This is a genomic window from Bartonella sp. EBT8 (assembly GCF_055796165.1).
In genome coordinates, this window is the sequence record NZ_JBTTDJ010000005.1 from 1 (window position 1) to 57,503 (window position 57,503).

A 57,503-nucleotide genomic window follows, 5' to 3' on the forward strand; every position below is an offset into this window, starting at 1 on the left:
CCGTAAATGGCAAGACAAAAACGGTCATGATCGTTATACGACAGAAATTGTTTTACCTCAGTTTAAAGGTCAATTATTTCTCTTAGATGGAAAAAAAGAAAATCATGACAGTGATGAGCTTTCTCCAAACTCTCATACATTATCACGGGATTATGCTGTTGCTTCAGGTGCTAGTGATTATGGTATAGCTCTTCATGACAGTATGCCATTTTGATTGAAGAAATGTGATAAAAGAAAAAGTGTGGGCTCCTACAGATGAGGGGATGTATGAGAGAGAAAGATGCTTACATTTCACGGGTGAGAGTACGTCAAGATCCTGTTGATCAATTGGCAATAGAAATGCGTGCTAAACGCTTTGGTTTGTCCATAGAAGATGCAAAAAATCCACTTGCTGGTACCTATATAGGGCGGCTTTGTTTGCAAGGCGTGCTTACTCAAGATCAGTATGATGCCGCGCAAAGATATCTACAGATAAGAAATGACTATCTATGTGCAAAAGGATTGCCGAGGGCAGTGTATGATGAGATGCCATCTTCTTGTGATGATAAGGCAAGAGAGAAATGGGTTGAATTTGCAACCGAACAGTTTTTAAACATGCAAGAAGTGGTAAAAGAAGCACAAGCTTTCAATCGACAGCTTAATCTTCATGCGGCAATACAATATCTTGTTATAGATGATCAAGTATTACCACATCTTGTGAGTTCATTGCGTATTGTTCTTAATGCGCTACAGAAATATTTTACACAAAAACATAACAGATCATTGAAGAGCAGTCTTTAGAGTGTTATATTTCTATATAATATTTGAGAGGGCGTTTTATGCATACAACAAAATTACGTAAAGTTGGGGGATCAGTGATGCTTTCTATCCCGCCTGCATTGCTTGATGTTCTTCACTTGACTGAAAATGCTGAAGTTGGTTTGGCTATTGATAATGGTCGTCTTGTTGTTGAACCATCAGTGCAGCCGCGCTACACGATGGCTGAGTTATTAGCTGCTTCCGATTATTCGCAGCCACAGTCACCTGAAGACCGTGAGTGGGTTGATGCCTCTGCTGTTGGGGGCGAGCTTATATGAGGCGTGGTGATGTCTATATGGTCGATTTGGAACCAATCCAAGGACGAGAACAGCGTGGGTATCGTCCTGTCGTCATTGTTTCTCCTGATGACTTTAATCAAGCAACAGGTTTACCCGTTATTTTACCGATCACAAGCGGTGGAAATTTTGTACGCCGTATTGGATTTGCGGTGCCACTTATGGGTACAAGAACAAGGGGTGTCATTCGTTGCGATCAACCCCGTGTTCTCGATTTGGTGGTGCGCAATGGGCGTAAAGTAGAAAGCTTGCCAACAGCTATTATGGATGAGGTATTGGCGAAGGTCATTACGATCTTTAGTTAACCAATTACGTATGAGATTCAGTCTTTCAAATCAGACATAAATTGACAAAACATATGATCAGTTGTGCTGCAGATTTTTTTGTACAATACGTTGTATTTGTATTACAGTGAATACAAAGATGAGGATTGCGTTATGACAATATCTATTCGGTTGCCAAGTGATCTTGAAACACGTTTGAATAATTTAGCGGCTAAGACAGGACGTACGAAGTCTTTTTATTTGCGTGAGATTATTGAACGTGGAATAGAGGAAGCAGAGGATTATTATTTAGCCTCACAAGTGAGAGAACGTATTCGAAGAGGAGAAGCACCTTTTTATAGCTCTGAAGAGGTAAGGAAAGAGCTTGGCTTGGATGTGACCAAGTGTTAAAAAACTAAGACAAAGGTTGGACAGACATTTTTACAAAAGCATACAGCTATGTAGATTTAAAAGTAATCATCTGAGTAGTTTAAATTATCGAATCTCTTTTGCTTAGCTTTTAATTCATTCCGTTCTCTAATTGCTTTGTCACGGTCTTTTATCGCTAAATTATAGGAATTAACTAGGTTATTATGAGTATGACATAGTTTTTTATATTCTCTTGATATTAGAAGCTTATATAGATAAACAAAGAAAATTATTATCATTAATAAAGTGTTTGTTGAGACTTTAAAAAAATGAAGGATAGAGAGTCCTATTATGAGTAAAGTTAGCTCTTCCAATCCTATATGCCAGAGGAACCAAAAGAAGAGAATGGGCAGTATACCGATAAGTACGACTATCCCTTCGTATGGAAAGCTATAAAGAAGTAGTCCTGTATATATTATAGCTATAGATACCAGTATAAGTATGGGATCAGGGGTATCATCTGTTTCGGAGAAGAAGCGTATAACCCACTTATATCTTGAAAAGATAATCGAGAAAATAGAAATAATTAATATCACTATCAAAGCTCGAAGGCCTCGAGGACCTGGCTTAGATAGCATTTCAATGATTGCTGCTATTGCGCCTAAATACATTGGTATTGGTTCCATAGCTCCCCCCTTTCTAGCAATTTTCGGTCTTATAATTGATTCGATTAGATGATACAATTATGAATTGTTGGTTATTGAGGACACTAGATTTAGATAAAAAATAAAAAAATACACAATATCGTGATTTTTTTGTTGACAATGTGTCGAAAGTTGTATTTAATGGCGCTGCTGTAGTTGGTCGAGTTGCGTCTAAAATTACAGTGAAGGAGATATAACTTCTCTTAAGAATTATTATATGATTGTTCAGAGCCCTGCATTTGCGGGGTTTTTTGTTATCCTTTTCACAAAAAGAAATTCTCATGAACACTACTGAGAAACTTGCAAAAAGAACGCCCCCAAAGGCTGGTCAGGGGCGGGTAAAAGGCGTGCCTAATAAAACGACACGTATTCTGAAAGAGGCAGTGCTTAAAGCAGCAGAGCGTGCTGGTAAAAAATATGGTGATGATGGTTTGATCTCTTACCTCGAAAAGCAGGCAATCAAATGCCCCGCTGCTTATTTGGCATTGCTTGGCAAGGTGTTGCCTTTACAGGTGACTGGTGAGGATGGCGGAGCAGTAAAGATCATAGGGCGTGTTGAGATTGCCCCTTTAATCGATGACGATAAGACAGATTAAGATAGTACCAAAGCTGATACCGATCTTTTCAGGCACGGCAGCAGTGCGTGCGGCTTGGGGAGGAAGAGGGTCTGGCAAGACAAGATCATTTGCCTTAATGGCAGCTTTAAAGGGCTATCAATTTGGTATGGGAGGGATATCAGGGACAATTCTTTGTGCGCGTCAGTTCCAGAATTCGCTCGCAGAGAGTTCTTTGGAGGAGATCAAACGGGCTATTGAAGATCATGATTTCTTAAAGGACTATTACAAGGTTGGGGAATCTTCGATTAAATCTTGTGATGGTCGTATCGCCTTTCAGTTTTCAGGTCTAGACCGTAATATAGCAAGCATTAAGTCGATGGGGCGTATTTTGCTCTGTTGGGTTGATGAGGCAGAGCCGGTTACTGAAACGGCTTGGCAAACACTGATACCAACTTTACGGGAAGAGGGAGAGGGCTGGCGAGCAGAATTATGGGTTACGTGGAACCCGTTGCGTGAGAATGCGCCGGTTGAGAAGCGGTTTCGCTTTTCTGATAATGAGGCGATTAAGCGTGTTGAGATTAACTGGTCAGATAATCCGAAGTTTCCAAAGATTTTGAATGAAGCGCGTTTGGATGATCTGAGGAACCGTCCCGAGAGCTATAAACATATTTGGGAAGGGGATTATCTCAAAGCCGTTCAGGGTGCTTACTATCAAAAAGAGATGTTAGCAGCCGAGCAGGAGGGGCGGATTGGACGTGTTTCTCGTGATCCTTTAATGCAAATACGAGCCTTTTGGGATATTGGGGGCACGGGAGCCAAGGCTGATGCAACGGCGATCTGGATAGCCCAGTTTGTCGGTCGTGAGATCAGGGTGCTTGATTATTATGAAGCACAGGGGCAGCCCTTATTCGAGCATATAGGCTGGTTGCGTCAAAATGGGTATGAGAAAGCCTTGATGGTTTTACCCCATGATGGTGCGACCAGAGACCGTGTGCACAATGTGAGTTTTGAAAGCGCCTTGAATGATGCGGGTTTTGAAACGCAGGTTATTCCCAATCAGGGAGCAGGGGCTGTCAAAATAAGGATTGAGGCAGTGCGGCGGATCTTACCGTCAGTATGGTTCAATGAAGAGACGACGGTAGCGGGTCGTAAAGCGCTGAATTGGTATCATGAGAAATGGGATGAGAAGCGCAATATTGGTTTGGGCGCTGAGCATGATTGGGCAAGCCATGGGGCTGATGCCTTTGGCTTGATGTGCATTGTCTATGAAGCGCCTCGCATTAAACCCAAGCAAGAGCGTTATCGCACAATGGAAAGAGAAACGGCATCATGGATGGCATTCTAGATCAGGACGTTCAAAAAACAGTAATTCTTGATGAATATGAGCTCTATAAGCGCTTAAAATCTTGGTATGTAGAAGATATTGAGCATGTCAATGAATGGCGTGAACAGGCGCGTGAAGATTTTGATTTTTATAATGGTCGCCAATGGGCAGAAGAAGACCTTGCTGTTTTGAAAACGCAACGCCGCCCTGTGATGACTTTTAATCGCATTGCGCCGCTTGTAAATGCAATTGTTGGTGCAGAGCGTAATAACAAGCGCGAAGTGCAATTTCAACCACGGCAAGTGGGGGCAGCCATACCAAATGAATTGCTTACTGGAGTGGCAGAATGGTTTCGGGATGAGGCGGAAGCCGAATATGCGGATTCTGATGCTTTTCAGGATATGGTTATTTGCGGCATGGGCTGGACAGATACGAGACTTGATTATGATACAAATCCTGAAGGGGTTCCTACTGTTAGGCGTTTAGACCCATTGAAAATGGTTTGGGATGCCAATGCTGTACGACCAAATCTGGTTGATGCACAGCGCATGTGGTATGTTGATCGTAAATCTATTGAGGATGCGAAAAGCCTTTTTCCTGATGTGGCTGTTGAAGATCTTAACGCCGATTGGGCTATCGATAGGACAACCGCTTCTGAGGAGTATCATGGATCGCTTGATGCATATCATGATGACTCTCATGCGGCTTCTCTATCAGAACCGTGTTATGGAAAACGGTATGTGACATTGGTTGAATGTCGTTGGTTTGAGTATGAGACCACTTACAAGGCGCCTGATCTTCAAACGGGGCAGATGCGCAACTATAGCAAACAAGAGTTTGAAGAGTTGCAAAGGGTGATGCCGCAGTTACAAGGTGCGCGTTTTAATAAAAAAGTGGTCAGACGTGCTTTTCTGGGACGTCGTCTTTTAAGCCAGCCTGATAGACCATTGGCGCCTGATGGGCAGCTTGGATGGGAATGTATTACAGGGACACTGGATAAGCTTAAAAATCAGTTTTATGGGATTGTTCGCCCCGCAAAGGACCCGCAAAAATGGTCGAATAAATATTTTAGCCAAGTGATGCATATTCTCAATAGCCAATCTAAGGGCGGGTTGATGGCAGAACGAGGTGCTTTTGATGATGAGCGTCAAGCGTTAGAAAGTTGGGCAAGAACAGATACGATTACGTGGTTAGAAAAGGGGGCTCTTACGAGTGGAAAAATTCAACCAAAGCCAAGTGCACAATTCCCTAGTGGATTTTTTCAATTGTTCAATGAATCACGTGAGGCAATCACCCATGTAACAGGGTTATCGGCGGAATTTATCGGTACACGGGAGATTAACCAAGCAAATGTGCTGGAAAATACACGCCGGCAATCGACACTTAATTTGCTTGCAGGGCTCTTTGATAATCTCAAGCTTTATCGGTGTAGACAGGGAAAGATTATTCTTTATCTGATTCAGAATTATCTCTCTGATGGGCGTTTGGTGCGTATTTCTGGATCAGAAAATGCGCAGTATGTGCCGTTGACCCGTGAAGCTGTTACGACTCTTGAATATGACATTATTGTTGATGATTCACCAACAAGCCCCAATGAAAAAGAAAAAACTTTTGCGGCAATTACACAGATGTTGCCATTGCTTGGTGGTTTCTTAACACCGGATATGATTCCAGATCTTTTGAAGCTTTCACCATTACCGGCAACGCTTGTGGCAAGTTTAACGGCAAAAGCACAGCAGGCACAACAAGAACAACAGCAACAGCAGATGATGCAACAAAGCCAAGGTGCCCAATTAACGCCTGAGCAACAGGCAAAGCTTGCTATTTTGCAGCAGGAAGCACAAGCAAAGAGCACGCTCTATCAACTCGATGCGCAGCAAAAGCAAACGGTGTTGCAGCAGAAGAATATTGAACTTTTCTTAAAGCAAGAACAGGCGCGAATGCAGCTTGAGTTGCAACAGGCAAAAAATGAGATAGCGCAGCGTGATTTAGAACGCAAAGCTTTACAGGCGCAGTTGGAGCACTATCGGGTTTTGACAAAAAATATAATAACACATTGAAGGAACAAAAGATGGAAGAAGAGTTTACTCCTGAAGAACAAGCAATCTATGATGAACATTTTGCCAATGATCATTTTATCAGTGATAATCCTATTGAATTGGTCGAGCCTGAGCAAGTTGAGGAAGTTTTTGAGGGAGAGGAACATTCCAAACAGCCACCCGTAGAACCACTTCAGGAACAACCAAATTCTCATGGGATAGAGCAAGAGCGGCAAGCACGCCAAAAGGCAGAACAAAGCGCTGCTGAAGCGCGTGAATTGGCGATTGAATTTGCGCAGAAATATGCTGCAATGCAAGAAGAAATTGCAAGACAGAACGATGAAAATGTTCCCACCTTAGAAGATGACCCTAAAGCACACATTGCATGGCTTAGTCATAAGGTACAAGAACAACAGAGATTGCTTGATGAGTTTTCTCAGATGAGAGAGAGCCAAGAGCGCTTGAGTCAAGAGGAATATGAGCGGCAGCAGTTAGGGGATTATTTCGAGGAAGCCAAAGCGCAAGTTCAAGACAAATATCCAGATTTAGACAATATCACTGATTATCTCTATGAAAGAGCGGACAATATCCTTCAAGCGCAAGCGGAGCTCTATCCACAATGGAAAGACCCTGTCGTGCGGCAGCAGCAAATTGGTGCTGAATTGCGCCAAATATGTCAACAATGTCAAAAAGCTGGTATAAACCCAATAGAGGTGCTCGTGCAAAAAGCGAAAGCTTTTGGGTATAGTGGAGTGCCAGTTAAGGACGAAGTGGGAGCCTTTCAAGAGCGCTCTCAAGCAGCACGGACACTCACAGCGCGCGGCGGACAAGTTCCAACAGGTGGAATGGATGTGAGAACGCTTTTTTCTATGCCAGAAGCTGAGTTTTCTGCATGGGTTGAGAAGAATCCCAAAAAATTTGAACAAATTATGAGCAGAGCGTGAAGACGTGCGCGATAGCGCGACAGAGATAACCAAGTGATTGTTGTTGTTTGGTTATGCCGCAAGGCGATTTTTTTTAAAGAAAGGCATTATTCGAAATGGCAGTAACACAAGTAAAGCTCAATGACCCATTAGCCGTTGGCGTTTGGGCTAAGATGCTAAACACAGAGACCTCAAAAGCGTTGCCCATTGCTCCGCTGATGGGGGAAAATAAAAATAGCATTATCCAAGTTTTGGATGTGCTAGGAAAATCCGCGGGTGACTCCGTTACAAGTGGATTACGCGTCCAACTTATGGGGGATGGTGTTAGTGAGGGACAAACGCTGGAAGGCAATGAAGAAGCACTTCAATTTATGAATGAAACGGTACGCATCAATGAACTTACACATGCTGTACGTATTAAATATGAAGGCTCTATTGATCAACAACGTGTTCCCTTTAATTTGCGTACCGAAGCAAAAGATGGATTGGTTGATTGGTATGCAGATCGTTTAAGTTTGATGTTTTTTATTCAGGCAGCAGGCTATACAGCACCATGGATTCAATTTGAAGGACGTACTTTGACAATTAAACCAGTGCATTATGGTTTTAATGCCCCATCAGAACCAAGCAAATTGCGTATTATTCGCCCGAATAAGAAAAAGACGGATGAAGAGCTTACAAAAGAGGATGTTTTTACATTAGATCTTATAGATCAAGCTGTTGAACGCGCTAAACTTGCTAATCCACGTTTGCGTCCTGTTCGTGTCGATGGGAAATCGGCTTATGTGATGTATCTCCATCCAATACAGGTAACTCAATTGCGTACCAATACCAAGAGTGGTCAATGGTTAGACATTACCAAGGCAGCTTATGATGGTTCGAGGTCTAAGAACCCAATTTATGATGGCTCTTTGGGGATGTATAACGGCGTTATTTTGCGTGAATCAGAACATGTCCCCAATGGTGTTCATTCAAAAACGCAAGAACCTGTTGCTTCTGTTCGCCGTGCCGTGCTTCTTGGTGCACAAAGCATTATCATGGCTTATGGACGCATTGGCAATGGTGCTACAGGAGGAAATGGGGAAAAGAGTGCGACGCGTTATAAACTGGTTGAGGAATTGTTTGATTATCAACGTGAATTTGGTTTGGCTGCAAAGACCATTATCGGCATGAAAAAGTCACGTTATACCTTGCCTCATTCAGACCAAGGGGGACAGGATTTTGGTACTATCGTCATCCCATCTTTTGCTGAAGCAAGCTAACAAATCACCCTTATAGAAGAGGATTAAGCTATGGAAGAACAACAGCCAATCGTGCGACCATCTGTTGATGCTGGAACGATAACAATGACTGATGAGGGAATGCCGCTTATTTTGCAAGGATGCAACAGCTCTACGCAGCAGATAAGCTTTTTGCGGGCGCGCGTTAAATATACAGATAGCGGGTTAACAACGCAAATTGGCATTTTGCCGAGAGATGCTTTTCTCAAGAGTATTACGGTTTATACGCTAAGCGATTTTGGCGGTGCAACAGCCAAGTTGGGGAAAGAGCCTAATGGTAGCGACTATGGCACTGCAAGACTTGCTGCTGGTGTGGAAGAACTTAAACTCTCCTTACCTGTGCGAAATGTTCCGTTAGAGGTTGAAAACAGGATTTACATGACACGGGATAAAAAGAGCACCAAAGGTGATGCTGAGGTGATTGTTGAGTTTTACACCAATCGTTAAAAACAAGGGGGCGTTTGTTTCTTACGTCCCCCTTCATAAGACGTTTTATGGCGTTTGGAAGAGGCTCTGATGACAATAATAGTACAAACAAGTGGTCCGATTGTCGAAAAACAGACCATTGTCCCTTGGGATAAAAGTTTTATCCAGATGACCAATGATATTCAAGATGAAATAGATGATCAAACCAATGAATATGTTGATCAAGTACAAAGGGCGATATTTTCGGCAATTCGCTTTTGTGAACGATTGCCTTTTTATTTCAATGAAAGCCGTGAAATTGTTTTCAGCACTCTAAAGGGTAAAAGCCGTTATGGTGCTGAGGCACATTCCTCTATAAAAGGAGCTGTTCGCATTGTTGATGCTTATATTTATGAGGATAATCACAGCAAATCAAAGCTTTTACATGAGGACGCACTGTTCATTGAAAGTCTTGAGGATAACTCTCAGTATGGCATGCCTACGCGCTATGCTTATTTTGAACAAAAGCTTGTCTTGTCTCCAACACCAGACCGAGTTTATTCTATCAGGCTTATTCTTGATCCTGTAAGAATAAAAGACATTGAGAATGCACAAGAAGCTTCAATATGGTTTTGTGAAGCCTATGAATTGATCAAAACCCGCGCAAAATATGAACTTTATACGAATATTATTAAAGAACCACAGATGGCAGCGGCGGCTTTTGCTATGTTTCAAGAGCAGGTAGATGCCTTAAGAGTTGAGACTTCGCGGCGCAAAAATCTGTTAAAAATTCAATACACGGATTTCTGATGACTTTTATCCCGATTGCTGAATATAGACCAGATACCGCATTTATTAACAGCGGTTATTCCCATGAGATCGTCAATGTTTTGCCTGCACCAAACTCTTATATTCCATTTCCCATGGTTGCGCCGGTTTCAGATCCTTTTCCGGATATCATTTTAGGAGTCTATGCTGTGCGCTCATTGAGTGGTGTGCGCATCATTGTGGGGGCACCAACAAAGCTTTACGAATATGATAACAGCACGCGCGGCTGGAAAGATATCAGTAAAGTTGGGGCACAATATCACGCGAATGAGACTGCACTTTGGTCTTTTGCTTCCTTTGGGGATCATATCATTGCCGTTAATAGCAATGATCCACCACAAATGCTTTCGTTGAAAGCGAGTGAAAGATTTTGTGATTTAGGCGGGAATCCTCCACGTGCTGGGCTTGTGCATGTGTGGGGTGATTTTGTTTGCTTGATGAAACTAACAGATAAGCCAAACCGTGTTCAGTGGTCCGGTTTGAATGATGCAACACACTGGACAGTTGGTGAAAAAAGTTGCGATTATCAAGATTTTCCTGATGGTGAATATGTTCAAGGGTCTACGGAATCTACCAATCCACTTATTTTTATGCGTTCGGCTATTTATCAGGCAACCTTTGTTCCTGGGTCTAAAATTATTTTCAGTTTTACAAAAATAAAAGACAAAATAGGTGCGAAAAGCAGTACAGCAATTGCAAGTCGTGGAGATTATACTTTCTTTGCATCTGATGATGGTTTTTATCAGATCAACAGTGTTGGTGAAATGTTTCCCATAGGTTTTGGTAAAGTCGATAAAACCATCTTCACACTTTACAATAATTTTGCCATTGATGAGATGAGAGCATGTATTGATCCGGTCTATTCTCGTGTTTATTTTTCTATCAATGACAATACGGAGGGGATTCATATTTATGTTTATGATTGGCTCTTGCAAATATGGAGTGTTATTAAAGGGCAAAACCTTCTCTTGTTTCCTCTCTTTGCAGCTGGTTATACACTAGAGGGTTTAGACGAAGTCAAAAAGCAGCTTGAGAGTTTACCAGCTTCTTTTGATAGTAAAATGTGGCAAAATGGCGCGCCTGTTTTGGGAGCCTTTACTCCAGACAACAGATTTGGTTTTTTTGCAGGTCCTCCGATGGAAGCCATTATTGCTTCACAAACTGTAGGGGATACGGGGCGGCAAATCAACCTGATGAGTGAAGCGTTTGTTCAAGCTGATACAACAAATGGCTTTTTAAGTGTTGGGGCAGCTTTTATCATTGACAATAAAAACCAATTAAATTGGGCTAGAGAGCGTTACGCGGGCTATAACAATGGCATGTATAATATTCGCTCACGAGCGCGTTATCACGCCTTGCGTCTGAGAATACCAGAAGGCACGCCATGGACACATATAACAGGCTTTGATGTGACACTTAAACCCGCGGGTATAAGATGAGTTTTAAAATCTATAATACAGAAAAATGGAGCGCTGAACAAATGGCGCCCTATTTGGAAAGTGTGATAAAATCAATCGCTTATTTTAATAAAAAATTCCCTGATGATTATAATACACAGACCCTTTTAAACGATATTTTGCAGGGAGAAAAACTTCTTTGGATTATCGTTGATGCGCATGAAAATTTTATGGCGCATGTTACGACACAGTTACAGGAACTCGTCACTGGAACGCTGAGGGCGGTTATTGTTACCCTTGGTGGAAAGGGAGGGGCGCCCTTAACAAAGCTTATTACTCAAATTGAAGCCTATTATAGAGAAAAGGGAGCGAAAGAGCTTATCATTATAGGACGACGGCGTGGGTGGGAAAAATCTCTTAAATCACATGGATACGACGTTAATCTTTTAGAATATAGAAAGCAGCTTTAAGATGGGAAAAAGTTCTAAACCAATCCAGAATACTCAAAACACGACACAAACAAATGCACCCCCTGAATGGGCAAAAGGTATTTTTGAACGTGCAGCAAAAGATGCCATGACTTTTTATAATCAAGGCAGTGGAAAAGCGGTTTATGAGGGGCAGCGTGTTGCGGGGTTAAGTGATCAAACAAAGAATGCGATGAATGGACTTACCAATAATACGCATAATTATGAGAACAATTACTTAAATGGGTTAGCAACAGGGCAAAATGCAACAAGCCAAAACTTAAAAAATATGGCTTCAGGGCAGCAAATAGGCAATAATCCTTACTTTAATGAAGCACTTCAAAACGCATTAAATAAAGCGACAAGCTCTATTAACAGTTCCCTAGCGGGAGCGGGGCGTTATGGTTCAGGTGCCCATAGCGGTGTTCTTGCTAACGAATTGGGGGGCATAGCAACACAAGCTTTGTCACAGCAATATAACCAAGATGTCAACAACATGATGAATGCCAATAGTCTTATTGACCAAGCAAACCAAAATCAGTTGGCTGGCGCCAATAACTTTTTTCAAGGACAAGGTCAGGCAAATATGAATGCATTGGCAGGAGGGAGTTTGCTTGATGCCAATCATCAACAGCAATTAGATGAAGAGCGGCAAAAATGGGAGCAGAAGAATAATCTTGATTGGGACCAGTTGAGTAAATTGCTTGCCGCTGGTGCAGCTTCTGCTGGAAATTATGGAATGCAGACCGGACAAAGGACAACATTTACTCCGCCACCAAGATCTAATCCTTGGCAAATTGTTGGGAATGTTGGAACCATACTTGGTACTTTTGCAGGGCTTAGCGATAGAAGAGCAAAAGAAAATATCGTGCAAGTTGGACTGAGAAATGGACACACACTCTATGAATATAACTACAAGGGGTATCCTGAGCGCTACCTTGGTGTGATGGCACAGGATGTTTTGAAGTCAAACCCTGAAGCTGTTTTTGTGCACCCTGATACGGGCTTATTGCATGTTGATTATAGCAAGCTTGGCTTTGAGATGGAAAGGGTGCAGTGATGGAACAAGAAAACACAAATTTTCTATCAAAGTTATTGAATCCAAAATTTTTGCGCCCCTTGCTGTATCAAGGGATGCTTCAATTTCCAAAGTATGCGTTGGAGCAGCTTTCTGAACCTTCAAATACGCCGTTTGCAGGACGATATAAGCCAAGTTTTTTAGAACGCGCTGCTTTTAGTACAGACCCTTTTGATGCTAGCGATGGCACTGATCATCCACAAAAATTGAATCTTACGGAACTTATTCGTGGTGCTCATGGGGGGGAAGAAGAAGCTAGAAAAAAAACGCCAGCAGAATTGATTATGTCTACGGATGACTTAAAACGTCAAATGCCTTCATTGCCAGATGCTTCCAAAGATCCTATTCGGATACAAGAGACACCAGAGCAACAAAAACATGACTTCTCAGAACAGGGAGGTGTTGCATCAATGGTCCCACAGTCGCCATTTGTTGCGAACATTGATAAAGTAAGTGAGGATGAAGCACGGGCACAGCAGAAAGGCGCCATGGATTACATTACACAGATCAACAACAGATCTTTACCAGAAAATCCAGAAAATCCGCTGAAAAGTAATCCTGTTAATCAAGAGGCAGTTTCTTCTCCGACTGTACCAGAAGAAGAACATTTAACAGCAAAGGCTAAACCCGAACAGGCAACGGATTATGTAAATGCTGTTGGGAATTTTCTCTATAAAGATGCAAATCCAAGCGGCTTATGGGAGCGTTTTAGAAAATCAGAATTTTCTGAGCATTTAATGGATTTTTTTGCAGGGTTAGCATCAGGAAAAACACCGCAAGAAAGCTTTTCAAATGCGGCGATTGTTATGCGGCAGGGCAATAATGTACGCGCCCAAAATAGACCTATTTTTGAGTTTTTACGCTCAAAAGGATATAGTGATCAAGACGCACAAGCCCTCATACAATATCCTGATCTTGCTATGAAAGTCATTGGCAGCACATTAAGCCCGCAAGAAGGCTATCGAACACTAACAGCAGCAGAAAAAGCAGAGCAGGGATTGCCTGAGGATATGGCTTTCCAAATTTCGACAAATACGGGAAAAATTATGCCTATCCAAGGAGGGCAACGTTCTTCTTCTTCTGGACTTTGGGGTGATGCTGGAAGCACACTGTCAAAGCCTGAAGCTGGTTATATGTTTGTTAAAGATGAAAACGCACCTGGTGGCATACGTGCGATGCCCATTACAGGCAGTGGTGCAGAACATAAATTAATCCAAGAACAGAAGGATGAGGAGCGTAAAGAACAGCAATTGCAAATGCAAATTCTGGAAACAGCAGAAAGGTCAAATCGTATACTCTCAGCCTCTAAAGAATTGCTAGAAATTGTTGAGAAACATCCGCATGTTGTTGGTTTCACTGGTCCTATAATGTCGTTCATTCCTAATTCTAGGGCAAAAGATTTCGGGCATATGCTTGATTCATTGAAGGCGAGTATCGGGCTTGATGCCTTGAGAAAAGCAAAAGCATTTTCACCAAATGGGGCATCTGGATTTGGAAACTTGTCTAATATGGAATTGCAAGCATTGCAAAACTCTGTAGCAGCGCTGTATCAAAATCTTTCTGAAGAGCAAATGAAGAAATCTTTAAAAACCGTTATTGATACGTTCAATAAATCCAATGCAGCAACGCGCGCAATTCTTTTTGGTGGTGCAGAGGCAACACGCGAACTCGTTCGAGCAGCCTATGGAAAAGATGCTTATAAGGAAAATAATGCTCAGACAGATGATCCACTAGAAAAACAGCTAGAAGTATTGCCAGAAGGCGCGCTGTTTATTGATCGTGATGGATTTATTAAGGAGAAACAAATCAATGGCTGAGTTAATCCCCCCTCTTATTCATCGTAAAAATACAAGAGTCATTGGGCATATAAGCGACTATACACCAGAACAGCTTCAAGAACTTTTCTCGAAGAATAAGGAAAGACTAAGTGGTTCTACAGGAAATAATAGTGCAATAGAAGAAGATGGTCCTCATCCAAGTGCTCTGGGTGCTTTTGGATGGGGAGCTCTTCATGGGCTAACCCTAGGCTATGATGATGAAGCTGCAGGGTTGGCATCAGCATTTTGGGAGGGGTTGTGGAATGGAACAGATGAGGCAGTCAAAAAATATAATGAAGTGACAAAACGATGGCGGGATTATCAAAGAGCGGCGAACCGAGATCATTTTGATGCATCTCTTTTTGGGAATGTAGCGGGTGCGGCAGCACCCGTAATTGCTTCTGTGCTCTTTCCACCTGCGGCAGGAGCGACTGCTGCTCGTGCTGCGATTGGTGCTGATGTTGTTTTGGGGGGCAGAGCGGGTGTTGCAGGAGCACAACTAACCAGTAAAGCCTTAGCAGCAGGAGAAAGGGCGGTGCAATCTGCTTTAGCAGGAGGGGCTGAGCGGGCAGCGGCAAAAGCAGCCGGTGAAGCCGCAATGAAAGCAGCAGCAAAAAAGGAAGCGGCAAAGTTTAGTTTGATGCGGGCAGCAAAAGCTGGAGCCATTTATGGTGGGATAGCAGGCAGTGGTGAGGGAGAGGGGTTGGCGGATACTCTCGTGTCTGCTGGATTTGGTGCAGCGTTAGGCGTTGCAACACCGCTTGTTGCCCATGGTGTATCAAAAGTGACACCTTTTGTTACAAAATCACTTAAAGCAGCATTGAGAGGACCTATAAGTCCAGCGGAAATGGCAGCAAAAGCAGCGCAAATGCCAGAAAAAGAGGCATTTAAAATAAGCAACAGAGCATTGAGGGATATAAGCCGTACTTTAGGGGATGAAGGTGTTGATAAGCTTGAGAGGGCATTAAAACAGCGTGGTCCTGATTCAATGATTATTGATCTTCATGATGGGCTTACTGCAAGAGCTTTTGAGGCAGCAAAAAAAGATCATGATACATATTCGCTCATAAGTAATCGCTTGAATGAAAGGCAAGATGCGAGTGCTATGCGGGTAAAGGATGCGTTGACAAAAGTGATGGGTTCCAAAGTCGATACGCTCGATTTAAAGCAAGAGATTATCAATCAAGCGCTGAAAAAGTCTGAACCGTTTTATGAGAGGGCGAAAGCTGCTCCTATTTCAAATGTTGTAAGTGAAGATTTATCGCGCTTGCAAAAAAACCCCGCCTTTCAAAAAGCATACAAAAAAGCAATTGCACAAATGCCAAATGAAGTGGATGCAACAGTTATAGGGAATAATGGATATCCAAAGCTGAATATGCGGATTTTGCATAAGATGAAAGAGGTTTTGGATGATCAAATTAATTCTGCTCGTATCAAAGGGAAATGGGGATATGCTCGAGATTTAACGGATTTTAAACAACGTATTCTGGATGTTTTGGATACGTCATCTCCAGATTATGCTAAAGCACGGAAAATTTATTATGACGAACGCACAATTGGTGACGCTTTAGAGCAAGGAAAACAAGCACTGAAGAAGAGTGTTGATCTTGAGACAATCAACAGTCAACTTTCGAATTTGGGGTTGATGGAAAAAGATGCGTTTCAAAAAGGGATACGGTGGCAAGTAGAGCATGCGGCAGGTAATGCACAAAATTTTGAACACAATCTTTTGAGTTTGTTTGACACAAAAAATGGTCAAGAAAAATTACAGCATATTTTTGGTGAGGATAAAGCCAAGCAACTTATGAAAATATTGCGTCCAGAAGTAGAGAGGTCAAGGCTCTTTGCACGATTGCCAAACCATATGGGGGAAGTAGGAGAAAAAGCAGCACAACAAGTTGCAAATATAGGGAGCCTTACTCCAACCAAGGCAGGAATGAAACTTCTCACAGGGCAATGGATACGCAAACTGTTAAGAGTCCATAAAAGGACTGAAAGAGATATTGCGGCTCTCATAACAGCACGGGAAAAAGGAGAGTTTGGGTTGGCAAGGGAAAAAGCTGTTGAATTAATTAAGAAGTTTCATGAAGCAGAAAAAAAACGCTTAATAACACGAGAAGATCACACAAAATTCATTAATTTTCTTGGAATTCTTTTGAATAGCAGTGTTGATAGAATGGTTATAAACTAATGATCAATTTTCATCCCCATGTGAAGCATGCACTCTCACAGGCAGCACAAAAATATGGTTTGCCGGAAAGCTTTCTTGCACGTGTCGCACTCATAGAAAGTAATGGTAACCCCAATGCAAGAAATAAAAACAGTAGTGCAGGGGGGCTCTATCAGTTTTTAGATTCAACAGCGAAACAATATCAATTGAATGACAAATTTGATCCCTTTCAAGCAACCGATGCTATGGCGCGATTGACAAAGGACAATACGCGTTATCTGCAAACAGCGTTAGGCAGAGAGCCATCAGAGGCAGAGCTTTATCTTGCACATCAACAAGGACCAGCAGGGGCTGTAAAACTTATCAAAAATCCACATGTGCTAGCGAGACAATTATTGGGGCAACAGGCAGTGACACTCAATGGTGGTCACAGCGAAGCTACAGCAGAGGATTTTATGAATCATATTTATCAACTGTACAACAAAACGGAAGATGCTTTGAAGAGACCGATACAACAAAGCCAAAGCAATAGGCAAGAAGCTCCAAACGAGATGGTTCCATTGCGTGGGTTTGAGAGGCTTCAAAAGACAATGCAAGGGAATCAAGATGATCAAGGAGACAACCAATTAATGGCATATCACAGGTCATTCTCAAACAGAATGATGGCACCTGAAAGTAGAGAGAACTTAACAGAACAGATTATGGAAAGCACACCATTGCAAGCACAAAGCTTTGATGTTGGTTCTCTGAAAAAGGGTGTGGCTGGATTGCTTCATTTAATGAGAGAGAGTGGAGAAAAACAAAATCAACAAATGCAGCTGGCTCAGCAACAAATGTTACAACAACCAATCACAGCGGGTTTCTCACAATCGAATGCACGCCCTGTAGATTTAACACCCCTGATTGATCCGTCTAGACAACAGTCTATTGGTTCTTATGGGCGACAAAAAGAAAAGCAATTGCGCGAAGAGTTATTAAGAAGAACGGGGGCTTATTATGTCTGATATTTATGACTGGTCACTGGCAGCTGATAAAAATGCCAATTCAGATAGTCTTATTAATTGGGCAGAAGGACAGCCGCCTAGTTCTGTCAATGATAGTGCCCGTGTCATGATGCAGCGTGTACGGGAATATCTTGCCGATAATGGTGGTTCTCTTGACTCAAAGTTTATAGTGAATGTCAAAGAAAAAACAACATTAATCACGTTAACGACAGTTTCATCCATAGCGAAATACAAAAACGATATTATGATCCGCTTTAAAGCGCGTGGAATGAATGTTGGCACGTCAACAATAAACATTAATAACCTAGGAGCAAAAACACTCTATAAAGTCACCAACATGGGGATAGTGCCTTTAGAAGGGGGTGAATTACAAAGGGGTGGTATTTATGAAATCGTCTATAATGATGGTTCCTCAACAAAAGATCTTGATGGTTGGTACCTTTTAAATCCTACCCCCATTCCACCACCGAAAATAGAAACCTTTCCTTGTGGGTTTATTGCAAGTTTTGCTATGCAAAAAGTACCAAGTGGTTGGCTTTTATGCGATGGCGCTACTTATGAGCGGAAGGATTATCCACAATTGTTCAATGCTATCGGTGATCAATGGGGGAAAAGCAGTGAGACAACCTTTAGAGTTCCAGACTTTAGGGGAATGTTTTTACGAGGTTTTGATGATGGTCGTGGTTTAGACAGAAGTAGAAAATTTGCTGTCCTACAGCAAGATAGCATTAAAGCGCATACACATGCCTGCACTATTGAAGAGGCAGGAGAGCACAGTCATTCATATACCTATGATGGATTTGGAAGATTTGCTGATAGGATAGGCAGAAGAAATCCAATTTATGACCCTACGTCGTTTAAGGGAACAACAAGTTCAGCTGGTGCGCATACGCACAAGGTAATCATTTCTTCAACAGGTGAAGCAGAAACGCGTCCTATTAATGCAACAGTTGTTTATGCCATAAAGACATAAGGTTTTCATATGATCAATAATCCGTCTGCTATTGATGATATTGCGGACGCGGAGCAAATCCGCGTCCTTTTTTATGCAAGCAATAGGATGGTTCATGCGCCATTGAATAAGATTCTTGATCTTGTCAAAAATGATGTTCAGCGTGATCTTTTAAGCATTTTGGAAAAATATCAAGAAGCGACAGATAAACGCATAGAGACCATGCAAAAGATCATTGATGAATTGCAATTGCAGTCTTTGTCTCTCCTACACCCTAAAAAATAGCTTATTAAGGAATAAAATGCGATGCCGATTCCCTATCACACACATCAATTTGCCTTGGAACCAGCAACAAAAGAAGAAGTCAAAGAAGGTATTTTAAACAGTAAAGCTCTTGCACCTGTTTCAGTAGGCAGTGCTGCTGCTTATGAGGTAGAATATTTTGCAACCGCGGCTCAAGGAAAAAAAGCTGATGATGCTGTTGCAAAGAGAGATATTGGAGCCCTTGCTTACAAAGATAAAGTCACTGTTAATGATATTAAAGCAAGTGGAATAGCGAGTGAGAATACTCTGTTATCAGGTGCTGGCTGGATAAAAATGTCACCTTTAGGAATTGGTGATATGAAAGCTGCTCTCTATGACCCCGACAATGTGAGGGCAAATGCATTTTCTATGGAAAATATGCATGAGGGGACTTCCAAAAAGATTTTGACCCCAGAAGAAAGGTTAAAGTTGCAGTGGTTGAGTGTTGACAGACCAACAATAGAAAAGTGGCATATGGGCGACGAAAGCGTTCGTTATCCTATCTCTCCCATAGAATTGAAAAATACCATCAATTATTTTTCCTTATCAAAATCTCTTGGTATGTCAAAGGCAGTCTATGATCCGAACAAAATAGCAAAAGATGCTTTTGATATGGAGAATATGAGAGAGGGAGAAAACCATCTGATTTTCACATCTCAAGAGCGTGCACAGGTTGCAAAAATTGATGAAATTGAAGACAAGGCACAAAACGCAAAGGAAAGTGCCCAACAGGGGCTTAAGACAGCAAGAGAGGCAAAGGACGTTGCCGGTGTCGCATTAAGTACAGCGAAAGATGCACAATCTGTAGCAAGTTTAGCACAAAAAACAGCAGATAAAGTACAAAATACAGTTCAAGATTGTTTTAGTGTTGCAGGTAAAGCGAAAGAGACAGCAGAAAATGCATTCGATATAGCTAAGGTTGCAAAAACAAATGCTACGGATGCAAAAGCTCTTGCTACCACAGCACAAACGATAGCCAATAAAGCGCAAGATACAGCATATAGTGTACAGAAACGAGTTGATCTCATTCAACCTCTTGCAAAACAAGACTGGATTGATGGCACCAAAACAATAGATGCACTTATCTCACCTGTCGACTTGCTTGCTTCGATTAAAGCCAATAGTTCAAAAAGCAATAGTAATGGTGGTGGATGCAAACCTATCGAAATCCTCATGACAGAAAGTGGAGATATTCCTTGGCCCGAAGGGATCACTGATGACACTGAACTTGAAATATGGGCTTGGGGTGGGGGTGGGGGTGGCGTTAAGAATGGCGGCGGCGGTGGCGGTCAATGTGTGCATGTAAAAGTCAAAGGGACTGATATTAAGCAATCGAAAAAAGCTTACATTGGTCTTGGTGGCAAAGGCAATGACAGCAACATTTTGTGCAATGGTGGAAGAACAGTTATCAAAGGGCTTCTTACTGCAGAAGGAGGATATTCCGTCTCTATGATTTTAGTTAACTTTGGAGGAAAGGGCGGGGATGGAGGAGCAAATAGAGATGGTAACAGTGGCGAGAGCTTTATTTTTTCGGGTGGTAATGGTGGTGGGAGTGGAATAGACGGCAAGAGAGCTGGTACTGGTGGAAGCTCTTTTCTTGGTGGCGGCGGCGGCGGCGGTGGACAAGGTAATGGCTCTATCATGGGGCAAGGTGGTGAGAGTTACAAAGGTGGTAGAGGTGGTCGTGGTGGTCGCGGAGCTGGCGGCGGCGGCGGTGGATATTTCGATGGAAAACCTGGCGGTGATAAAATTGGTGGCGATGGTGGAAATGGCGCAATACTCATTAAGGTATATTTATAGGATGGAATGAAACAATGGCACGAAAAATCAGTAAAGATTGTCTATACTATTTAAAACAATGGGAAGGTTTACGCTTAAAGGCTTATCAAGATGTCTCTGGTGTGTGGACAATTGGCTATGGTCATACGCAAAAAGCTGGTCAACCAACAGTTGTGGAAGGGATGGTGATTACAGAAAAAAAAGCTGAAACCATACTTTTAGCAGATTTGCGGCAATATGAGACGGCAGTAGAAAGGGCGGTTTGTGTGAATCTAAGCGACGAACAGTTCGGCGCTCTTGTTTCTTTTTGTTATAATATAGGTGTGATAGCTTTCCAAAACTCTACATTGCTAAAAAAGCTTAATCGGGGTGATTATGAAGCGGTGCCCTCTGAATTACAAAAATGGACTAAAGCAGGCGGTAAGCGTCTTCAAGGTCTCGTGCACCGGCGTGCAGCAGAAGCAGGTTTATGGGCAAAAGGCGCTCATGTTTCCTCAAATTATCAACCGGTGGAAACTAAACAGCCAACAGGGATTTTCAAAGCAGAAGCGCTTGCTCCCATCATTGGTTCTTTCTCAGGGCTTGGCGGCTTGTTAGCAGGAAATGGTCCCATCCAATGGGCATTAGCAACCATGATGGTCTTAGCCGCCTGTGCAGGGATTGTTTTTGTCGCCAAACGCTTTCAGGAGCAACGCTTTTGATTTTATGGATGAAAAGAAATCTAATGCTAACAGGTGCGGTTTTAGCCGCTTTTTTTATGATTGTAGCAAAAGCTTTTGTTCTTGGCAAAAAGACTGAACAGCAAAAGCAAACAGAGAAGATTTTAAAGAGTGCAACAACACGGCTTGAGGTAGAAAATGAAATTAATCAAAAAAGTGATGCTGATGTTCGTACTGCTCTCTCTCACTGGTTGCGCGACAAATAAAGTTGCTTCTTCTTGTGTGGGGTGGTTGCCGATATATTTGGAAAGCCAAGATTTGCATGCCATCAGTTCAAACTTAGCAAGAGAAATCTTAAAGCATAACAAGCAAGGAGAGTACCTGTGTGGGTGGAAACATGGCTAGAAAAAAAACTGAAAAGCACGCGGAACTCACAGAAGCAGAAAAAGAAATGCTTCAAGAAATGATCATCACCTATCAAAGTGTAAAAATGATGTCTCGCTTGATGAAGTGGATAGCCTTTTTTCTCTTTTTACTTCTCCTTGACTTTGCCCGACTTATGGATGCGATAGACAATGTCTTTGCACATTTAAAACAGTGGTTTTCGAAAAACTAAAAGATTTATTCCCTCCCCACTTTTGAAGTGGGAAGGGATATGTTTTACTTAAGCAACCTTTTTAATAGAGTTATCCAAATTTGGTTCATAAGTTTTCAACAAAGGCTCCATAATTGGAGGAGGTTTTAAAGTCCCAAAATTTGTAATCATTGCTAGAATTCTGAGTGCATTTGGCGATTCATCTTGAAGTTTTAAAATCAAAGCCTTTTCTATTGCATCCATGGTTTCAATTAAAGCATTAAAATCCTTATCTTCAATATCATCACGATCAGAAAACTGAAACAACGCCATCCACAAATCGCATAAAAAATCGATACTGGTATTCATTGCACACCTCCATGGATTTGTTGTCTCAAGCAAGCCAATCCTCTAGATGTGATTTTTGTGGAAGGGAGCACCTTTTCTGTCCCATCGGGTCTTTGAATAGTAATAGCAGGGCAATCCATCAAACCTTTCTTGATCTTATCCTGATATGGTAACAAAGGAGCCCCCGGAGCCCTTCGATAGACCCAATCATGGTTACGCAAATAATCGGTTAAGTCCTTAGGTCGGACTTCAAGCATCTTTGCGGCTTCAATCAAACCAAACAAACCATCAGAACGTTTCAAACCATCAAGTGCTTTTGCCTTGGGTTCTAACTCTGCAATTATGATGTCTTTACGTTCATTTTCGTTTTTTAGATGTGTTAAGACACCTAACATCACTTGTGGACTTGAATAATCAATCTGTGGTGTTGTTACTTGCTTTGCAAGTTTTTCACATTCGATAAAATACTCTCTTGCTTGGTGCCCTTTGTCATTACGCTCGATCATCGAAAGATGTTTAGCCATGTCTAAAGTTAGGTAGTACTCTTTTACTTTTCCACCGTTTTCTAAATTTTTAGAAAGCGTTACAAAGTCTTTGTTTTCTCGAAACTTACATTCTTTTATGCGATTTTTAATCCAGTCTGCAAACTTTGATGTGATGTTTAAAAATGCATGCAACTCACGTGCGTTGACCGTTTGAACAGTTTCCTGATCAATAACCTGTTCTCTAATTTCTATAAGTGTGTTCATTGTGAACTCCTATCGATTAGGGGTTTCTTATTGACACTCCAGAGGAATGCCGGGTGCTAAGAAACACGGTCGATAGTCCGTCGTTGTGCTTTTCCCATAAGGGTATTGTATAGCGCAACTACACCCGACGAGGACATTATATGCGTGTAACATATAATGAGTCAAAGCTTTTAATTGGCGGAGAAAAGACTGTTTCGGCAATCTATCCGCTATCGATTTAAGGTGTTTCTTAGGCACCTGATTCGATACTAGACACATTGATGCCATGTTGTCAAGCAACAAAATAAATAAATTACGCAAATAATCTGTTGCCTTGGGCTTTAGTTCTGTAATCAGTAGCCGCTCGTTTAAGGAGAGAAGCGGATGTTTGTCGCGGTAGTTTTATCATCAAATCTTCTAATCCATTGTGTCGTGAAACTGTTGGTATGTTTACGAGACTTTTAAAGGTTTTTTCACAACAGGATTTGGAATCCTTCAAAGGAATATTAGAAGCGATTAGAGAAGAGAAAAGCCAAAAAAATGCTCGTGTTGCGGAGGAGTGTTAGAAAATCCTATTCCCGCACCTTATTACAAGGTCCCTGACCATTAAAAAATATCAATAAAATCAATATGTTATTGCAATTAAATTTAAGATTCGAATCCAGGTACCCCCAGCCAATATTTAATCAAATCAATTTTAAAGAGAAAATTTAAGGACAAAGCTTTAATGAGCTTGTGGGGGGATGGCTAATTTATAATTATCTATAACCATTTCTCTCTTATTTGAGTATGTTAAAAATATTACTGGTGGGTAGCTTAAACTAGGGGCACTAGCATTTAATAGAGACAAATACTTTCCCAAAAATTGATTTTTGGAAGTTCTCATTCATAAGAAGCGTATGAGAGAGAGGGGATGAGTGATTCTATCAATGCGGAATATGAAATCTACAGTGATGGATTTTGTTCTCTATGGCAACACCAGCGGGTAATTTTGCGTATTCCACCGTCTTCATTACGTCGGATAGCGTAACAATATTTTTGATGAGGGAACACATGCCGTTGCATATCGCGTACGATACGAGCAGCATTACCATATGGAGCTACATAATCAATAAACCACATATATTCTCCCCCTTGCCAATTAGCATGAGGCAAAAGCTCTCCTTTTTCAAGCATAGAGTGATGATTTTTCTCATCTAAAAAAGCCCAAGTGACAAAGGCGCAAAATTCTCCACCCTCATTTTTATAGAGCCTGTATTGCCCAGTGCGTAAGGCTGATCCTATATTAAATTCGATATCCCAAATCCGCCAGCGGCGGTGTAAGGGGGATTGAAGCATTAAAACCACCATAGCTCCTAAAGCTGTAAGAGGGTCTATGATCGATGGTGAAGGATTTTCATTTACACACATTATCTTTCCTGTAGAGATTGTTCTAAAATTTTAGTGATAGGCTCAAAGAAGTAGGAAATTAAACGCCGTTTTGCTGTAATGACATCAGCTGTCACGGTCATACCGGGGATAAATTTAAGCTGTTTACCATTCAAATTGAGATGATCTTGGTCAATTTTGATTAAAACTGCATAAGCTCCATTAATTTCTTTATCATAGCGCGCTGTAGCGCCTACATTAACAACGGTACCGTAAATAACACCGAAACGTTCAGGAGGAAAGGCGGAAAACTTTACATAAGCACGTTGGTCTTTTTCCAAAAAGCCAATATCTCGGTTATCAAAAAAGGCTTCAACAATGAGTCCGCCTGTGACAGGGACAATACGCATGAGAGTTTTTCCAGCTTCGATAAAGCCGCCCAAAGTGTGGATACTTAAATCATCAATGCGCCCATCAACGGGTGCATAGAGTGATAAGTGGTCAAGGCGATATTGAGTGCTATCAAGTTTTGCTTTTAACCCTTGAAGATTCAATTCTGTTTCACGAGAAAGTTGGCGATAGCGGGCGATTTCATCGGAAATGAGGCTTTGTCGTTGTTGGCGGAGGGTCTCTATTTCAGCGGTGTTTTCTTCTAGGCGCTTTTGATTGGTTAAAATTTCATGTTCCACATTTCTGAAATCGTGTAAACGTTCTAAATACATTGCTTGGCTGATAACTTTTGTTTCCATCAGGCTTTTTGCAGCTTTTAGTTTTTCTTGAGTTAATTGACGGTCATCCTCTAATCTATCTAATTGTGCATGTTGTGTTGCACCGCTGCGCTCGATGCGGTTTTCTTGTGCTTTTAGTGCTCTTAATTTATCTTGTAGAGATTGAAGGGTAGCGCTAATGAGTTTTTCCCCTTCCATTTTTGCAGTCTTGTTTCCAGAAGAGGGGACAACTTGTAGATAGGCAAGCCCTTTGGTCAGAAAATCTTTATCTAAAGGATCACTTTCACGCAAAGCTGTTAAAATAGCAGTTGCGATTTGTGCTTGAAGGATTTGCTGTGCAATCTCGGCTTGAACGCGTGCGCGCTCATTAAGAGCTTCGCGCGGATCCAATTGGATAAGGAGATCCCCTTGATGAACAAATTGTCCTTCTTTTACTAGAATTTTCTCAATACGGCCTGTATTTTGTGCTTGCACTAGCTGAACATAGGCGCTGGGAATGACCGTTCCTTGCCCCCGTGCAACGATTTCTGTTTTTGTAACAAAGCTACCAATTACAATAAAGAGGAATAAGGTGACTAAAACGGCAACCACCATATGAAGCGTTGGGGACAAAGGGCGTAAACGAGGTGTTTTATCCGCCATTTTTCGCCTCCAGATCAGAAAAGTGTAAGACAGTTGCGTGCTGAGGAAAAAGATCACGTTTGTGGGTAATAACGAGAACGATGTGCTCTTGCGAAAGCTGATATAAATGCTCAACAATCTGTGCACTGACAGTATCATCCAATGCGGAGGTTGGCTCATCCAAAATAAGAAGGCTTGGGTTTATGAGAAAAAAACAAGCTAAAGCCAAGCGTTGGCGTTGACCACCTGATAAAAATCCACCTTGCTCTCCCACTTGTGTTTCTAGTCCTTGTGGTAACTGAGCAATCAAATCTTGACAAGCGCTAGCATACAATGCAGCGTCGATTTCATCTTTTGTGGCATCTGGTTTAGCAAGAAGCATATTTTCAAGAATGGTTCCGGAAAAAAGGCAAGGATTTTGCGGAAAATAAGCGATTGTTTCACGCACGCTACGGATATCAAAATTCTGTAAAGGTTGATTGTTAATGAATATTTTTCCACTTGTTGGGGGATAGAGACCACAAAGGAGCTTAGCCAAGGTTGTTTTTCCACATCCTGAAGGACCAAGCAACATAATCGGTTGTCCAACTTGTAAACAGATATTAAGGTGGTTGATAATTGGTTTCTCTCCGTAAGAAAAACAAAGGTCGTTGGCTTCAAGAAGGGGCGTTGTGGTAAGCTGAAGAGAAGGTTTTTCTTCTTCCCATTCTGATGGGGTATTAAGAATATCGCCCAAACGAAGGCGAGAGATTTTTAAGTGCTGCCATTCTTCCCATAAAGAGGCAAGACTTAAGATAGGACCAGAAACATTACCGGCAAGGAGATGAAAAGCAATAAGTTGCCCTAACGTGATTTGGTTTTGAAGAACAGCTTGAGCACCAAAGAAGATAATAAAGATAGTGAAAAGATCGCCAAAAATATGACTCATGGCCCCATTTAAAAGATGTAATTTACTGGTTGTAAGGCTTTGATCCAAACTACGAGTTAAAGTTTCTTGCATGCGTCTTGTATGAGCTGGCTCTTTTACATGCGCTTTTATGGCTTCAAGGTTAGTAAAACTTTCAATAAGACGCGATTTATGAGCAGCTTGCAAAGTGAAAGTACGGCGTAATTGGCGGCGCAAGAAGGGACCGACCAACGCTAAAGAGCCCATTTGCAAGGGTAAAATAATAAGGACAATAAAGGTAAGTTTCGGACTAATGGAAAAGAGTGCAGCAATATAAATAATGGCAAAAAGAACATTCAGGACGGTTGTCGCAATGGTTCCCGTTAAAAAGCCACGAATTGTATCAACTTCTCCGATTCGTGTGAACAGTTCCCCTACTTGCCAAGTGGATAAGACAGGTAATGAGAGGCTTAACACATGGGTGTAAATACGACGTGCAAATTCTAGAGTCAGCCGATTGGCTAAATAAGCTCCTAAATAGCCCGAGAGGGAGCTAAGAGCTGTGCTAAACAGCATGATAGCAATCATAATGACAACGATAATATAAAGGCTTTCTACACGCTGAAAGGGTAAGATACGGTCGATAATCGCTTGGAAAATAAAAGGATTGACCAAGCCAAGTAAGCGCAAAACAATAGCCACAAGACTGAGTTCAATAACATAATGAATATATTTCTTGGTAGTTTTAGTAAACCAAGAGAAGGATACTAGTTTTTCGGATGAATTGCTCATTTAATTTTATTATTTTGTTAAGAGAAAACTTTGTATCATGTCTCATATTTAAACATTATTGTAAATCAAAATTATTCTTAATTTAAAAATATAGTTTGTTTATAACAATATACACATAATGTATTTATTTTTTTGTAAAAGAAAAATTTAAATTTTGTTCAAATTATGTTTGACACTAATTTGCGATGCATGGTAACAAATTTTCTGTATCATAATGATACGTCATTTTAATAATTAAAAGAGGACTTATTATGTTTGGTTCTATTTTTTCTAATGGTAGGTCTTATGTTTCTAATACTTGGTCAAATATTTCATCAATGAATTTTTCAAGTAGTGGATCACGACCTGGGTGTACTGTTGGAGATTATCTCTCTGCAGGATTTTCAATGGGACATAGGGGACATGATATGGGAGTGGTAGTTGGTGGACTTATGGGGTGGTCAGTTGGAGGACCAATAGGCGCTTTGGAAGGTCTATCATTAGGAGGAAGAGTTGGCTCTACAGTAGGATTTGCCACAGGTATAGGAAATACAGCCTATGGATGTTATCGCTAATATAAAAATCAGCAGATATTTCTAAAATGAACAAGCTTGTAGGCATAATTATGTGTCTACAAACTTGACAGGAAGGTTTAGGTGCATAATTTTACAAAATTATATATTTAATTTGGATTTTTTTTATGAATGATCTTATTCGTATTATTTTAGAATTATTATTTTCTATAGGTGCTTTATTTATATTTTTCTATACATTGTTTTCATATTATAAATCTAAAGGTTATAGTAAAAAAGAAATTTGGAAAAAAATTTTGTTAAGAATATTTTTGTTCGTTATATTATTTTCTATGACACTTTTTATTTATATACGTTATTTCTATGAACAATGATTATTCATTATTAATTTGGAAATTTTATTTGTTATCTATATATTTAATTTGGATTTTTTATGAGTGATATTATTCGTATTATTGCAGAATTATTATCTTCTACATGTGCTTTCTTTATATTTTTCTATGCCATGTTTTTACATTATAAATTTAAAGGTTATAGTAATAAAGAAATTGTGAAAAAAATTTTTTTAAGCACATTTTTTTTCATTATATTTGTTATATTACTTTCTATAACAGTTTTTATTTGTATACGTTATTTATATGAAAAATGATTATTTATTATCTTTATATAATAATGTTTTTGATATTTTATTTTATAAAAGCACAGAGAGTGAAATGATAAAACTATTAAAATAACCAAGACAAAGAGCTAAAAATTGTTATTAAATTAATCAATAGTTTTTAAAATATGTAGGTTAAGTGTTGAAAATTTAGAGCTGATCTATTCACTCTCGTCCGTATTGAACTTCATTGAGAAATAAGCTGTTTATTAAAGGGAATGTCATTGTTAAGTCTTTACTCATCATCTTGAGAAAGGGGGAGGGAAGCGACTTCTGTATCAAGTGCATCCACAAACTCAATAATAAAAGCAGCATTTGTTCCCAAATCTCTTGGCAAATAACGAGAAGCGGAGCGCATATCAACAAAAGTTGTATCCCCTTCATCAGTTAAACGGATGACAATGTCTGAAATAAAGCCAAGGTAAAAAGTTTTCGCTATCGTTTCAATATAAATCTCATTTTCTTTTTCTGTAAACTCTCTTTGAGCCACAACAGGCCAGCCATAAGTTTCTAATACATTGAGAACAGATTGACGAATACGTTCAGGTGAGCCATCATAACGACGTCCTGACAGGTCCGGCCATTGTAACATCTGTAAGGCTGTTTGTTCGGTTAAAACACTCTTAAGCGGTAAAGCATCATTGGGGCGTGTTGTGCGAAAAAAAGCTGGTGGTCTTCGTGTATCAGTAGAGACATCATGAAGAGCTGGTAAAGTAAACCAAAACCAAAAAAATAAGACTAATGGTGTGCCAGAAATTAAGGAATAAATAATCCCTTTTAAAGCTTTCATTCCACCTAGAGCACCGTACACCCATAAACTATAAAGCGCTTTGAATGCAAGAAAAAGAGAAACAGCAATACAGCAGGCAGAAATAACTATTAAAACTATGAAATCGACGGCATGAATTACAGAAAAACGTTGTAAAAGCATTGAAAATAACAAAATAAAAAATGCTAACCCGCTAAAACGAGGGGACCACACTGCTGCCCTTGAAATTAACCGAACATATTTTTTTCTCATGAAATTCTCTTCCCCTCAATTGTGACCCTTAAGAAAAGCTCTCTTCAGATTTTATATCTTAAAAAGCTTTTGGTCATACAACAAAAGTAAAGCACTTATTTTTGAGGTCAAGGATGTGAAGTGTTTCATTAATTTCCAAATAATTATTTTGACGAATTCATTGAAGGCAATAATTATTCTTTCTATAGTTTATTATCGTATTGATCTAATTGTTACGAGAATAATTTGTAATCATATAGAATAAATTCAGAGGACAAGCTGTAAGGCTTCTACAAGTTTGTTTGTACAGAATTTTAGCTATCTTTATTATTGGGGGAAGCAAAGGGATGCTTTTCTATTCGACTAAGAGATAATTTCCTGCAACAAGGATTGCCTTCTCTTTCATATTTATAATTAATATACTGTTTTTTATATCTTTGTGTACTCGATTTATATTTCGAGAGGCAATTGTTATGGCAATCATGATGAATAATTTTTTTACTTCAATAAAAAATTTAGTTTTTTAAAAGTTTGAACAAGAATTATATCTTCATGATAAGATTTAATTGATGAAGAGTAAAAACAACTATTTTAAGACGCTTTTATTCATTCAATCTGCGACAGGTTGCAGTTGTAAAAAAGGCTTCGCTTTCTTTTTTTGCAAGCAAAGAGGGAGCGAAAATGCGTAAGAGTGCAAAACCTTTATTTATATTTTTAGCGACCAAAACTGAATTGATATTGTTTTTAGGTTTTGATTGTTTGAGCTCTATAATTTGTATTGGTTTTCCAATGATGAGATCGAGTGCAGCATCAGGAGCTGTTTGGTCATTAAGGCTATAGAAAATAAGCCCGTCATATGTGTAGGCTGCTAGTGACCAAAATTGTGTTGTTTTTGAAGCCTTTAAATGGACAGGGCCATTTTCAAGATCAAATCTACAAACTTTAAGAAGAAAAAATGGATCAGTAGATTGTTGAATAGGATTTTGAGCATCTAAGTCAACGAATTGATAAGGAGCTCCCGATTTTTTAAGTTCTGTCCAGATATTATTTTGCGTCCAATAGGGTATTAGAAAGAGAACACAAATATGAACAATGACAGCGCCAATGATTGCAAGAAGTCCGATGTAAATGAATTTAATCACAGTTTATTGGTCCTGATGGAATTTTCTCCACTGATGGCATCGTAAGCTTTTGCAATGCCGTTGTGGAGATGATTGAGGTGTCGTATAAGGTGAGGATAAGCCCGAATTCTTTTTGACTAACCGTTGCAAGCCAATTGCCGGGTTGCGGTTTTTGTGAAATATTGATGCGGAATGAACCATCACTTTCATAGATAATATTGTTGGTGTAGAGTTCGAACGGTATTTCTTTGGATGAAGTATACGGTTTGAGTGATCTGTCAGCTGTATAAAGGGTAAAAAATCGAGTTTCAGGGATATAGCCTTTAATTAAGTAGTGACAATGGGGGATTAATGGACGTCCATGGTTATCTTTCCAAATTTGGAAAATAAAACCTTCTGTACGTCCAATTGAAATATCACCTCGTTTAGCAGTCCGTGCGCGAGTATAAGGATCAGTGTTAGACGTTCCCACTTGAGGATAAGCACTCCATTGTCCAATTTTAAAGCGTCCAAAATTATTAAAGGAATTGAGTACATAATCAACACTCAGGGTTCCACATAAAATGGAAAAAGAAAAAATGAAAAAGGGAATCATGATCTTGACAAACATTATAGGATATCTCGAATTCAATGCGTTAAAGCTCCAACTGTTTCCAGCTTCAAAGAGATTGCAGATGATTTTTTTAGATCTTTGTTAATCAGACGTATAATATTTAATGTTTCAGGGGAAAGCGTATAGGGTATTTTTGGTGAAAACTCAGAATCATTGTGTGAAGAGGGCGGTGATGGTTGATAAGGGAGCAGAGAGTCTTTGACACCATAGAGTTGTTTGAGCATGATATTTTGATGTGCAGAAAGCATGATGCTATGCCATATCATAGCAGGAACACCACCACCAAAAGCACGATTCATTGGTGAAAAATTATCATTGCCCATCCATACAGCTCCCGTATAATTACCAGTAAAACCAACAAACCATGCATCGCGATAGGATTGTGATGTTCCAGTTTTTCCAGCAACAAGAGTCATGGGGAGGGCAGCGCGTTTACCAGATCCTCGCGTTGTAACACCAACCATCATTTGGTTCATATAAGCTGCTGATTGTTCACTGAGGACTCGATGAAGTTTATGACCGTTATGTTCAAAATCCCACACGATCTGTCCATCTGTTGTTCTGATTTGTGTGAAACCATGGAGATTTCCAGCTAGACCTCCATTTGCAAAGACATTAAAACCAGTTGCCTGATCCATAGGTGTCATATTGGATGTGCCTAGAACCATAGTTTTGTGTGATAAGATATGTGCGTTGATTCCCATATTTTTGATCAGATCTATGATCGGTTGGGTATCGCGGTTAAGATATTGATAGGTAAGATAGACAGGCACGGTATTGATGGAAAAAGCTAAAGCTGTTGCTAAATCAATTTTGCCAAGATAATGTCCAGAGTTATTTTTGGGTGACCATCCTCCCCAATTGATAGGAGCATCTAAGACGATTGTTGAGGGTGACAGACCATGTTCCATTGCAGCTGCGTAAACATAAGGTTTGAATGAAGAACCAGGTTGCCGTCCACCTTGTGTTGCTCTGTTAAATTGGCTTTTACTGTAATCCAATCCTCCAACAATTGCACAGACAGCTCCGTTATTGTCAAGGATAACTGTTGCAGCTTGTGTTACGCGGTATTGTTGACCATATTGTTGTAAATGATATGTGATTGCTTCTTCTGCTGCTCTTTGAATGTTCGGATCGAGAGTCGTTTGAATGATCAGATTACGGCTTGGAAGTTGGCTACTCATTTTTTTGACTTCGTCGAATGCCCAATCAAGAAAATAATCAGGTTCAGTATTTTTTATTTTTGTAAGTGCTTTTGCCGGATGACGATGAGCGTTGATAATTTGGCTTTCAGTCATAAAACCGCTATTAACAAGATTAGCAAGGACTACATTAGCACGTGTTTGGGCAGCAAAGAGGTGGCTATGAGGAGCATATTTGCTTGGAGCTTTGAAGAGTCCTGCTAACATAGCCGATTCACTAAGGGAAAGATTGCTTATCTCTTTGCCAAAATAAAATTTTGCCGCTGCCGCAATACCAAAACTATTTCCGCCCATATAGGCACGGTCAAGATAAAGTTGCAAAATCTGTTTTTTGCTAAAATTTGCTTCTAACCAAAGGGCAAGATAAGCTTCTTTGATTTTGCGTGTTATAGTTCTTTCATTTGTTAAAAATAAATTTTTAGCTAGTTGTTGTGTAAGGGTTGAACCACCTTGAACTACATTCTTAGCTTGCATATTTTCTGTGATTGCTCGTGTAAGACCTTGTAAATCAATACCCCAGTGATTAAAAAAACGTCTGTCTTCGGTTGCGAGAACAGCTTTAATAACATAATCGGGCATTTCTTCAACAGGGACAGATATAGCTGGTAATGCCCCACGATACCCGATGGGATTTTCATACCGGTCTAAAAAAAGAATGGAAAATTTTTTAAGAGAATACCAATCTTTTTTTGTTAATTCAAAAACTGAAATACCTACAAGAGTAAAAAGAGTAAAACCAATCAATCCTAATGTCAGTGTCTCATCAAGGATTTCTACTATAAAGCGTTTCCATCCTCGGACGTGAAAATATTGTGAGATGATTTTTGCTTTGTTCCAAAAGAAATTGTTAGTAGAACGGATGCGATAAAGCGCTGTGTCGAACAATGCATCTAATTCAATGAGTCGAGGACTGTGGAATAGTTTATTATGTTTTGCTTTCTTTTTTTTAAAAAAATCAAACATGTAAAGAGAGCCTATAACAAAATGACACAACCAAATAAATCTGTAATGATTATATGGAGTAAAAGTATTTTTTTGCTATAGTACTAATAGAGAAAGAGTTTATTATAAGATTACGAGAGGTGATTTATCGTAGGTAATATATTCAGTTTGTTCATTTTTACCTCTTTTTTATTTCAATTATTGTGTAATTTTTACAGAAGAGTTTATTTTAAAATTATTAACTTTGGCGATGTAATCTCTTTATTATTTCATTACAGAGAAGGAGGCTTCTCCTTCATGCATAATTTTTATAAATAAAAAAGATCATTCATTTTATATTCAGAGAGAATAGATTATAAGACATCTATGAGAGGAAAAATTTTTTTATTTGTAATAATAGCTATCTTTTTAGGTGCAAATTCTGTTCAGGCTTCTAGTTGTGTTGAAGTGGGTAAGAAAATTGCTAACCAAGAGAATGGGGTTTTGGTACGCTCAACACCTGTTGTTAAGGATGGAAGAAATACGTGTGTGATTGTGGTTATTGTGCCTGCTCGTGAAGGTGAAAAGTTACGCCGTATTGAGATCTCTGTCCCCATTGATTAAAACTTAGCAGGTTTTGTAATGCGTATTTTAATTGTCGAAGATGACCGGAATCTCAATCATCAATTAGCGGAAGCCGTGAGAAGTGCAGGATATGTTTCGGATAGTGCTTTCGATGGTGAAGAGGCTTATTATTTAGGAAGCACTGAGTCTTATGATGCTGTAATTCTCGATATCGGTTTGCCATATATGGATGGAATTCGTGTTATTGAAAAGTGGCGTCAAGAAGGATATTCCATGCCTGTTTTAATGCTAACGGCGCGAGATCGTTGGTCTGATAAGGTGTGTGGCATTGATGCAGGTGCTGATGATTATGTTGTTAAGCCATTTCACTTGGAGGAAGTGATGGCAAGGTTGCGGGCGTTAATTCGTCGAGCTACTGGCCATGCGGCAAGCACATTATGCTGTGGTCGTGTTTTATTGGATACTAAAACTTCTCGTGTTTTTGTTGATGGTCAGTTGATAAAATTAACATCCTATGAATTTAGACTTCTTTCATATCTTATGCATCATTGTGATAGGATTGTTTCAAGAACCGAACTTACCGAACACCTTTATGATCAGGATTTTGATAAGGATTCAAATACGGTAGAAGTTTTTGTCGGTCGGTTACGTAAAAAGCTTGGAGTCGATTTGATTGAGACTATTCGAGGGATGGGTTATCGCGTGAGAACGCTAGGTGATTAATGAATGTTGTAAAAAAGCATAACTGGTTTAGGAGGCTGTTTTTTTTCGTTAGTAGATCTCTGAGTTTACGCGTTATGATATTATCAACATTATGGGTTATTATTTCGCTTTCATCGATTTCTGCAGTGAGTATTTTGTTTTATAGGCGCTCAAGTGAACAAAGTCTGGAGCGCATTCTTTCTGCTCATCTTTACAGTCTTATTGCGACAGTTACAGTTTCACTAGAAGGAAATTTGAGAGGAAGTGCGGGAATTGATGATATTCGTTATTCAGATCCAACAACAGGATGGTATTGGGAAGTTATTGCTATCTCACATAATCTAAAGGGAAGACTGACATCCCCATCATTAGGAACAGAGAAAATATTTTCTTCGAGCGATGTTGATGTGCCTTTTAACAACAAATTTTTTCGCTCTTATCGAATAAAGGGAAAAAATGGTCAAAATTTACAGGTCATTGAGAGTGATGTTGTTCTTGATAATCAAAATCATGTTGCACGTTTTCGCCTTGTGGGGAATATCGATGAGGCACATGCACAAGTGCAGGAATTTAAGCGAACGTTACAAATTTTTCTCTGGAGTTTTGGGATAGGAAGTGTTTTTATCAACATTGCTATTATTTTCTTTAGTTTTCAACCGTTAAAGCTTATTCGACGTGCGTTGAATGATATTCGTGAAGGTAAGGTTCATTATATAAATACAGATTTAGTAAGCGAAGTTATGCCGCTAGCACAAGAGATGAATGCTCTCATCAATAATAATCAGCGTATTATTGAACGGTTTCGTACACAGGTTGGTAATCTTGCACATTCATTGAAGACACCTCTATCAGTGATTGTGAATGAGATTGATAAGATGTATGGAGAACAGGCTCTTTTATTAAGAGAGCAAACAAAAATAATGCAGAATCAGATAAATCATTATCTTCAGCGTGCACGGATCGCGGCACAATGCGATAGTATTATTTATCACACATCTGTTCGCGGAGTGATTAACCGCTTGGTACGGGTCATGAAAAAGCTTAACCCTGAAAAACAATTCCAATTTGTTATGGATAGCGATGATATTATTTTTTCGGGTGAAAGGGAAGATTTAGAAGAAATTGTAGGAAACTTGATTGAGAATGCTGCTCAGTGGTCTTTTACAAAAGTTTTAATCTCCTGTCGTTTAGAAGAGAATATTGAAGAAACAGAATATTTTAGTATTCTCGTAGAAGATGATGGTTCTGGTTTAACAGAAGATAAAATTGATGAAGCTTTAAAAAGGGGACGTCGGTTTGATGAAACTAAGCTGGGAACGGGTTTAGGGTTAGCCATTGTTTCAGATATGGTCAATGAATATGGTGGAAGTCTTGTGTTATCGCGTTCTCATTTGGGGGGACTGTATGCAAAAGTTTTATTACCAAGATTGGAATAAAATTTATAACAAAATAAATATATTAAGCAAAGATAGAGGGAATTTATGATTATTGATTCTACTACATTTTGTTGCCTCTACCTTATTTTATAATTTCAAGAGTAATTTTTTACGATTTGTGCTTTTCTATATATAGAGAGATGGCATATTATCATCTCTCTATATATAGAAATTCTTTGAGTTGTGAGATTGTTGCGCCTGAGTTAGCTAGCGCGCGTTACTGCTAATTTTCTTAAGCCGTGCGCTGATTTTTTAATTTCAGTTACGTTACAAGCCTCACGAAAAAGGTTGCCAAAACTTTATCGTTGGCAAAAGGCGGGGAACATTTCTCATTCAGGTAAAATTGTTGTGTTTCATCGTTTTTCAGAAAAAATGAGGAATTTTGTGGTGAATCAACCAATTGAGCTTGAAGAATGCATGATATGAAAAATAAAAAGAGGCTTTTGTGCTGGTAAGCCTAATCCATTCTGCGGGTTGATTAGAAGATGAAATAGTACGCAAAATTATGAGCTTTGCAAAAGAATTATCGGTAAGGGCTACCTTATAATAGGAGAAGCAAAAACACCAGTTTCCCTCGTTACTCATTCGCCCGAAAATGATCTATCACTACGATAAATGTCTGCGTTGAAGTTTATATCATATCCCTATCGAAAATATTTGACATGCTCTGCAATATGTATATCAATCATAATACGGCTTTTTAGAATCGGAGAGGGGGGAGAGATGCGCAAAGAACTTGTTTTTCGGTTTTATGGACTTGTTGTTTTGCTGTATCTTTCTGATATGGTGCTCTTTTTAAGTAATCTTTGGAATGCTTATCGTATAACATCCTCATCGGTTTTCTTGGGTGTGACCATGGCGTTAGGAAGCATTACACCCTATCTTTTAAAAAAAAGTGGCCGTGTGCATATTAAATCCTCGCTGCAGTTGGTAGATTTATACAAAAGACGGATCATCATTTATAGCCTTCTTTTATTGATTGCTCTTTTCCATTACATTGACTCTTTCCTTGGTTTTATGACTGTATCTATCTCTATTGGTTATCTCTCTTTGGTCACCTTAAGTACGCTTGAAACTTATAATACTAAACTAGCGCTTAGTGGTTATATTAGCGCCCAAAAGGCTTCTCGCATCATGCAAACAGTGGTGCAGATTGGTGCCTTTTCGGGAGCAGCCCTTAGTGGTTATCTCTTAGAAATAACTAGCTCACAAGGGGCAGCAGCTGTAGTTGGTTATAATGGTTTGATTGCAGCAATTTGTGTGTTTGATATCATCATAAGCCTTGTGGCTGGATATGTTATCTTTCGTGATGAATATAATGCTACGGACGACATGACGTTTGCAGCCGAGAAGCTGCCAACACTTACATTGCAAGCAAATAAGCTTTCCTTTGAACTTAAACTTTTATGCGTTTGTATAGGCTTTATTGGCTTTCATATTTGCGCCTATAATACATTGGCGACTATCCTTTTTCAGAGTGTAAAAAATTTTAGCTCTGAATATTATGGGCTTTGCAGTGCGGTTGCTGGTGTGGGTGCTTTTTTAGCTGCTTTTATCAAAATCCCTCGCTTTGAATTTATTCTCCCAGCCCTTATGTTGAGTACTTCTGATCTCATTTTTAGCATCACCCAATCACCCTATTTGGCTGTGGTCTTTTGCTTTTTTATTGGTTTTTCAGTGAACACCATGCGCATTAACGCTCGCAAGCATACGATCGAATCAACGAGAACAGAAGCTCAAGCAGAGCTTGTGGGGAATTATAGTGGCATGCTTTATACTATCTCCCAATCGGTGGGTTATATTATCTTTGGTTTTCTTACAAGCTCCACCTTTATGGGACCGCGGGCAGCTATGTATCTTCTCCCCTTTACAGGGTTAATAATCTTTATTTATGTCCTTTTCTTCTTATCGCGGCGTGTTACAGCATGAACAAATCCATTCTTATTGTCGATCCTTTCTCCACGAGCGCCCTCTATGGTCCTGCTTTGCAAAAATTGGGTTATGCCTGTTACGGCGTTTTATCCCAACCAGTCCCTCCTTCTTCGCATTTTACGCTTTCTTATCGGGGTGAAGGCATGGCAGAAGCGAAACTTCATAGTGTAGATGAGATAAAGCAACGCTTTCCAATCGGCACGATAGAGGCTGTAGTGGCAGGGGCTGAAGGAGGTATTTATTGTGCAGAGCAATTGGCAGCATATTATGGTTGTCTTGGTAACAACTCCTTGACGACAGATTGGCGAAGGAAAAAGGCGATGATGCAAAGGCGTCTTTGTGAAAAAGGTTTATCTTATATTCGCTCGAAAATTCTTACAAAAAACGATTATGCTCTCGATGGTTTTGAAAGTCTCAGCGGTTATGTAGTGAAGCCGAATGATTCTTCTGGTAGCGATGGTGTTTTGTTTTTCTCCAGTCGTGAGGAAGTGGTGGCGTGGGCTTCTGAAATCGATTGGATGCAGAAAAATATTTTTGGCCTACCTAATGAAGTTTATTTGCTTCAAGAGAGGTTGGTGGGAGAGGAATACATAGTAGACGCTGTTGTAAATGGGGACGCTATAAAGATATGTGCTTTATCACGATATAAAAAGGGTATGCATAATGGAAGTGCCTTCGTTTATGAATCGCTTGATGTGCTTGATGCGCAAGATCCTCTTTATACTGCTCTTATTTCTTATGCAAAACAATGTATTTATGCGGTGGGGATTGAATATGGACCCGCACATATGGAAATTATGCAAACTGCCCGTGGCCCGGTGATGATTGAAGTGGGAGCGCGCCTCCACGGAGGGATTGCACCTGCTTTGTTTGCACATTGCTATGACAATGATTTACTTGAAAGCTCTGTTAACCTTATTACGGGAGTGTTTTCTGAAGAACCAAGCCGCTTTAAGAAAAAGGGGCGTATACTCTTTCTTATCAATAAGGAGGATGGTCGCATCATAAAAGATATTAGCCTATGGCAGCAAAAGCTTCATTCTTGGCAAAATGTAGTTCATTTTGCACTTTTTTTTAAAGATAATGAACCGCTGCCTCTGACAACCGATTTAAACACCTGCCCCGCTATTATAGCAATTGGGGGGCGGAGTGATAATGAATTATCGGCCTTAGAACGGACAATTCGTAGCAATTTCCTATAAAATACAACCTTTGGAGAATAAAAAATGGATTCAGCAACGCAAATAATTGAAAATATAGACAAATATGAAAAATGGAAGCAGGTGGTTTTTAAAGAGTTTGATGCAATAATGAATAACAAAGACAGGCCTTTTCCCTGCTTATTCGGGGTGAAGGGATACCAAAAAGATATGCTTAGATTTGGGTTCTATAAAAAGTTGACCGCAAAAAATATTAGGGAAGATTTTATTAATTATTGTGATAACTATAAGAGCTTTGGAAAGAACACATCTTTTGTTGCATTTGAAGAGCCCACCTCCATACAAAGTATCGAAGTTTATAGAGAGAAATTTTGGTCTATACTGAGAGATTTGCGAGCATTAGACGATAAAGAATGGCCTAAACATATCCCCCAAAATATGGATAATCCTTTATGGGAGTTTTGCTTTCATGGTGAACCTATGTTCATAGTTTGCAATACTCCATCCCATATAAACAGACTAAGTAGAAGAAGTTGCACGTTTATGTTAACTTTCCAACCTAGGTGGGTTTTTTCTGATTTGCTGGATACAGAACAAAAAACAAAAAATGCCTTTTCCACTGTAAGAAAAAGACTTGAACCTTTTGATATTGTCTCAAAATCCCCTCTTTTAGGAAAATATGGTGATCCAAAGAACAAAGAGTGGATGCAGTATTTCCTACAAGATAATAATATTGAATCCTCACCCTGTCCATATCATATAATGGAGTGCAATAATGACTAAATTCTGTAAAATTAAATTAAATAAAAACATATATGATATATTAAAAATGCTGCTGCCAGAGCAAGGATCTATAGAACTACAAAGAGATTTTCCAAAAAAAATACATGATTGGCATATTCACGAAGTTGATGAAACTCTCTTAATTATAGAAGGAGAGCTAGATTTTTTCTATAATGAAAAACGTATAACTTGTACACCAGGAAATGTTATACATCTCCCTGCTAATACAAGGCACAAATCAGTTGCAGCAGATGCAGGATGCATATACGCGATTGCTACGGAAAATATTGCTATTGAAAATGAGTAACCGAGTGTTCTTTATATGATGATGTTTTGATAATATCTTCAGATTTTAAGCTTCTTTATTTTGAAGACAATCATCTCTTTATACGTTATCAATGTAATTCTAAAAACAAGATGTAATTTTAAACTTATGCGATTTTGTTATAGACAATTTAAAACGATTGCATTTTTAACAATGTGATTTGTTATGATAAAACATATTGTAAAACTTATGAACTGTTATGCATGATAGCTGCTTTGCATTTCAGTTGGGTTTTCACATGCGTTATAATATTTGCATCATGACTTGTTTTTTTATGCTTTGTTTATAGAAATGATCTATTGAATATGCATAAAAGTGTGGATTCTTAAAAAATTTAATAAAAGGAAAGTATATAACTTATTAACTTTATTGTGTTTTCACAAAATGATTCATGATGTGCTACGCAGCAGAAATTATTTTACCTGAATACAAAGCAATTTGAAGCTATCTAAGATAGCAAAATAATGATGATCACGGGTAATCATTATCGTATTATGATAGAAGTTACCAGTGATCTTTTGATATGTCTTATGATGTTATAAATGGTGAGGTTCCTTTTTAGATAAAGGGCAGTGTTGTGAAAAAATAAAAAAGAGAGGATGCCCTAAAACATTAGGGCAATGTAAGAGAAGAAAATGGACGCACCTTACGTGCAAAATCACCACATGAATCTGTTGATCAATTGGTAATAGGAATGAGTGCTAAACGCTTTTATTTGATGCTATAAAAGAAAAAAACACTGACCAGTATCTATATTGGGTATTTTTGTTTGCGAGGCGTGCTTACTCAAGAGGAATATGACACTGCGCAACATATCTACAGATAAAAAACAATTATCTCTGTATAACTTGATTTGTGTTGATGAATAAGATCAAAAGGAAATAATTTAATTGCGCAATTTAGGAGTCAAATAATGGTAGCAGCTTTCATTTTTCCAGGGCAGGGAAGCCAACTTGTTGGTATGGGGAAAGCGCTTGCGGAGCAATTTGTTGCAGCGCGGATGGTTTTTGAAGAAGTTGATGATGCTTTAGGTGAAAAATTGTCAGATATTATTTTTGAGGGGCCTGCCGATGTTTTGACCTTAACAGCAAATGCGCAGCCAGCATTAATGTGCGTATCCATAGCTATTCTTCGTGTGATGGAACAATTAGGACTTGATATAGAAGCAAAGGTAAAATTTGTTGCAGGTCATTCTTTGGGAGAATATTCGGCTCTTTGTGCCGCTCGTACATTTAATCTTACTGATACAGCAAGGCTTTTGCGTATTCGTGGAAATGCTATGCAGGCTGCTGTTGCTGTTGGTGAAGGCTCTATGGCAGCACTTATTGGTTTGGATGAGCAAGATGTGGAAGAAATTTGTGAGACTGTTTCTGAAGAAGGAGTGTGCCAGATTGCGAATGATAATGGAGGAGGACAAATTGTTATTTCAGGTGCGACAAAGGCGGTTGAGTCAGCGGTAAAGATTGCGTCAGAAAAAGGTGCTAAACGTGCACTGCTTCTTTCTGTTTCTGCGCCCTTCCATTCAATCTTAATGCAACCTGCTGCGGATACCATGAAGAAAGCACTTTTAACTGTTAAGAGAATTGCTCCTCTTGTTCCTCTTATTGCTAATGTTTCTGTTGCACCAGAGAGTGATCCAGAGCGTATTGTCACGCTTCTTGTTCAACAAGTGACAGGGAGAGTACGGTGGCGCCAAACAATAGAGTGGATGAGTGCTCATGGGGTTGATACGCTTTTTGAAGTTGGTTCTGGAAAAGTGTTAACAGGTTTAGCGCGTCGTATTAATAAAGATATAAAGGCATTAACAATCGGAACTGCTGAGGAAATAGAAGCAGCATTACAAATACTTAGCGTTTAATCTATGAAGGAGTCTGAAAATGTTTAAATTAACAGGTCGGAAAGCTCTTGTAACCGGAGCATCGGGAGGAATTGGTGAGGCTATAGCGCGTTGTTTTCATGCGCAAGGAGCAATCATTGGGCTCCATGGAACGCGTGAAGACAAGCTTAGAGAAGTGGCTTCAGATCTAGGAAAAGATGTTTTTATTTTTCCCGCTAATCTTTCTGATCGTCCATCTATTAAGCAATTAGCTGAAACAGCGGAAAGAGAAATGGGTGGTGTTGATATCCTTGTTAACAATGCAGGAATCACCCGAGATGGTCTTTTTATCCGTATGCAAGATCAAGACTGGGATGATGTCTTAGCGGTTAATTTAACAGCTGCTTCTATTTTAACACGTGAATTGACACATTCTATGATGCGTCGTCGTTACGGAAGGATTATTAACATAACATCTATTGTTGGTGTCGTTGGAAATCCTGGACAAACAAACTATTGTGCTGCGAAAGCTGGTTTGATAGGCTTTTCTAAATCATTGGCGCAGGAAATTGCTTCACGCAACATCACAGTTAATTGTATTGCTCCAGGGTTTATTAAGTCTGCAATGACCGATAAACTTAATGAGAAGCAAAAAGAAACTATTATGGCTGCCATTCCAATGAAGCGTATGGGGAGCGGAGAGGAAATAGCTTACGCTGCTGCTTATTTAGCGAGTGATGAAGCAGCCTACGTCACGGGTCAAACACTACACATCAACGGTGGGATGGCGATGATCTAAGTATTTTCTTTATTCCACATTGATTTATAAAGTGTATTATTTTAGATAGTATGAATGAAATGGGAAAATAAATCTGTTTTCTTAATATTGTAATTTAATCAATTGATGTCGGAATGTCAGATTGGTTCATTTTCTAAAGGATATCCACAGGAAGTTTTAAGTCATTACTAAAATCTTTAGAGGCAATGCATCTATTGCTTGATTAGATAAGCCGATATAGCTAACCAAATTATAGGAAATAAATAAATTCGAGGATTTCAATATGAGTGATACAGTAGAGCGTGTTAAGAAAATTATCGTGGAGCACCTTGGAGTTAATGCAGATAAGGTGGTGGAAAATGCGAGCTTTATCGATGATTTAGGAGCAGATAGCCTTGATACAGTTGAGCTTGTTATGGCTTTTGAAGAAGAATTTGGTGTAGAAATACCCGATGAGGCTGCTGAAACGATTTTTACAGTGGGTGATGCGGTAAAGTTTATCGATAAAGCTTCTGCGTAATTACTGAAAGGCAAAAGCATTTTACGCTTTTGCCGATATTCTTTGGGGCACTTTCGAAAAGTGAGCTTTGAGAAGTGAGTCTCAATTCAAGGTTTTAAGTCATGAGACGTGTTGTTGTTACTGGTTTAGGATTGGTATCTCCGTTAGCTGGTGATGTCGAGTATAGTTGGAAACGACTCCTTGAAGGGAAAAGTGGCGTTCGTCGCATTACGGAATTTGATGTATCTGATTTACCGTGCCAGATTGCTGCTCGTATCCCTTTGGGTGATGGAACAGATGGTACGTATAATGCTGATTTGCATATGCCTCCCAATGAACAGCGTAAGGTTGATTCATTTATTGTTTATGCAATTGCTGCTGCTGACCAAGCACTTTCAGATGCTGAGTGGTTTCCAAAGAGTGATGAGGATCAGATTTGTACAGGTGTATTAATTGGTTCGGGCATTGGCGGCATTGAAGGCATTGTCGAGGCTGGTTATACGCTTCGTGATAAAGGTCCACGACGTGTTTCCCCTTTTTTTATTCCAGGACGTTTGATTAATCTTGCTTCTGGCTATGTCTCTATTAAATATAGTTTGCGTGGTCCAAATCATTCGGTTGTGACAGCGTGTTCGACAGGTGCACATGCAATTGGTGATGCAGCACGTTTGATTGCTTTTGGTGATGCAGATGTCATGGTAGCAGGTGGTACTGAATCTCCGATAAATCGAATATCTCTTGCTGGTTTTTCTGCTTGTAGAGCTCTTTCTACTTGTCGTAATGATGATCCTGAGCGAGCATCACGTCCTTATGATGCTGATCGTGATGGTTTTGTGATGGGTGAGGGGGCTGCGATTGTCGTTTTAGAAGAGCTTGAACATGCAAAAAAACGCGGTGCCCGTATTTATGCTGAGATTATTGGCTATGGTTTATCTGGTGATGCTTATCACATTACTGCGCCTGCAGAGAGTGGTGAAGGTGCGCAGCGGAGTATGATGGCTGCTCTTAAGCGTGCACAGGTGGATGTAAGCGAACTTGATTATATTAATGCTCACGGGACCTCAACAATGGCCGATACTATAGAGCTGGCAGCTGTTGAGCGTGTTTTGGGGCATTATGCATCACAAGTCTCCATGTCATCAACAAAGTCATCCGTGGGACATTTGCTTGGTGCTGCTGGTGCTGCTGAAGCCATTTTTTGTGTTTTAGCTATACGAGATAATATAGCTCCAGCAACACTTAATCTTGACAATCCATCTATGGAAACAAAAATCGATCTTGTCCCGCATAAACCGCGTGAGCGAAAAATTAATACGATTCTTTCCAATTCCTTTGGGTTTGGTGGTACAAATGCATCTTTAGTGATGCGGCGCTTTGGGGAATAATAAACAGTTTTTATTTTTGAGTTTTCTATTTTATATAAAATTGTAAAAAATTGAGTGAGAAATTATCGTTTTAAGATCTAAAAGCTGTTGAGGGTGATAGTTGTGTCCGATGTGAAAAATGAGAGACCGCTGAAGGACGTAAATGACTCCTCTTCAAATTATAGAATAGATAAGAGTGGTATGTTAGTCCATAAAAAACGGAAGAAATCATTTATCGTACGTAATCCATTCGTCATTCTCGGTCATTTTTTTCTGATGATAACTCTGGTTGTTATTTTAGCCATAAGTATTCCTCTTTATATTGGGAAAAGTATTTTTGAGGGAAAGGGAATTACGGAGAGAGAGCAAGTTGTTCTCATCTATCCAAAAACAGGCATTCGTGAAATTGCTTCACTGCTTGAAAAACGTGGTCTCATTCGGTCAGCTGATATTTTTGTTTATGGGGTTGGATACCATCAAAAAACGACACATCTTAAAGCTGGTGAGTATTTGATTCCAGCGCATGCTTCGATGCTGGATATTATGGATATTCTTGTGAAAGGCAAATCTATTGAATATACCTTTACAGTGCCAGAGGGTTTGACCGTTCAACAAGTTTTTGATCGATTAGCTGCTAATGAAATTTTAATTGGGGATCTACCAAAAACTTTACCTCCAGAGGGCAGCTTGATGACGGATACGGTTCGTTTTATTCGTGGAACAACGCGTGAAGAAATTATCAACAGATTGCGCGAAGGACAGACAAAATTAGTTCATACTATATGGGCTACGCGTTCACTTGATTTACCAATTAAGTCCATTGAAGAATTTGTTATATTAGCCTCGATTGTTGAGAAAGAAACGGGTATTGCAGCAGAGAGACCAAAAGTTGCTGCGGTTTTTTATAATCGTCTTGCAAAACATATGCGCCTTCAGTCTGATCCAACAGTAATTTATGGTCTTTTTGGTGGGAAAGGAATACCATCTGGTCGTGCAATTTATCGTTCAGATCTTGAAAAGGAAACACCATATAATACTTATAAAATCAATGGTTTGCCACCAACGGCTATTGCGAATCCGGGTCGAGATTCTCTAAAAGCAGTGGCAAATCCACCAACCAGTGATGCGCTCTATTTTGTAGCGGATGGTTCGGGAGGGCATGTTTTTTCTAGAACTTTAGAGGAGCATAATGTGAATGTTCGTAAATGGCGTGTATTAAAGGCAACGCATTAAACTTTTTGAGATTGTAGAAACATATTATTGAAAGTTTGCAGAAAAGTAAAAAAGTAGAGCAATATGATGACATTCTTTGAGGATGAATTAGTCCCTAAAAGAAAAGAACAGCGCCGTGGTTTTTTGCTGATTCTCTCTTCACCTTCAGGAGCTGGCAAATCAACTCTTTCTCGGTTACTTTTGAAAGATAGACAATTAGAGCTTTCTGTAAGTATGACAACACGGCAAAGACGGCCTAGTGAAGTGGATGGTCTTCATTATCATTTTATCTCAAAGAAAGAGTTTGAGCGCAAGCGTGATGGTGATGAGTTTATTGAATGGGCAGAAGTTCATGGGAATTATTACGGAACGTTACGTGAAAGCGTTGAAAATGTGTTAAGAACTGGTCGAGATATGTTGTTCGATATTGATTATCAAGGTACCGAACAGCTTCAAAAAAAGATGCCAGAGGATACTGTATCTGTTTTTATTCTTCCACCATCAATGAAAGAGCTTATTTCGCGTTTGAATCGTCGAGCAGAAGACAGTCAAGAGATCATTAATTTACGATTGAAGAATGCACGAACGGAAATACAGCATTGGCGTTCTTACGATTATGTTGTTATTAACGAGGATTTAAATCACTCCTTGTCGCTTATTAAAGCGATTTATTTAGCTGAAACAGCAAAACGTGAAAGGGGACTTTTTCTGGAATCCTTTATTGATGGGCTTATTAATGAATAAGATTCATTAATGTTTTTATTCTTTTGTAAAGAAATTAATAAACAAAAAATGATGCTTTTTTAGATTACCAAATTAGCTAAAGTCACAAATTCAGAAATTGAAAGTGTTTCAGCGCGGCGTGTTCCATCAATTCCCGCTTTTTCTAAAAGTATTTCACCTCCAACTGGTTTAAGATTTTGACGGAGCATTTTTCGTCTTTTTCCAAAAGCAGTTTTTGTAATAAAGCTTAATTTTTCTGCGCAACAGGTAAGAGGTTCTGTTCGCGGAATGATATGAACAACGGAAGAAGTTATTTTGGGTGCTGGGGTGAAGGCTTGAGGAGGCACATCAAACGCAATTTTCGCAATGGTACGCCAGCCAGTTAAGACACTAAGACGCCCATAGTGGGCGGATTGAGGTTTTGCTGTAATGCGTTTGGCAACTTCTCGTTGAAACATTAATGTCATTGATTCATAAAAAGGAGGCCACGGTTCAGCTAACAACCAATTTAATAAGAGTTGTGTTCCAATATTATAGGGAAGATTTGCAATAATGCGTGGTTTTTCTGAATATGTTTCAAAGAGTTTTGAAAAATCTTGCTTCAGCGCATCATTACAAATAACTTTTAGTTTTTGCGGATAGTGTTTTTCTATCTCTAAGAGGGCTGGTATACAGCGCTCATCCCGTTCTATTGCCGTTACAATGGCGCCTTTTGCAAGTAAGGCACGTGTTAAACCTCCAGGACCAGGACCTACTTCAATAACAGGTTTTCCTTCTAAATTTCCTGCTTGATGTGCAATTTTAGATGTGAGATTAAGATCGAAAAGGAAATTTTGTCCCAAGGATTTATGAGCTTGTAATCCGTATATATTAATAACTTCACGCAAGGGAGGGAGATCATCTATTGGCATGGTATCAGATTATTTTTGGCAAGTTGATATGCAAGTTTAAGAGCAGCTATAAAGCTTTCGGGAGAGGCAATCCCTTTATCAGCAATATCAAAAGCCGTTCCGTGATCTGGAGAAGTACGAATAAAAGGAAGTCCTAAAGTGATATTGACAGTAGCGTCAAAGTCCAGAGTTTTAACAGGAATAAGGGCTTGATCATGATACATACAAAGAGCAACATCATATGTTTTTCTTGCACGTTTATGGAACATTGTATCGGCAGGCAGTGGACCTATAATATTGAGTCCTTTCTTTTTAAGATACTCAATAGCAGGCGTGATAATTTCAATCTCTTCTTTTCCCATTGTACCTTCTTCTCCTGCATGAGGATTAAGCCCAGCAACAGCAAGCCGAGGTGAAGGTATTTTAAATCGTTTTCTTAAGTCGTATTCAGTAATCAATGCTGTTTGAATAATTGCCTGACGAGTGAGATACGAGGGAACTTCTTTGAAAGGAATATGAACAGTAATAGGCACTGTTTTTAAATGAGTCCCTGATAACATCATAACTGGATGATAACATTTATTAGAGGTTTTATGAGCTAAATCGGCTAAAAACTCTGTATGACCGGGAAATTCAAATCCGGCATCGTAAAGATTTTTTTTGGCTATAGGACAAGTGATAAGTGCACATGCATAGCCACTTTGGATCAATTGAACGCCACGTTTAATCGCTTCAATTATTCCGGCAGCATTATTCGGTGAAGGTACACCGAGTTGATCGCTTTGTCGATTTTTTAATGGTATTACAGGAAGAGCTTCTTGGAAATTTTTTACAGAATTGTCGATTAAAACAGATTCTACTTCGACATTGATCTGTAAAAAACGAGCACGCGCACGAATAATATCTGGATCAGCAAGAAGAACAAAAGGTGGAATTTGACGCGTAACGCGTAAATGCCATGCTTTTAATACTATTTCAGGTCCAATACCAGCAGGATCTCCACTGCTAACAACAAGCACAGCCATTATGAGTTTTGAATACGTGCCGTACGCCGCAACTCTTCTAAATATTTTTCACTCAATTGCTCAAGTTTTTGCGGGCTTTTTTTCTTATTATCTTGAATGGAAAATATCAGCCGAGCCACGTAATCATCAGAAACTCTTTTTATTTTGCAGACAGCAACCGCTTCAATTCCATCAGATGTTTCCTGAAATTTTGTCATTTTTCCAACAGGCGTTGCAAGGATGGCCTGTTCCCATGCACTGGGAAGCTGGGGTTCAAGAAATTTTCCCAAGTGGCGGATTGTAACATCCAAAATACCTTTTGCTTGATTTTGGGCATTAGCACATCCTCGGAAATGTGCACGGAAATTGTTTGCTTCTCTTTGACGTCTTTCAAAGATTTCTGAACGGCGGTGTGCAGGAATGACAAAAACGATACGCTGGAGTGTATATTCATTGGTTGAAGGTTTTACACCACCATTTTTTAATATCCTACGGACAGCTTCTTGTTCTGTAATCAACCCTGTTTCAGCTTGATAGCGTGCATTAACAAGACGACCCCAGCCTATTTGCCCACGAATGTAATCCTTAAAGTGTTGCACTGTGATATCATTTTGAATCAGAATATGATTGAGTTGATCAAGGGTCATATTATTCTGTGTTGCAAAATTTTCAAAAGCAGTGTCAACCTCATTATCGCTCACTTCAATATTACGGCGCTTTATTTCGATATTTCTGAGAACTTCATTAATAAGCTCAGTTTTAGCTTGTGCAGTAAGATTGCCTTGTTTTTGTTGTAATTTGAGAAAAGCAGCGCGCCGTTGTATATCATAATTTGTGATAGGATTACCATTGACTGTAGCAACGATGACAGTCTGTGCGAAGACCGGTGAAATTAAAAATCCACTTATCAGCATATTGCTCGCGCTCAAAGGTGCAATACAAAGTAAAGCAAAAATACGCTTTTTTAAGTTGTTCATGTAAATAGGCCTTCGCATTGTTTATTAATTCTCATCAATTACTTAAAATATACGTTTTTTCTCATAAAGACAATAATAAGTTAAATTGCTTATACATTCTCTTTATAAATTTGAGTTTATCTTTTTTCCAATATCTGCAATTGTACGCAATGAGAGAGAGAAATTAAAATTTTGCAAGGGTGTTTTTTCCCCTGGATTATTTACCTGCTGATAACCGAATGTTAGCCCGAAACATTCATCTGTGTAGTTTAAGCTGATTCCCCGCTTTACGAATGTACCGGATACCAAGTCATAACCGGCATTGCTATTAATAGACCAATAGTTAGCTAGTTTAAGACCAGTTTGAAAAGAAATTTCTTGTCGCTCTTGTGTGTATTCATAATCTGGTTGGCTAGCAATATAGACATACTGTATAGCCGCTCCGAAATTTTGCCATTTCTGTGAAGCTTCAATTTCACTACGGCGAATTTTTCTTGTTTTTTTATCAAAACGTCCTCGTGCTTCCAATGAAAAACCACTCTTATGATTTGCACCAAACATTGCAACATAGTCTGAACGTGTAGCTTCGAGACTAGAATGAATGCCTACATTAACAAAATCTTTTTCTGCAAAAGAATTTTTCCCCGCTAGATGAAAGGATTGTCCAATAAGACCATAAAGAGACCAACTATTATTAAAACTTCCAGCATATCTGAAACCTACGTTGGCTCTTGTACCACCTTCTACACGGTCATAATCAGAGAACTTATTGCGTTGAAAGAGGGTGGTTGCGTCAAAGATAAAACTTTGTGCATCTTCATTGGGAACTTGTCCGATATATCGCTCATTATTGCGTACGAAAATTTGTGCGGTTGGTTCTATAATATGCTTGGAATTTCCCAATGTAATGAGCAAGGGATACTGTAATTCTAGACCAGCCGTTGCCATGCCACGAAATGCTGCGTTACGAAGAGTTGGTGAGGAGCCATTCCCTATAGAAATAGGATTGTTTTCATGTGCTTTTGTTGTAATGATATCAGCACGTAAAGAGAGAAGAGGGGATAATATAAGTCCATTATGTGTGTTGAAGCGCCTTTTCCATTCCAGCTCGTTTGTTAAACGAAAACTATTTCCAGCCATACCAGAAAGTCTAGTGGTATTAGAAGGTTTTCCGTTCCAGTCAGAAGAATTGAAGTCAGCATGACGACGGTAAATTGATTGCATATTGCTATGGAAGGTAAGCTTTCCATTATAAATTGATTCATTTGGTGTAAAAGAATAATCAATGTGGGGGAGGACCCATGCTTGCCGAGAATGGCGTTCATAAGTGGAATCATTTAAGTTCAAATCTTGAATTTCAAAATGGTAAAAACGCATATCAAAGTAATTTTTTCCTGCAAGACCATTCAAATAAAGCTGAGAAAGTTGTGTAGGATTGTTATAGTTTTCAAGTTTATAGGCACGACTGAAATGTCGATCAGATTGTGCGAGAATATTCCATCCATAAGTCCAATGGGAATTAAGCCGAAAATCACCTTTCGTTGCTAGCATATAACGGTTTCTATGTTGTGCATCAATCGTATCCTTGTCAAAGCTTTTCGGTTTCATTTGATAGATATAAGCAAAGCGAATATTGTAATTCCCTGTTTTAAACCGTTGACGCCATTCACCTTCAGTTAAAAGCCCTTGTTGGGTATAGACAGTAGAAGAAAGTGTAAAATCATAATGAGGAGCAAGATTCCAAAAATAAGAATTTTTTATTCCCATGCCGAGATAGTCAGAATAAAAAAAATGAGGTGCAAGGAGACCACTAGCACGCTTCACAGTTGGGTCATAGAGCTCAAAAGTTGGAAACTTTAGAATCGGTACACCAAAAACTTCAAAGCGGCTATTTTCAAATCGAATTTTTTTGGTAAGGTTATTCCATATGATCTTTCTTGCTTTAATCTTCCAGAGTACCTCTCTATCTGGTTTATAGGAGCAAGGTTCACAAGCTGTATAGGATGCATTGTTGAAGACTGTTACCTCACTGTTACTTCGTGTCGCACTTGCAGCCGCAAAATGGACATTGTTAGCGGTATCAATGCGTAAGGCGTTTACAAATCCTTCACCAAAATCTTTGGTCATATCAATTCGGTTGGAATAAATTTTGTTACCATCTTTTTGAACGATTTCGACATTTCCTTGTGCTATAATTCGTCCTGTTTTTTGATTGTAGATGACTTTTTGGGCAACAACTTTATTGCCATCATATTCGATTTGAACATTGCCTTGTGCAGAGACAGTATTTTCATCACGGTTGTAAATAAGTTCATCTGCAGAGAGCAAAAGAGGGTTTACTGGATTCGGGACACGATTTTGAGTAATAGAAGGAAGGTGTTTAGCATATACTGAGCAGGATGAAGCTACAGCTAAAATAAAAGCAATAATGCTTTTAAAAGCAAGTGCACTTAATTTTCTTAAAATCACTTTCTTACTTATTAATACTTTCACTTAACCATCCTCTTTATGAAGGAGAAAAGAGATTCCTAAAAACAATGCAATAACAACTGGTGTCCAAGCAGCGACAATTGGTGGAATATATCCAGCATTACCAAAAGCCTGAACGAGTACCGAAATAACATAAAGCATGAATCCCGCTATTACGCCACCAAGAATTAATGTTCCAGATTGTCCAAAACGCGTAAAGTTTAAAGATACAGTTGCTGCAATGAGCGTCATTGTCACAAGCAGAGCAGGCAATGCAATCAAAGATTGTAAATACATGTCAAAATTATTGGCAGAATAGCCAAATGAACGTGCGATCATAATTTTTTTTGGCAATTGGTAAAATGGAATAGTCGCTGGATTCACTAAACGTTCAGTTAAAAACTCAGGTTTTAGATTGGTTTTTATTTGGAATGTATTAAATTTTTTGGGAGGATATCCTATTTTATAGATTGTTCCTTTTGTTAAAATCCAAGTCCCATTTGTTAATGTTGCTTTTTTTGTATTAATCCAATTTTTAATTGTTGCATTATCGTTGTATTCTACAAAGGTTGCATCGATAAGGGAAAGTCCTTGATCAGTAATAGATTTAGCCCCAATGGTTGTTCTCCCTGAAGGTGTACGTTGTGTTAACCATAGGATGCGCGGATCATGAGGAGATTTTAGGATCGTATTACTACGCCATTCAGTCATCATTTTTTCTGCTTGAGAAAATCCCCATGCGGCAAGTGGATTAATAAAAAAAATTGAAAATAATCCGAGAAGAAAAGCTCCAAAACACGCAGGCATAAGAAATTGCCATGCAGAAACACCAATTGAGCGCGTTACAACAAGTTCAAGTTTTCGATTAAGCGAGATCAGCATTACCATTGCAGAAAAGAGTGCAATAAAGGGAATAAGTTGTTGCATGATAAAAGGGATACGTAAAACAGAGATTAAAAAGGCATCTTTTGCCGTATAATGTGAAACGTTGGATAGCCGACCAGAATTTTCTGTAAAATCGATCAAAAGAGCAAGAATCAAAATACCCCAAAAGAAATAACAGGTTATTTTAAAATAACGTATAAAAAAATATCGTCCAAGCGTCCAACCAATCATGACACTTCATCCGAGGGATATTGAGATTTCCGATGTTCAAATTTTTTGACCAATTTTTGAAAGGCTATTTGGATTAACTCATTAAGTCCTGTTGGGATACCAATTTGATGATTTGTTAAGAGCATGAAAAAAACAAGTACACTCACACCTATGGGGGTAATATAAAGGAGAGGAATATATGCGAGATCGCTCTTTGCTTTTTCAGCGAAAAAATATCCTATCCAATATACTAACAAAGAGAAGGCAATAGCAGAAAAGTTTGCAGAGTTACCTGCTTGTCGATATGAGCATGTACTTCCTGCAGCTGCTAAGGCAATTAATGAAAAAACAATTGGATAGAGCCATTCTGTAAGTCTGCGGTGAAACTCAGCTTTATATTGGAGAGGTTTTCGCTGATAGTAGGGATCCTTTGGATCAGGGCTGAGTAAATAAGAAAGCGTGCGATCTTTTGGGTAAAGTGTAGGTGTTTTATTATGAGGGATGAATTCACCTAGGCTAAAGGTATATGAGCTAAATTGAACAATCGAAGTGCTATCATTTTGACGATTTATCCTTTCTATTTCTCCGTTATTAAGAACAAGAAAACTGCCGTTTTTATTGCTCACAATGGATGCATCTGTAGCATAGTAGAAAAGATCAGTCTTAGGATCACGTTGGTCGGCAATGAAAAGGCGACCAAGCGTTCCATTTGGATTACGCTCACCAATTTCTATGTAAAGATTATTAGCGAGTTTTTGGAAGCTGCCTTCACTAATGAAAAGGTTAATAAGATCAAACTGAGCGCTTGCTAGCATTTGTCGCATGTTAAAACGTGCTTGAGGAACAATAAAATTGGCTATAGAAAAGCAAGCACATGAGGCAACAATAGCGAGAAGAAGAATTGGTTTCCAAACAGTACTTTGGGGAAAACCTGAGGCACCAATGATCGCGAGTTCTGAGTCTTTATTCATTGCTGAAAGAGTCATCGTAATTGCAATGACTAATGCGAATGGAATAACAAGAAAAATAACAGAAGGAATCAATGAGAGTGAAAATTGTAAGACTGTTAGGAGTGTTTGTCTGCTTGTTGTAAGAAAGTTTATCCTAGCAAGAATTTGCACTGTCCAACTGATACTGATTGCTGCAATCATGACAGCACTAAAGAGGACTAAAACACGTTTTAGGATGTAGAATTCAATGATACGCATAATTGGATAACATCCTCAGTCCTTAAATAAAGTAGATATTTTACACTGCTTTGAATTAAAAACAATCAAACTTAAAAAAACATTTTTGTATCTATTGCATATTTTTATCAAAAAAATCGTGTAAAATTTTACAGATCTTAATCTTATTTTATCGTATATTTTATTTTCGGTGGTAGTCTATAGCGAGAAGAGAAAAAGAACTCAAATAGACCTTTTTATTAACCGATAAAATGATTAGGGGTCTTTTGTATTTTTCTAGTTTTAATACACATGAAAAAAAGTAAGACAGATAATCAGAAAAAGAGAAATTATTGTATTTTAGTCCATTTTTTTTTGTATTGGAGCTGATCGAAGAATTTTCAAAAAGATATTAATTTTCTTATAAAGAGTGATAAAGGCTAAGAGGGTGGATATTTTATTCTATCATTTGACCCAGTCAACGCTGGAAGATATTTTGCCAACACTTGTCGAGCGTGCGCTATCTCGTTTTGGTACGGTAACAATACAATGTGTGAGTAAAGAGCAATGTGATGCTATAGATATGCGTTTATGGGTTTATGCTGATGAGGCATTTATTGGACATGGAACTGAGAGTGATCAACATCCAAGCTATCAGCCTGTATTTCTTACTACAGGGCAGGAAAATCCGAATAATTCAAAGATACGTTTTCTTATAGAGGGAGCAGTTTGCTCGAATATTGATGTTTATCAGCGACTTGTAGTGCTGTTTGATGGTCGAAACGATGAACAGTTAGATATTGTTCGTGCACAGTGGAAAAAATATAAAATAGAAAATCATAATTTAACTTACTGGCAACAGACTGAAGACCGCTGTTGGGAAAAACAGATTTGATGTGTATAATATCTGTTATTTTATTTTTTCTGATTGGGGGGATGATGAATCCGGTGCCCTTTATTATGACCTTGTCTTTTTGGAGCACTCAAGATGTGCGCTATAATCAAAAAAGTTAAATGGTATGATAATGATCATTGATCGCATTTTAATTGTTTTATGGGCTGTTATGTTGGCTTTTTTTTGCGTTTCATGGTTAGGGACAACGCATATCTTATCAAGAATATTTGCTGTCGCTTATGTTAGCAATATTGCAGATATTTTATTCTTTTTTTTGAGTGCACTGTTTGCTGGGATATTATGGTGGAGATTACCTCGACCAATGCCTTTGAAATTAAAACTGGCGGCACTTTTGCCGCCAGCGCTCGTTTTATTTTTCTTTACACTGTTTTAATTAGATATTTCATCGTCTTTAAATCCAACGAAACAAAGTAATGAAATAAATGAGGCAAGAAATAAATAATAACCAACATAAGTAATACCAAAATGTTGTACCAAGTATTCTGCAATATAAGGAGCGAGAGAACCTCCAACGATGCCGGATAAATTAAAGGTTACAGAAGCTCCCGTATACCGAATTTCTGTTGGGTATGGTGAAGCCAAAACAGCGCCAAGCGGGCTATAGATCATTCCCATGATCGATAAGCCTATGATAGACATTGCAAGAACTCCTGTAATTCCAGAGTTTAAAAAATAAGGAACTGCGAAAGAATAGAGTCCAGTAATTATGGTGATCCATATCATTAAAGTTCTACGTTTAACACGATCAGCAATTCTTCCGGTTAGGACAGTAAAAATTCCACAGAAAACAGCACCGACAGCCTCTACTTTAAGAGCTTGGAAAAGTGTTAATTGTAAATGGTTTGTTGTATAGCTTAACAAATAGGCGCTAACCAAATAAAACAAAACAAATGTTGCCATACCACAAAATGTACCAAGAAATAAGACCCGTGGATACTTTAAAAAGACATCTATTATAGGAGCTTTAACACGCTCTTTACGTTCAAGAGTTTTTTTGAATGCTGGTGTTTCGTTAATTGAAAGACGAACCCACAATCCTATGATCATAAGAACAACTGAGCCAATAAAAGGAATACGCCATCCCCATGCTAAAAGCTCCTCATGATCAAGAAAATGCAACAGACCTAAATAAACAACAACAGATAAGAATAAGCCAAACGGAACACCTAATTGAGGAAACATTGCATACCAGCCACGTTTTTCTGGTGGTGCATTTTCTGTTGCGAGTAGAACAGCTCCTCCCCATTCGCCTCCTAATCCCATACCTTGTCCAATGCGGCATAGGGTCAAGAGGAAAGGTGCCCACCATCCAACTGTTTCGTAAGTAGGAAGAAAACCAATAATAACAGTTGATAAACCCATAGTTAGAAGTGCAGCAATAAGCGTTGCTTTTCTTCCAATTTTATCTCCAAAATGCCCAAAAACAATAGATCCAAAGGGGCGGGAAAAAAAAGCCGCTCCGAAGATTAAGAAAGATTGCAAAATTGCAATTTGATCATTTTGCGTTGGAAAAAATACATGAGGAAATATAAGGGCTGCAGCAGTTGCAAAGACATAAAAATCAAAAAATTCAATTGTTGGACCAATAAGGCTTGCAAACAAAATGTGAAAAGGAGAATTTCTTTTGCTTACATCTTGTATTTCTGAGTTTATAGACATGAATAGAATGTCCCTTTCAGTATATGACAAATCAGATTATGAAACTAATTCCTTATTAATTATAAAAAATTCGAATCAGCTTCAATTGAGTATTATTACGCTTCTAATTTATTAGAACAATGATTATGGCATGATGAGAGTGAATGATTGTACTTGTAGGTATCCAAATTGAATATAATAAAGGCACTTTTTTAAACGCCATAGAAGGTGGAAAAAAATTATAAATAATGTAGCCTGTTCATACCGTATTGCTGCTGTCTTTAAAATACAGGCATTCTTTTAGTCGATTAAGAGACCAATCTCATTTTTTAGATTAATATTTAGGATTTCGAAAATATTCAAAAAGTCTTTTAATCAATATAATGAGAACATTTTTTAGACTCATTAACAAACTACTTTCACGCTTTAGTTGTTTACCGGTTTTAAAACACAACTGCAGTTTTTGATGCGCTAGTGCGTAGTGGAGGGGAAGCTTTGTGTATGATGATTTGTCATCTTGGAGAACGCGAGATTCAGCAGGGATGTGTTGTATGCACATTTTTCGAAATG

58 protein-coding genes and 1 pseudogene are annotated in these 57,503 nt (G+C 39.1%); 41 read left to right on the forward strand and 18 right to left on the reverse strand.

What is annotated here, in order from left to right:
• The 5 genes from AC0QT4_RS04695 to relB all read left to right on the forward strand — a co-directional run.
• Positions 1 to 214, forward strand: a 214-nt coding sequence (locus AC0QT4_RS04695; protein ID WP_473200563.1) for a single stranded DNA-binding domain-containing protein, incomplete at its 5' end; no start/stop codon positions are given.
• A 53-nt stretch (positions 215 to 267) separates the two neighbouring features.
• Positions 268 to 780: a hypothetical protein gene (locus AC0QT4_RS04700; protein WP_473200564.1), complete on the forward strand. Its 513-nt coding sequence runs from the start codon at positions 268 to 270 to the stop codon at positions 778 to 780.
• 38 nt (positions 781 to 818) lie between these two features.
• Positions 819 to 1,076, forward strand: a complete 258-nt coding sequence (locus AC0QT4_RS04705) for an AbrB/MazE/SpoVT family DNA-binding domain-containing protein (RefSeq protein ID WP_473200565.1) — start codon at positions 819 to 821, stop codon at positions 1,074 to 1,076.
• Complete coding sequence (locus AC0QT4_RS04710; RefSeq protein ID WP_473200566.1) at positions 1,073 to 1,399, forward strand: type II toxin-antitoxin system PemK/MazF family toxin; 327 nt, start codon at positions 1,073 to 1,075, stop codon at positions 1,397 to 1,399. The genes AC0QT4_RS04705 and AC0QT4_RS04710 overlap by 4 nt, the downstream gene beginning before the upstream one ends.
• Positions 1,400 to 1,531: 132 nt before the next feature.
• On the forward strand, positions 1,532 to 1,768 hold the full coding sequence (gene relB, locus AC0QT4_RS04715) for a type II toxin-antitoxin system RelB family antitoxin (protein WP_473200567.1): 237 nt from the start codon (positions 1,532 to 1,534) through the stop codon (positions 1,766 to 1,768).
• Between the two features lie 56 nt (positions 1,769 to 1,824).
• On the opposite strand, the gene AC0QT4_RS04720 is transcribed toward relB, so the two are convergent.
• Entirely contained in the window at positions 1,825 to 2,412 is a 588-nt protein-coding gene (locus tag AC0QT4_RS04720) for a hypothetical protein (RefSeq protein ID WP_473200568.1), read from the reverse strand.
• A gap of 299 nt (positions 2,413 to 2,711) precedes the next feature.
• Between AC0QT4_RS04720 and AC0QT4_RS04725 the strand changes: the two genes are divergently transcribed.
• The 20 genes from AC0QT4_RS04725 (at position 2,712) to AC0QT4_RS04820 (ending at position 22,028) form a co-directional block, all read left to right on the forward strand.
• Entirely contained in the window at positions 2,712 to 3,026 is a 315-nt protein-coding gene (locus AC0QT4_RS04725) for a hypothetical protein (protein ID WP_473200569.1), read from the forward strand.
• The gene (locus AC0QT4_RS04730; RefSeq protein WP_473200570.1) at positions 3,007 to 4,332 is read left to right on the forward strand and encodes a phage terminase large subunit; all 1,326 of its coding nucleotides are present in this window, start codon (positions 3,007 to 3,009) and stop codon (positions 4,330 to 4,332) included. Before AC0QT4_RS04725 ends, AC0QT4_RS04730 begins: the two co-directional genes overlap by 20 nt.
• A complete protein-coding gene (locus AC0QT4_RS04735) occupies positions 4,317 to 6,371 on the forward strand; it encodes a portal protein (protein ID WP_473200571.1) in 2,055 nt (684 codons plus the stop codon). Before AC0QT4_RS04730 ends, AC0QT4_RS04735 begins: the two co-directional genes overlap by 16 nt.
• 11 nt (positions 6,372 to 6,382) lie before the next feature.
• Positions 6,383 to 7,294, forward strand: a complete 912-nt coding sequence (locus tag AC0QT4_RS04740) for a hypothetical protein (RefSeq protein ID WP_473200572.1) — start codon at positions 6,383 to 6,385, stop codon at positions 7,292 to 7,294.
• Between the two features lie 95 nt (positions 7,295 to 7,389).
• Positions 7,390 to 8,535 carry a N4-gp56 family major capsid protein gene (locus AC0QT4_RS04745; protein WP_473200573.1) on the forward strand — a complete coding sequence of 382 codons (1,146 nt, stop codon included), beginning with the start codon at positions 7,390 to 7,392 and terminating at the stop codon, positions 8,533 to 8,535.
• A gap of 30 nt (positions 8,536 to 8,565) precedes the next feature.
• Positions 8,566 to 9,000 carry a hypothetical protein gene (locus AC0QT4_RS04750; RefSeq protein ID WP_473200574.1) on the forward strand — a complete coding sequence of 145 codons (435 nt, stop codon included), beginning with the start codon at positions 8,566 to 8,568 and terminating at the stop codon, positions 8,998 to 9,000.
• Positions 9,001 to 9,069: 69 nt separating this feature from the next.
• Positions 9,070 to 9,768, forward strand: coding sequence for a hypothetical protein (locus tag AC0QT4_RS04755; protein ID WP_473200575.1), 699 nt, complete (start codon positions 9,070 to 9,072; stop codon positions 9,766 to 9,768).
• Positions 9,768 to 11,225, forward strand: a complete 1,458-nt coding sequence (locus AC0QT4_RS04760; protein ID WP_473200576.1) for a hypothetical protein — start codon at positions 9,768 to 9,770, stop codon at positions 11,223 to 11,225. Before AC0QT4_RS04755 ends, AC0QT4_RS04760 begins: the two co-directional genes overlap by 1 nt.
• Before the next feature lie 41 nt (positions 11,226 to 11,266).
• Positions 11,267 to 11,653, forward strand: a complete 387-nt coding sequence (locus AC0QT4_RS04765) for a hypothetical protein (RefSeq protein ID WP_473200665.1) — start codon at positions 11,267 to 11,269, stop codon at positions 11,651 to 11,653.
• A gap of 1 nt (position 11,654) precedes the next feature.
• Positions 11,655 to 12,710, forward strand: a complete 1,056-nt coding sequence (locus tag AC0QT4_RS04770) for a tail fiber domain-containing protein (RefSeq protein ID WP_473200577.1) — start codon at positions 11,655 to 11,657, stop codon at positions 12,708 to 12,710.
• A complete protein-coding gene (locus AC0QT4_RS04775) occupies positions 12,710 to 14,545 on the forward strand; it encodes a hypothetical protein (RefSeq protein ID WP_473200578.1) in 1,836 nt (611 codons plus the stop codon). Before AC0QT4_RS04770 ends, AC0QT4_RS04775 begins: the two co-directional genes overlap by 1 nt.
• On the forward strand, positions 14,538 to 16,736 hold the full coding sequence (locus AC0QT4_RS04780) for a hypothetical protein (protein ID WP_473200579.1): 2,199 nt from the start codon (positions 14,538 to 14,540) through the stop codon (positions 16,734 to 16,736). The genes AC0QT4_RS04775 and AC0QT4_RS04780 overlap by 8 nt, the downstream gene beginning before the upstream one ends.
• Positions 16,736 to 17,719, forward strand: coding sequence for a transglycosylase SLT domain-containing protein (locus AC0QT4_RS04785; protein ID WP_473200580.1), 984 nt, complete (start codon positions 16,736 to 16,738; stop codon positions 17,717 to 17,719). The genes AC0QT4_RS04780 and AC0QT4_RS04785 overlap by 1 nt, the downstream gene beginning before the upstream one ends.
• The gene (locus AC0QT4_RS04790; RefSeq protein ID WP_473200581.1) at positions 17,712 to 18,692 is read left to right on the forward strand and encodes a phage tail protein; all 981 of its coding nucleotides are present in this window, start codon (positions 17,712 to 17,714) and stop codon (positions 18,690 to 18,692) included. The genes AC0QT4_RS04785 and AC0QT4_RS04790 overlap by 8 nt, the downstream gene beginning before the upstream one ends.
• Before the next feature lie 9 nt (positions 18,693 to 18,701).
• On the forward strand, positions 18,702 to 18,956 hold the full coding sequence (locus tag AC0QT4_RS04795) for a hypothetical protein (RefSeq protein ID WP_473200582.1): 255 nt from the start codon (positions 18,702 to 18,704) through the stop codon (positions 18,954 to 18,956).
• Between the two features lie 21 nt (positions 18,957 to 18,977).
• The gene (locus AC0QT4_RS04800) at positions 18,978 to 20,774 is read left to right on the forward strand and encodes a glycine-rich domain-containing protein (protein ID WP_473200583.1); all 1,797 of its coding nucleotides are present in this window, start codon (positions 18,978 to 18,980) and stop codon (positions 20,772 to 20,774) included.
• A gap of 14 nt (positions 20,775 to 20,788) precedes the next feature.
• Complete coding sequence (locus tag AC0QT4_RS04805; RefSeq protein ID WP_473200584.1) at positions 20,789 to 21,454, forward strand: lysozyme; 666 nt, start codon at positions 20,789 to 20,791, stop codon at positions 21,452 to 21,454.
• The gene (locus AC0QT4_RS04810; RefSeq protein WP_473200585.1) at positions 21,451 to 21,678 is read left to right on the forward strand and encodes a hypothetical protein; all 228 of its coding nucleotides are present in this window, start codon (positions 21,451 to 21,453) and stop codon (positions 21,676 to 21,678) included. The genes AC0QT4_RS04805 and AC0QT4_RS04810 overlap by 4 nt, the downstream gene beginning before the upstream one ends.
• Positions 21,611 to 21,817: a hypothetical protein gene (locus AC0QT4_RS04815; RefSeq protein WP_473200586.1), complete on the forward strand. Its 207-nt coding sequence runs from the start codon at positions 21,611 to 21,613 to the stop codon at positions 21,815 to 21,817. Before AC0QT4_RS04810 ends, AC0QT4_RS04815 begins: the two co-directional genes overlap by 68 nt.
• Entirely contained in the window at positions 21,810 to 22,028 is a 219-nt protein-coding gene (locus AC0QT4_RS04820; RefSeq protein ID WP_473200587.1) for a hypothetical protein, read from the forward strand. Before AC0QT4_RS04815 ends, AC0QT4_RS04820 begins: the two co-directional genes overlap by 8 nt.
• Before the next feature lie 48 nt (positions 22,029 to 22,076).
• On the opposite strand, the gene AC0QT4_RS04825 is transcribed toward AC0QT4_RS04820, so the two are convergent.
• The 5 genes from AC0QT4_RS04825 to AC0QT4_RS04845 form a co-directional block, all read right to left on the reverse strand.
• Positions 22,077 to 22,355, reverse strand: a complete 279-nt coding sequence (locus AC0QT4_RS04825; RefSeq protein ID WP_473200588.1) for a hypothetical protein — start codon at positions 22,353 to 22,355, stop codon at positions 22,077 to 22,079.
• A complete protein-coding gene (locus AC0QT4_RS04830) occupies positions 22,352 to 23,083 on the reverse strand; it encodes an antA/AntB antirepressor family protein (RefSeq protein ID WP_473200589.1) in 732 nt (243 codons plus the stop codon). Before AC0QT4_RS04830 ends, AC0QT4_RS04825 begins: the two co-directional genes overlap by 4 nt.
• Positions 23,084 to 24,007: 924 nt before the next feature.
• On the reverse strand, positions 24,008 to 24,472 hold the full coding sequence (locus AC0QT4_RS04835) for a toxin-activating lysine-acyltransferase (protein WP_473200590.1): 465 nt from the start codon (positions 24,470 to 24,472) through the stop codon (positions 24,008 to 24,010).
• Positions 24,472 to 25,800, reverse strand: a complete 1,329-nt coding sequence (locus AC0QT4_RS04840) for an HlyD family type I secretion periplasmic adaptor subunit (RefSeq protein WP_473200591.1) — start codon at positions 25,798 to 25,800, stop codon at positions 24,472 to 24,474. Before AC0QT4_RS04840 ends, AC0QT4_RS04835 begins: the two co-directional genes overlap by 1 nt.
• Positions 25,790 to 27,367: a peptidase domain-containing ABC transporter gene (locus AC0QT4_RS04845; RefSeq protein ID WP_473200592.1), complete on the reverse strand. Its 1,578-nt coding sequence runs from the start codon at positions 27,365 to 27,367 to the stop codon at positions 25,790 to 25,792. The genes AC0QT4_RS04840 and AC0QT4_RS04845 overlap by 11 nt, the downstream gene beginning before the upstream one ends.
• A 341-nt stretch (positions 27,368 to 27,708) precedes the next feature.
• On the opposite strand from AC0QT4_RS04845, the gene AC0QT4_RS04850 reads away from it, so the two are divergent.
• Positions 27,709 to 28,011, forward strand: a complete 303-nt coding sequence (locus tag AC0QT4_RS04850; RefSeq protein ID WP_473200593.1) for a hypothetical protein — start codon at positions 27,709 to 27,711, stop codon at positions 28,009 to 28,011.
• Positions 28,012 to 28,862: 851 nt separating this feature from the next.
• Here the strand turns inward: AC0QT4_RS04850 and AC0QT4_RS04855 are convergent.
• The 4 genes from AC0QT4_RS04855 to AC0QT4_RS04870 all read right to left on the reverse strand — a co-directional run bounded on the left by AC0QT4_RS04855 (position 28,863) and on the right by AC0QT4_RS04870 (position 33,526).
• The gene (locus AC0QT4_RS04855) at positions 28,863 to 29,648 is read right to left on the reverse strand and encodes a DUF1499 domain-containing protein (protein WP_473200594.1); all 786 of its coding nucleotides are present in this window, start codon (positions 29,646 to 29,648) and stop codon (positions 28,863 to 28,865) included.
• Between the two features lie 581 nt (positions 29,649 to 30,229).
• Positions 30,230 to 30,769, reverse strand: a complete 540-nt coding sequence (locus tag AC0QT4_RS04860) for a DUF1254 domain-containing protein (protein WP_473200595.1) — start codon at positions 30,767 to 30,769, stop codon at positions 30,230 to 30,232.
• On the reverse strand, positions 30,762 to 31,358 hold the full coding sequence (locus AC0QT4_RS04865) for a DUF1214 domain-containing protein (protein WP_473200596.1): 597 nt from the start codon (positions 31,356 to 31,358) through the stop codon (positions 30,762 to 30,764). Before AC0QT4_RS04865 ends, AC0QT4_RS04860 begins: the two co-directional genes overlap by 8 nt.
• 17 nt (positions 31,359 to 31,375) lie before the next feature.
• Entirely contained in the window at positions 31,376 to 33,526 is a 2,151-nt protein-coding gene (locus AC0QT4_RS04870) for a transglycosylase domain-containing protein (RefSeq protein ID WP_473200597.1), read from the reverse strand.
• A gap of 345 nt (positions 33,527 to 33,871) precedes the next feature.
• Here AC0QT4_RS04870 and AC0QT4_RS04875 point away from each other — a divergent pair, with 345 nt between their 5' ends.
• The 3 genes from AC0QT4_RS04875 to AC0QT4_RS04885 are packed head-to-tail and all read left to right on the forward strand — an operon-like array spanning position 33,872 to position 36,207.
• A complete protein-coding gene (locus tag AC0QT4_RS04875) occupies positions 33,872 to 34,108 on the forward strand; it encodes a hypothetical protein (RefSeq protein ID WP_473200598.1) in 237 nt (78 codons plus the stop codon).
• 18 nt (positions 34,109 to 34,126) lie between these two features.
• Positions 34,127 to 34,792, forward strand: a complete 666-nt coding sequence (locus AC0QT4_RS04880; RefSeq protein ID WP_473200599.1) for a response regulator transcription factor — start codon at positions 34,127 to 34,129, stop codon at positions 34,790 to 34,792.
• Positions 34,792 to 36,207 carry an ATP-binding protein gene (locus tag AC0QT4_RS04885; protein ID WP_473200600.1) on the forward strand — a complete coding sequence of 472 codons (1,416 nt, stop codon included), beginning with the start codon at positions 34,792 to 34,794 and terminating at the stop codon, positions 36,205 to 36,207. Before AC0QT4_RS04880 ends, AC0QT4_RS04885 begins: the two co-directional genes overlap by 1 nt.
• 126 nt (positions 36,208 to 36,333) lie before the next feature.
• Here AC0QT4_RS04885 and AC0QT4_RS04890 read toward each other — a convergent pair.
• Positions 36,334 to 36,506: pseudogene (locus tag AC0QT4_RS04890) on the reverse strand (tyrosine-type recombinase/integrase); the annotation flags it as partial.
• A gap of 424 nt (positions 36,507 to 36,930) precedes the next feature.
• On the opposite strand from AC0QT4_RS04890, the gene AC0QT4_RS04895 reads away from it, so the two are divergent.
• The 10 genes from AC0QT4_RS04895 (at position 36,931) to gmk (ending at position 46,820) form a co-directional block, all read left to right on the forward strand.
• Positions 36,931 to 38,136, forward strand: coding sequence for an MFS transporter (locus AC0QT4_RS04895; protein ID WP_473200601.1), 1,206 nt, complete (start codon positions 36,931 to 36,933; stop codon positions 38,134 to 38,136).
• Complete coding sequence (locus AC0QT4_RS04900) at positions 38,133 to 39,341, forward strand: ATP-grasp domain-containing protein (protein WP_473200602.1); 1,209 nt, start codon at positions 38,133 to 38,135, stop codon at positions 39,339 to 39,341. The genes AC0QT4_RS04895 and AC0QT4_RS04900 overlap by 4 nt, the downstream gene beginning before the upstream one ends.
• Before the next feature lie 24 nt (positions 39,342 to 39,365).
• Positions 39,366 to 40,082, forward strand: a complete 717-nt coding sequence (locus AC0QT4_RS04905; protein ID WP_473200603.1) for a YqcI/YcgG family protein — start codon at positions 39,366 to 39,368, stop codon at positions 40,080 to 40,082.
• Positions 40,075 to 40,389, forward strand: a complete 315-nt coding sequence (locus AC0QT4_RS04910; protein ID WP_473200604.1) for a cupin domain-containing protein — start codon at positions 40,075 to 40,077, stop codon at positions 40,387 to 40,389. Before AC0QT4_RS04905 ends, AC0QT4_RS04910 begins: the two co-directional genes overlap by 8 nt.
• A 931-nt stretch (positions 40,390 to 41,320) precedes the next feature.
• Positions 41,321 to 42,265 carry an ACP S-malonyltransferase gene (gene fabD / locus AC0QT4_RS04915; protein ID WP_473200605.1) on the forward strand — a complete coding sequence of 315 codons (945 nt, stop codon included), beginning with the start codon at positions 41,321 to 41,323 and terminating at the stop codon, positions 42,263 to 42,265.
• 19 nt (positions 42,266 to 42,284) lie between these two features.
• The gene (gene fabG / locus AC0QT4_RS04920; protein WP_473200606.1) at positions 42,285 to 43,022 is read left to right on the forward strand and encodes a 3-oxoacyl-[acyl-carrier-protein] reductase; all 738 of its coding nucleotides are present in this window, start codon (positions 42,285 to 42,287) and stop codon (positions 43,020 to 43,022) included.
• Positions 43,023 to 43,284: 262 nt separating this feature from the next.
• Positions 43,285 to 43,521, forward strand: coding sequence for an acyl carrier protein (locus AC0QT4_RS04925; protein ID WP_004860281.1), 237 nt, complete (start codon positions 43,285 to 43,287; stop codon positions 43,519 to 43,521).
• 101 nt (positions 43,522 to 43,622) lie between these two features.
• The gene (gene fabF / locus AC0QT4_RS04930) at positions 43,623 to 44,885 is read left to right on the forward strand and encodes a beta-ketoacyl-ACP synthase II (protein WP_473200607.1); all 1,263 of its coding nucleotides are present in this window, start codon (positions 43,623 to 43,625) and stop codon (positions 44,883 to 44,885) included.
• Between the two features lie 102 nt (positions 44,886 to 44,987).
• On the forward strand, positions 44,988 to 46,097 hold the full coding sequence (gene mltG / locus AC0QT4_RS04935) for an endolytic transglycosylase MltG (protein ID WP_473200608.1): 1,110 nt from the start codon (positions 44,988 to 44,990) through the stop codon (positions 46,095 to 46,097).
• Positions 46,098 to 46,163: 66 nt separating this feature from the next.
• The gene (gmk, locus tag AC0QT4_RS04940; protein WP_473200666.1) at positions 46,164 to 46,820 is read left to right on the forward strand and encodes a guanylate kinase; all 657 of its coding nucleotides are present in this window, start codon (positions 46,164 to 46,166) and stop codon (positions 46,818 to 46,820) included.
• 59 nt (positions 46,821 to 46,879) lie between these two features.
• Here gmk and rsmA read toward each other — a convergent pair whose 3' ends face one another.
• The 6 genes from rsmA to lptF all read right to left on the reverse strand — a co-directional run bounded on the left by rsmA (position 46,880) and on the right by lptF (position 54,421).
• Positions 46,880 to 47,710 carry a 16S rRNA (adenine(1518)-N(6)/adenine(1519)-N(6))-dimethyltransferase RsmA gene (gene rsmA / locus AC0QT4_RS04945; protein ID WP_473200609.1) on the reverse strand — a complete coding sequence of 277 codons (831 nt, stop codon included), beginning with the start codon at positions 47,708 to 47,710 and terminating at the stop codon, positions 46,880 to 46,882.
• Positions 47,701 to 48,714: a 4-hydroxythreonine-4-phosphate dehydrogenase PdxA gene (gene pdxA, locus AC0QT4_RS04950; protein ID WP_473200610.1), complete on the reverse strand. Its 1,014-nt coding sequence runs from the start codon at positions 48,712 to 48,714 to the stop codon at positions 47,701 to 47,703. The genes rsmA and pdxA overlap by 10 nt, the downstream gene beginning before the upstream one ends.
• A complete protein-coding gene (locus tag AC0QT4_RS04955) occupies positions 48,714 to 49,670 on the reverse strand; it encodes a SurA N-terminal domain-containing protein (protein ID WP_473200611.1) in 957 nt (318 codons plus the stop codon). Before AC0QT4_RS04955 ends, pdxA begins: the two co-directional genes overlap by 1 nt.
• A 102-nt stretch (positions 49,671 to 49,772) precedes the next feature.
• The gene (locus tag AC0QT4_RS04960; RefSeq protein WP_473200612.1) at positions 49,773 to 52,142 is read right to left on the reverse strand and encodes an LPS-assembly protein LptD; all 2,370 of its coding nucleotides are present in this window, start codon (positions 52,140 to 52,142) and stop codon (positions 49,773 to 49,775) included.
• Positions 52,143 to 53,234 (reverse strand): LPS export ABC transporter permease LptG, encoded by a 1,092-nt coding sequence (gene lptG, locus AC0QT4_RS04965; RefSeq protein WP_473200613.1) that lies wholly within the window; start codon positions 53,232 to 53,234, stop codon positions 52,143 to 52,145.
• A complete protein-coding gene (lptF, locus tag AC0QT4_RS04970; RefSeq protein ID WP_473200614.1) occupies positions 53,231 to 54,421 on the reverse strand; it encodes an LPS export ABC transporter permease LptF in 1,191 nt (396 codons plus the stop codon). Before lptF ends, lptG begins: the two co-directional genes overlap by 4 nt.
• A 406-nt stretch (positions 54,422 to 54,827) precedes the next feature.
• On the opposite strand from lptF, the gene AC0QT4_RS04975 reads away from it, so the two are divergent.
• Together AC0QT4_RS04975 and AC0QT4_RS04980 are read left to right on the forward strand one after the other, a co-directional pair.
• Positions 54,828 to 55,274 (forward strand): DNA polymerase III subunit chi, encoded by a 447-nt coding sequence (locus AC0QT4_RS04975; protein ID WP_473200615.1) that lies wholly within the window; start codon positions 54,828 to 54,830, stop codon positions 55,272 to 55,274.
• 130 nt (positions 55,275 to 55,404) lie between these two features.
• The gene (locus AC0QT4_RS04980; RefSeq protein ID WP_473200616.1) at positions 55,405 to 55,668 is read left to right on the forward strand and encodes a hypothetical protein; all 264 of its coding nucleotides are present in this window, start codon (positions 55,405 to 55,407) and stop codon (positions 55,666 to 55,668) included.
• Here AC0QT4_RS04980 and AC0QT4_RS04985 read toward each other — a convergent pair.
• Positions 55,665 to 56,954: an MFS transporter gene (locus AC0QT4_RS04985; RefSeq protein WP_473200617.1), complete on the reverse strand. Its 1,290-nt coding sequence runs from the start codon at positions 56,952 to 56,954 to the stop codon at positions 55,665 to 55,667. The two genes, AC0QT4_RS04980 and AC0QT4_RS04985, sit on opposite strands and share 4 nt — an antisense overlap.
• Positions 56,955 to 57,503: the final 549 nt, after the last annotated feature.

Coding starts and splice junctions, on each gene's coding strand:
- AC0QT4_RS04870 (WP_473200597.1), bottom strand. CDS start 33,526: ATGTTTGATTTTTTTAAAAAAAAGAAAGCAAAACATAATAAACTATTC.
- AC0QT4_RS04925 (WP_004860281.1), top strand. CDS start 43,285: ATGAGTGATACAGTAGAGCGTGTTAAGAAAATTATCGTGGAGCACCTT.
- AC0QT4_RS04875 (WP_473200598.1), top strand. CDS start 33,872: ATGAGAGGAAAAATTTTTTTATTTGTAATAATAGCTATCTTTTTAGGT.
- AC0QT4_RS04840 (WP_473200591.1), bottom strand. CDS start 25,800: ATGGCGGATAAAACACCTCGTTTACGCCCTTTGTCCCCAACGCTTCAT.
- AC0QT4_RS04745 (WP_473200573.1), top strand. CDS start 7,390: ATGGCAGTAACACAAGTAAAGCTCAATGACCCATTAGCCGTTGGCGTT.
- AC0QT4_RS04785 (WP_473200580.1), top strand. CDS start 16,736: ATGATCAATTTTCATCCCCATGTGAAGCATGCACTCTCACAGGCAGCA.
- fabF (WP_473200607.1), top strand. CDS start 43,623: ATGAGACGTGTTGTTGTTACTGGTTTAGGATTGGTATCTCCGTTAGCT.
- AC0QT4_RS04905 (WP_473200603.1), top strand. CDS start 39,366: ATGGATTCAGCAACGCAAATAATTGAAAATATAGACAAATATGAAAAA.
- AC0QT4_RS04735 (WP_473200571.1), top strand. CDS start 4,317: ATGGATGGCATTCTAGATCAGGACGTTCAAAAAACAGTAATTCTTGAT.
- AC0QT4_RS04780 (WP_473200579.1), top strand. CDS start 14,538: ATGGCTGAGTTAATCCCCCCTCTTATTCATCGTAAAAATACAAGAGTC.
- AC0QT4_RS04765 (WP_473200665.1), top strand. CDS start 11,267: ATGGCGCCCTATTTGGAAAGTGTGATAAAATCAATCGCTTATTTTAAT.
- AC0QT4_RS04725 (WP_473200569.1), top strand. CDS start 2,712: ATGAACACTACTGAGAAACTTGCAAAAAGAACGCCCCCAAAGGCTGGT.
- AC0QT4_RS04760 (WP_473200576.1), top strand. CDS start 9,768: ATGACTTTTATCCCGATTGCTGAATATAGACCAGATACCGCATTTATT.
- pdxA (WP_473200610.1), bottom strand. CDS start 48,714: ATGGCTGTGCTTGTTGTTAGCAGTGGAGATCCTGCTGGTATTGGACCT.
- AC0QT4_RS04805 (WP_473200584.1), top strand. CDS start 20,789: ATGGCACGAAAAATCAGTAAAGATTGTCTATACTATTTAAAACAATGG.
- gmk (WP_473200666.1), top strand. CDS start 46,164: ATGACATTCTTTGAGGATGAATTAGTCCCTAAAAGAAAAGAACAGCGC.
- fabD (WP_473200605.1), top strand. CDS start 41,321: ATGGTAGCAGCTTTCATTTTTCCAGGGCAGGGAAGCCAACTTGTTGGT.
- AC0QT4_RS04850 (WP_473200593.1), top strand. CDS start 27,709: ATGTTTGGTTCTATTTTTTCTAATGGTAGGTCTTATGTTTCTAATACT.
- lptG (WP_473200613.1), bottom strand. CDS start 53,234: ATGATTGGTTGGACGCTTGGACGATATTTTTTTATACGTTATTTTAAA.
- rsmA (WP_473200609.1), bottom strand. CDS start 47,710: ATGCCAATAGATGATCTCCCTCCCTTGCGTGAAGTTATTAATATATAC.
- AC0QT4_RS04820 (WP_473200587.1), top strand. CDS start 21,810: ATGGCTAGAAAAAAAACTGAAAAGCACGCGGAACTCACAGAAGCAGAA.
- AC0QT4_RS04825 (WP_473200588.1), bottom strand. CDS start 22,355: ATGAATACCAGTATCGATTTTTTATGCGATTTGTGGATGGCGTTGTTT.
- AC0QT4_RS04740 (WP_473200572.1), top strand. CDS start 6,383: ATGGAAGAAGAGTTTACTCCTGAAGAACAAGCAATCTATGATGAACAT.
- AC0QT4_RS04790 (WP_473200581.1), top strand. CDS start 17,712: ATGTCTGATATTTATGACTGGTCACTGGCAGCTGATAAAAATGCCAAT.
- AC0QT4_RS04900 (WP_473200602.1), top strand. CDS start 38,133: ATGAACAAATCCATTCTTATTGTCGATCCTTTCTCCACGAGCGCCCTC.
- AC0QT4_RS04705 (WP_473200565.1), top strand. CDS start 819: ATGCATACAACAAAATTACGTAAAGTTGGGGGATCAGTGATGCTTTCT.
- AC0QT4_RS04830 (WP_473200589.1), bottom strand. CDS start 23,083: ATGAACACACTTATAGAAATTAGAGAACAGGTTATTGATCAGGAAACT.
- AC0QT4_RS04835 (WP_473200590.1), bottom strand. CDS start 24,472: ATGTGTGTAAATGAAAATCCTTCACCATCGATCATAGACCCTCTTACA.
- fabG (WP_473200606.1), top strand. CDS start 42,285: ATGTTTAAATTAACAGGTCGGAAAGCTCTTGTAACCGGAGCATCGGGA.
- AC0QT4_RS04700 (WP_473200564.1), top strand. CDS start 268: ATGAGAGAGAAAGATGCTTACATTTCACGGGTGAGAGTACGTCAAGAT.
- AC0QT4_RS04755 (WP_473200575.1), top strand. CDS start 9,070: ATGACAATAATAGTACAAACAAGTGGTCCGATTGTCGAAAAACAGACC.
- AC0QT4_RS04910 (WP_473200604.1), top strand. CDS start 40,075: ATGACTAAATTCTGTAAAATTAAATTAAATAAAAACATATATGATATA.
- AC0QT4_RS04985 (WP_473200617.1), bottom strand. CDS start 56,954: ATGTCTATAAACTCAGAAATACAAGATGTAAGCAAAAGAAATTCTCCT.
- AC0QT4_RS04855 (WP_473200594.1), bottom strand. CDS start 29,648: ATGAGAAAAAAATATGTTCGGTTAATTTCAAGGGCAGCAGTGTGGTCC.
- AC0QT4_RS04730 (WP_473200570.1), top strand. CDS start 3,007: ATGACGATAAGACAGATTAAGATAGTACCAAAGCTGATACCGATCTTT.
- AC0QT4_RS04775 (WP_473200578.1), top strand. CDS start 12,710: ATGGAACAAGAAAACACAAATTTTCTATCAAAGTTATTGAATCCAAAA.
- AC0QT4_RS04795 (WP_473200582.1), top strand. CDS start 18,702: ATGATCAATAATCCGTCTGCTATTGATGATATTGCGGACGCGGAGCAA.
- AC0QT4_RS04895 (WP_473200601.1), top strand. CDS start 36,931: ATGCGCAAAGAACTTGTTTTTCGGTTTTATGGACTTGTTGTTTTGCTG.
- AC0QT4_RS04710 (WP_473200566.1), top strand. CDS start 1,073: ATGAGGCGTGGTGATGTCTATATGGTCGATTTGGAACCAATCCAAGGA.
- AC0QT4_RS04880 (WP_473200599.1), top strand. CDS start 34,127: ATGCGTATTTTAATTGTCGAAGATGACCGGAATCTCAATCATCAATTA.
- AC0QT4_RS04955 (WP_473200611.1), bottom strand. CDS start 49,670: ATGAACAACTTAAAAAAGCGTATTTTTGCTTTACTTTGTATTGCACCT.
- AC0QT4_RS04865 (WP_473200596.1), bottom strand. CDS start 31,358: ATGTTTGTCAAGATCATGATTCCCTTTTTCATTTTTTCTTTTTCCATT.
- AC0QT4_RS04800 (WP_473200583.1), top strand. CDS start 18,978: ATGCCGATTCCCTATCACACACATCAATTTGCCTTGGAACCAGCAACA.
- AC0QT4_RS04720 (WP_473200568.1), bottom strand. CDS start 2,412: ATGGAACCAATACCAATGTATTTAGGCGCAATAGCAGCAATCATTGAA.
- AC0QT4_RS04980 (WP_473200616.1), top strand. CDS start 55,405: ATGATCATTGATCGCATTTTAATTGTTTTATGGGCTGTTATGTTGGCT.
- relB (WP_473200567.1), top strand. CDS start 1,532: ATGACAATATCTATTCGGTTGCCAAGTGATCTTGAAACACGTTTGAAT.
- AC0QT4_RS04815 (WP_473200586.1), top strand. CDS start 21,611: ATGAAATTAATCAAAAAAGTGATGCTGATGTTCGTACTGCTCTCTCTC.
- AC0QT4_RS04770 (WP_473200577.1), top strand. CDS start 11,655: ATGGGAAAAAGTTCTAAACCAATCCAGAATACTCAAAACACGACACAA.
- AC0QT4_RS04750 (WP_473200574.1), top strand. CDS start 8,566: ATGGAAGAACAACAGCCAATCGTGCGACCATCTGTTGATGCTGGAACG.
- AC0QT4_RS04885 (WP_473200600.1), top strand. CDS start 34,792: ATGAATGTTGTAAAAAAGCATAACTGGTTTAGGAGGCTGTTTTTTTTC.
- lptF (WP_473200614.1), bottom strand. CDS start 54,421: ATGCGTATCATTGAATTCTACATCCTAAAACGTGTTTTAGTCCTCTTT.